Below are 53740 nucleotides of genomic sequence, written 5' to 3'. Positions count from 1 at the left end.
GATCGGCACGACATCCCATCAGCGCTACAGGCTGCCTCACCGACCGGCCGGGGCACGATCTAGCCCTAGGAATCGGACATCATTCCAGGCGAGGAGGGTGCTCACCGGCCGGCGGCTCGGCGACCAGCCTTCCCGACCCCGATCGCTACCGGGCCGGAATGAACTGATCGACTCCCATTAGGCGTCCCTGACCGCGGACAGGCCGTAGAGCACCGGGATGATGGGGTCGGTGGGAGGGAGTCGCCACCAGCCGGTTTCGGTCCGGATCATCTGGGGCCAGCGGGGCCACGGGAGGGTGTGGGTCTCGGTGAGGCCGGTGATGCGCAGGCCCGCCGCCAGCAGGGCGTTGATGACTTCGCCGAGGCCGTGACGCCATTCGTAGGCGGTGGTGTCGGTGCTGAGGTCGGGGCCGTCGGTATAGGTGTGGGCGCTGTCGCGGCGCTGGGCGCCGCGGCCGGCGAGGTAATCGTCGTGCAGCACAAGCTGTCCCGGGTCGACACCCGGCGGCGGGGTGGGGCCGAGGGCGTGCAGCAGCGGATGGAATTCCACCAGGTAGAGCAGGCCGCCCGGCCGCAGCAGGCCGGCGATTTCGCGCGCCCAGCGGGGCAGGTCGGGGAGATAGCAGAGCGCGCCCTTGCCGGTGTAGGCGATGTCGAAGGTGCGCTCGCCCAGGGCTTCCCGCGCGTGGTAGACGTCCGCGCAGACGTAGTCGACCGCGCCCCCGGCCAGTTCGCGGGCGTGGCGCACCGATTCGGCCGAGAAGTCCAGGCCCACCGCGCGGGCCCCGCGCCGCGCGAATTCGATTGTCTCCGTGCCGAGATGGCATTGCAGATGCACCACGTCGAGGTCGCGCACGTCGCCGAGGGCGTCCCATTCGAACGGCGCGAACCAGTAGCTGGAATCCCGGTCGCGGTAGAAGCTGCTGGCGGCGTGAATGCCCGCCCGGGCATCCCAGTTCCGCCGGTTCGCCGACAACGGATCTGTCACGGTCGCCACTATAGGCACGACCCGGACGCCAGGACCGGAGCCTGCGGCGGAGAGGTTCCGGTCGCGGCTCCGGGTCCGTACCGTTAGTTTGAGGGCAGATGCCCGCAATCTGCAGGGGTGGACGAGGAGGTCCGGGTGGAATCGACACGCGCGCAGGCCGCACGGCCGGTCAGAGCGAGGAAGGTACCGCCGATCACGCAGGCCGGGGGTGGCCGCGCATGACGCTCGGGCTGATCAGGTCGGTGGGGGAGCGGGCCTACCTGGAGGCGGAATCGGCGCGGCTGGTGCTGGAGGCCGGGCTGGCCCGGCTGGAATCGCCTGCGGTGCTGCTGTCGGCGGCCACGGCCATGCTGCGCTACGGCACGCTGGCGGCCGGGCTGCGGCTGTCGGCGGCCCGGTACGGCGCGCGGGTCGCGGTCATCGACGAGCTGGGCGAGCTGACCTTCGCCGAACTGGAGGACCGGTCGAATCGGCTGGCCAACGCCTGGCGCGAGCGCGGCCTGAAACCCCATGAGGGCGTGGCGATCCTGGCCCGCAATCACCGCGGCCTGCTGGACGCGATCTTCGCCGCCGCCAAGTGCGGGGCCCGGATCATCCTGCTCAATACCGATTTCGCGGGCCCGCAGATTCGCGACGTCGCCACCCGCGAGGGCACCGACCTGCTCGTCTACGACGACGAGTACGCGCCCATGCTCGACGAGGTGAGCCCGCGGCGCGGCAGCTACCGGGCCTGGACCGAGCAGCCACGCGAGGACAGCCTCGGATTCCTCATCGAGACCGGCTCGCCCGACGCGCCGCCCGCGCCCGGCGCGGAACCGAAGATCATCCTGCTGACCAGCGGGACCACCGGCACCCCCAAGGGCGCGCCGCGCCCCGAGCCGAAATCGCTGCTGTCGCTGGGCGGTCTGCTGTCCAAGGTCCCGTTCCGGGTGAACGAGGTGACCGAGTGCTGCGCCCCCATGTTCCATACGCTCGGATTCGGCTGCGCCATGCTGACTCTCGGCTTCGGCTCCACCCTGGTGATCCGCCGCCGCTTCGACCCGCAGGCCGCCATCGACTCCATGGCGCGACACGGGGCCACCACTGCGATCGTCGTCCCGGTCATGCTGGCCCGCATGATCGACCTGGGCGGCCGCGCGCTCACCGGGCACGATCTGTCCGCGCTGCGCATCATTTTCGTCGCGGGCTCCCAGCTGGGCGCGCACCTGTGCCGGGAGGTGACGGCGGCCTTCGGGCCGGTCGTCTACAACCTGTACGGGTCGACGGAGGTCGCCTACGCCACCATCGCCACGCCCGAGGACCTGGCCGAGGAGCCCGGTTGTGTGGGCCGGCCGGTGCTGGGGGCGCGGGTGGAGATCCTCGACGATCGGGGCCGCCGGGTGCCGGCCGGCGCCAGCGGCCGCATCTTCGTCGGGAACACCATCCAGTTCGAGGGCTACACCGGCGGCGGCCACAAGGAGGTCATCCGCGGCCTCATGTCCTCCGGCGATGTCGGCCACTTCGACAGCGCGGGCAGGCTTTTCATCGACGGCCGCGACGACGACATGATCGTCTCCGGTGGTGAGAACGTCTTCCCGGTGGAGGTCGAGGAACTGCTGTACACCCACCCGTCGGTACGGGAGGCGGCCGTTCTCGGCGTCCCCGACGAGCAATTCGGCGCGCGCCTCGAGGCTTTCGTGGTCGTGCACGACGGTCACCAGCTCAGCGAGCTCGAGATCAAGGACTTCGTGAAGGCCAATCTGGCCCGCTACAAGGTCCCCCGCGAGGTGGTCTTCCTGGCCGAACTGCCCCGCAACCCCACCGGCAAGGTGCTCAAGCGCAAGCTCCGGGAGGCCTGAGCCGACAGCGATTCGGGGGATTCGGAACCGTGTGATTCCCTGCCCGGGGTCGTATGCTGGGCACCTCGCAGTACGCGGTAGAGCATGGGGGAGGGCAGGTGCCGGGGGCAGGCAATCTCGGCCACTATCGACTCGTCGAGCTGATCGGGCGGGGCGGCATGGGCCAGGTGTGGCTGGCCGAGGACACGCACCTCGAACGGGAAGTCGCACTGAAGCTGCTTCCCGTCGAGCTCGCCACCGACCAGGACTACCGGCGGCGGTTCGAACGCGAGGCCCGGCTGGCCGCGCGACTGCGCGGACCGCATGTGGTGCCCATCCACGCTTTCGGCGAACTCGACGGCCGCCTGTACATCGACATGGAGTTGATCGAAGGCGCCGATCTGAGCAAGACCCTGCGCGAGGTGGGATCGCTCCCACCCGAAGGCGCGGTCGACCTCATCACCCAGATCGCCGAAGCCCTCGACATCGCGCACCGGGCGGGCCTGGTGCACCGGGATGTGAAGCCCTCCAACGTCCTCACCCTCCCCAACGGCTTCGCCTACCTCATCGACTTCGGCATCGCCCGCGGCGTCGGCCAGGCCACCATCACCAGTACCGGTGTGGCAGTGGGCACCTGGGCCTACATGGCCCCCGAGCGCTACTCCGGCACCGAGGACCTCCGCTCCGACGTGTACTCGCTGGCCTGCCTGCTCTACGAAACCCTGGTCGGCGCCAAGCCTTTCACCCAGGCAGATCCCGTCCAGCAGATGGCCGCCCACCTCACCACCGACCCGCCCCGCGCCAGCGACCACAACTCGCTGATCCCCGCCGCCCTCGACGCCGTCATCGCGCGCGGCCTGGCCAAGGACCCGGACCGCCGCTTCCAGAGCGCCGGAGCCCTGGCAGCGGCCGCCCGCGCCGCTCTGGACTCCCGGCCCGCCCCGCGCACCGGCCCGGCCCCGCCGACTGCCAAATGGGATAGCCCGGAACCGTTTCCGAGCTATGGCGCGGCGGGCGGGCGGCAATATCCGACGCCGCCAGGGGCTCCCGCATCGTCGCCCGGCAACCGCATCCCGACCGCGCTGACACCTCCGCCGGGTGGGTTGGCCGCGGGCGCGACCCCGTACGGCGGAATCCCAGGCGGTGCGATGCCGCCACCGACCGGGCGGCCGGGGAGCGGAACGGCCGGAGCCGGCTATCCGTCGCAACCCCAAGACCGCGCACCGATTCCGGGCGGTTCCGGTGACCTGGTCCGGGGCGCAACGTCGCCGCCCGGCGGTATGCCGGGATCGATGGTCGGGCCGGTCTCCGAACGTGTGCCTCGACCCCATTCTGGACAGCCGCCGGTCGTCTCCGCCGGAATGTCCTGGGGCGCAACGGCTCATCCGGGAGTCGTCGCACGATTGCCCGGTGACGGCATGCCGGCCTACGGCGCGGGGAATTCGGTACGGCCCGTGCGGATCAGCGCCGGTCGGGTGTTGTGGTGGATCCTGCTGGTGCTGCTCATCGCGTTCTTCGGGCTCTTCACCGCGGCGGGTATCGACGTGCTGGTCACCGAGACCAAGGGCGGTGTGACGGATTTCGTCGCGACCATCGTCGCGCTGGTGGTATTCGTCGCACCGCTGGCGGTGTTCGTGTGGCTGGGGTGGCGTGAGGTCAAGAGGTTTCGTTCGCGCCGCCGCTGAAACCGGATCGCGGGTGTGCCGGGTGCGAACGCGGATCGGCGCGGCCGGGTTGGCCGGTCGCGCCGAATCAGCGAGGTGCGCTCAGCAGTTGCGGAGTTCCGGGCTCTGGTTGAGCAGCTGGGCGCGGGTGGAGATGAAGGTGGTGTAGGTGTCGCCGCCGACCGAGGTGAGTGGGAAGGCCGCCACCCGGTGACAGTTCTGGAAGGCGAGCTTGATGCCGAAGTGGCGTTCCAGGCCGCCGCGGATGGCGTCCGAGGCCATGGCGCGCAACAGCTGGCCGCGGGCGGTCTCGTCCGGCGGGGGAATGGTGTTGTCGGCGTATTCCGCCGTGCCGGAACGCAGGTCGGCGGCTACCCGGCTGACGACCTCGTAGGCGTAGGGCAGCGAATTACGGACGCATTCGACGAACTCTGCGTCGCTGACTTCGCCGCGTTCGGCGCGCTCGAGTAGTGCGGTAGGTACGTCGAGTGACATATCGCTCTCCTCATGGGATGGCGGAAGGTGTCAGCCGATTGTAGATGAAAAACGTTGTCAATAACTCTGAATTCGCAGCGAAAGTACCCGTTCCAGAGCATTTTTCGCATCCGCCGACAGTGTGCGCACCAGCTCGCCCGCCGGTAGCTCGGGCGCCAGCGAATGTGCCTGACCAGCCCAGAGATTCACCTCGTCGGCGTTGCCCGCCGCCCGCGCGGCCGCTCGCAAAGGCCCGGTGGCGTAATGGATCTCGGGGTAGGCGACCGGAGCGTCGGGGTGTTCCACCATGAACCGGTTGCGCAGCCCGCGCGCCCGCCGCCCGGTGAAGGCGCGGGTCAGCATGGTCGGTATCGGCTCGGCGATGGCGTCCCGAACAACCGGCGCGGTCCCGGCCTCGGGGCAGCGCAGGAACGCGGTGCCGAGCTGCGCCGCCGCCGCGCCCGCGCACAACACCCCCGCGACCGCCGCCCCGGTCGCGATGCCGCCCGCCGCCACGATCGGTGTGTCCACCTCGGCGCGCAGCAGTTGCAGCAGCGTCAGCAGCCCCAGCGGGTCGGTGAGGTCGTCGGCCGGATCGTCGACGAAGACGCCGCGGTGCCCGCCCGCCTCCGCGCCCTGTGCGATCAGCACGTCCGCGCCTGCGGCGACCGCTTGCCGGGCCTCGGCCACGGTCGTGACCGTCACCCACACCTCGGACCCGGCCGCGTGCAGGCGCGCGATCTCCCCGGCGGTCGGGCAGCCGAAGGTGCTGGACACCACCGGCACCGGATCGGCGATCAGCAGGTCCAGCTTGGCGGCCCAGTCGTCGCTGTCGTAGCGGGCCTCGCCGACCGGGAACTCGGCCGCCAGCGTCCTTATATATGTATCGAACCGATCGGTCGGACTCGGTTCGGACGGATAGAACAGATTGACCCCGAACGCCCCGGAGGTCAGCGCCCGCGTGGCCGTGATCCGGGCGGCCAATTCACTCGCGGGCAGGTATCCGGCGGCCACGAAGCCCAGCCCGCCGGCCTCGGTCACGGCCGCGGCCAGATCGGGGGTGGACGGTCCGCCCGCCATGGGGGCAAGAACGATCGGCGTATCCAACTCGTCGAGAACCATCTCGCAAGTGTGCGCCTTCGGTTACGGTTTGTGACCAAGGGTTCGAGCACTCGACCTGGCGTTATCGCACAAAAGGTTGCGAATTGGTCACGAGCGAGTACTGTTTCCGTCACAGCGATGCCGAATCGTTACCGGACCCCCGAACGCTAGGACTTGCAGTGCCGCACCATCGAACGACCGCGAACTCTGTCACAGTCATGGATCTGCTCGGTGATTCCGGTGCGGGCACCACTGTCACCATGTCGCGCCGACGCCACCGGGCCGAACCCTCCACCGCCGAGCGCGTGAAGACCGCCGCGGGTGTGGCCGTCGCCGCCGGCGCCCTGATCGGCACCGGAACGCAGCTGGTCCCGGCCCTGGCGCACGCCGCGCCGCTGCTACCCACGCACGACGAGCAGCCCGCCACCATCGGCGAGGACGTCGCCCCGGTCGAGCAGGCCGACCTCGATCTGAAGCAGGCCAGGGACTCCGCCCCCGCGGCGCAGACCCCGCAGGCCCAGCCGATCGCGGCCACCACGCCCGACCCGGCCCCGTTCGGCCTGCAGAACCTGCCGCCGGAGGTCTCCGCGCCGCTGCAGCAGGCCGAGCAGACCCTCAAGAACCTCCAGCAGCAGCTGAACCCGGGCCCGAACGTGGTCAAGCCGGTCGACGGCCAGCTCACCTCCGGCTTCGGCATGCGCTGGGGCGCAATGCATTACGGCATCGACTTCGCCGATCCGATCGGCACGCCGATCCACTCGGTCATGGGCGGCGAGGTCATCTCCGCCGGCCCCGCCTCGGGCTTCGGCCTCTGGGTGCGCGTCAAGCAGGACGACGGCACCACCGCGGTCTACGGCCACGTCAACGACATGTACGTGACCGTCGGCCAGCGGGTGAACACCGGCGATGTCATCGCCTCCGTGGGAAACCGCGGAAACTCCACAGGTCCCCATCTGCACCTCGAGATCTGGGACGCCGCCGACAACAAGATGGATCCGCTGCCATGGCTAGCCAGCAAGGGCGTTCTCATGCAGCAGCAGTGGGGACCGGACCAGTAGACCGTTCACCGCTGCCCTCGACCGGACGCTTTCCGGACCGGCGCCCACCGGTGGGTGCGGTGACGACACTGGACGACCTCTTCGACCCGGCCTCCGTGCCCGGCCGCTCCTACGCGGTGCTCGTGCAGCACCCGCGCTCGACTGTGCTCGAGGTGGCCGAGCGGCTGACCATCCCGCCGCGCGTAGCCGAGGCCGCGCTGGAGGCGCTGTGCCAGCTCGAGGCCGCGGTGCGCCTCACCGACGGCAAGGGCGTGGTGCGTTTCGACGCGCACGCGCCGGAAGCCTTGTCGGAGGCCGAGACTCGCCGGCGCAATCAGGACATGCTGCGCATGCAGTCGGCCGCCGCGCGCCTGGGCGAGACCTTCCGCTCGGTGCGCCGCACCACCGATGCCGACGGCGCGGTGGTGGCGGTCTACGAACGCCGCCAGCTGCTGGCCGATTTCGAGGACCTGCAGCACACCGCGCACGCCTGCGTGAAGGTGGTGGAGCGCGGCCCGTTCCTCTCCGATGTGGAGACCGAGGAGCGGATGTTCGAGCTGAAGTCCTCGCGCATCACCGCGGGCATCGCCTACCGCACCCTGTACCAGGAGACCATCTACCAGGACCCGGAGCGGCTGCGCCACGTCCTGGCCACCAATGCGATTGGGGCGCAAGCGCGTACGCTGCCCGACCCGCCCATGAAGCTGATCGTCGCCGACGATCGGCGCGCGGTGCTGGTGCTGCACACCGACGAGCGCCGCGGCGACCCCATGGGCGTGCGCGTCGGTCCGTCGCCCACATTGGACCTGCTGGTCAAGACCTTCGACTCGCTGTGGCTGCTGGCCACGCCGATCTCGGTGAACCCGGCCGAAGCCCTCGACGAGCGCGACAAGGCCATCCTGACGCTGATGAGCATGGGCGCCACCGACGACACCATCGCCCGCCGGCTCGGCCTCTCGCGCCGAACGGTGGTGCGCCGCACCGCGAGTCTGCTCGAGCGCCTGGGCGCCAGCACGCGGTTCCAGGCCGGCGTGCAGGCGACACGCCGCGGCTGGCTCTGATCCACTGTGGTGCAAGTCACTTCATAGCAACAATCATTGCTGCTCAGCGATAGTCACTGTGCTCGGGCCGCTCGAGGCCGCGCGCGAGCATCGATATGATTGTTTGATCCGCTCACCCGTTGGCGATCCATAGGGAACAAGACGCCATTTTTCGTGGGTCGGGCCGAGTGTCTTCGGCCTGCGGAAAAGATGAACCCGAGAGGTGAATGCACGCGAATGGATACTGCCCGCCGTACAGCTCGCGGAAATCGTCGGCGTCGGTCCGGCAGCCCACTCTTCGGGCAGTTGCTCACCGCCGCGGTCGAGTCCGCCGCCGACGACATCGCCATCCGGTTCAATCCCACTGGAAACCCGGCCGACCAGCGCGAGATCAGCTACCGCGAACTCGATGCCGGGTCCTCGCAGCTCGCCCGGGAACTGATCGGCCGCGGCGTAGGCCCCGGCGACATGGTCGCGATCGGCATCACCCGCTCCATCGAATCGGTGCTGTCGGTCTGGGCCATCGCCAAGACGGGCGCCGCCTACGTGCCGGTCGATCCGGCCTATCCGCCCGATCGCATCGAACACCTGCTCACCGACTCCGGCGCGGTGCTGGGCCTGACGACGCGGGAGTACCGCGCCGCGCTGGGCACCGCCGCCGAGTGGATCGAACTGGACGATCCGGCGCACGCGCAGCGCATCGCCGCGCACCCGGATCACCCCATCTCCTATGCCGACCGGCCGGGCACGCTCACCGAGCAGCATCCGGCCTATGTCATCTACACCTCCGGGTCGACCGGAAAGCCCAAGGGCGTGGTGGTCACCCACACCGGCCTGGCCGGACTGGTGGCCGCCGAGCGGGAGCACTACGCGGTCACCGCGGATTCGCGTGTGCTGCACGTCTGCTCGCCGAGCTTCGACGTCTCGGTGCTGGAACTGCTGCTGACCTTCACCGCCGGTGCGACCCTCGTCATCGCACCGGCCGGGGTTTTCGGCGGCGTGGAACTGGCCGAGCTGCTGGGCCGCGAGGCCGTCACCCATGTGCTGATCACCCCGGGCGCACTGGAATCGGTGGATCCGTCCGGGCTGACCGAGCTGACCACCGTGGTGGTGGCCGGTGACAAGTTCGGCCCGGAACTGGTGTCGCGCTGGGCAACCGCCGACCGCTCCTTCTACAACGGCTACGGCCCCACCGAAGCGACCATTCTCGCCACCTCGAGCGCCCCGCTGCTGCCCGGCGAGCCGATCACCATCGGCTCGGCCATCCCGGGTGTCGGTGCGTACGTACTGGATTCGCGCCTGCGGCCGGTGCCGGACGGCGTGGTCGGCGAGCTGTACCTGTCGGGTCCGGCGCTGGCGCAGGGCTACAAGGGTCGGCCGGGGCTGACCTCGGAACGCTTCGTGGCGAGTCCCTTCGGCGAGGCCGCGGGCACGCCGGGCGCGCGCCTGTACCGCACCGGCGACCTGGTGCGCCGCACCCCCGCCGAATCGGATAACCCGGGCGTCATCGAGTACCTGGGCCGCTCCGACTTCCAGGTCAAGATCCGCGGCCTGCGCATCGAACTCGGCGAGATCGACAATGCGCTGAGCGCGCATCCCGACGTGGATTTCGCTGCGACACTGGGCAAGACGCTGCCCTCCGGCGCGACCGCGCTGGTGTCGTACGTGCTGCCGCGGCCGGGCGCAACCCTGGACACCGCGGCGCTGGCGGCGCACGTCGGCGAATCGCTGCCCGCCTACATGGTGCCCGCCGCCCTGCTGGTGCTGGACGAGATTCCGCTGACCCCGGTCGGCAAGCTGGACCGGAATGCCCTGCCGGAACCGGTTTTCGCGGCCCGCGAGTTCCGGGCCCCCGCCACCCGCGCCGAGGAGATCGTCGCGGAAGTGTTCGCCGCCTTGCTGATTCCGGACAACCCGGACGCGCGGGTGGGTGCGGACGACGACTTCTTCGAACTCGGCGGCAACTCGCTGCTGGCCGCACAGGCCGCCGCGCGCATCGGCACCGCACTCGGTGTGCGGGTTCCGGTCCACGTGCTGTTCGAGGGCTCGACCGTGGCCGAGCTGGCGCGGCGGCTCGACGGCGAATCGGCGCCGGCCGCCGCCGGACCGGCGCTCGGCTCGCTGCCCCGCCCGAACCGGGTGCCGCTGTCGTTCGCGCAGCAGCGCATGTGGTTCCTCAACCGCTTCGACCCGAACAGCGCGGTCGACAATATGCCGCTCGCGGTGCGGCTGTCCGGCGCCCTCGACGTGGACGCCATGCGCGCCGCGGCCGCGGATCTGGTTGCGCGCCATGAGGTCCTGCGCACCATCTACCCGGAGGTCGACGGCGAGGGCTACCAGCTGGTGCTGCCCGCCGGCGATCCGCGGGCGCTGCCCGAACTGCCGGTCGTCGACATCGACGCCGCCGAGATCCCGGCCCGGGTGGCCGAGGTGGTCGGCGCCGGCTTCGACGTCACCGCCGCGCCGCCGCTGCGGCTGCGCCTGCTGCGGCTCGCGCCCGACGAGCACGTGCTGGTGGCCGCGATCTATCACATTGCCGCCGACGGTGTTTCGATCGGCGTGCTGGCCCGCGATCTGGTCTCCGCCTACGCCGAGCGCATGCGCGGCGGTGCTCCGCAGTGGGCCCCGCTGCCGGTGCAGTACGCCGATTACGCGGTGTGGCAACGGGAATCGCTGGGCAGCGAGGACGATCCGGACTCGGCGCTGTCCCGCCAGATCGCCTACTGGCGCGAGGCCCTCGCGGACCTGCCCGACGAGCTGGTACTGCCCTGGGATCGACCGCGGCCCGCCGTCGCCTCCTACCGCGGCGGCACCCACGCCTTCCGCATCGACGACGAGATCTACGCGGCCGCCCGGCATTTCGCCGAGACGCACAACACCACCCTGTTCATGGTGGTGCACTCGGCGCTGGCCGTGCTGCTGGCCCGGCTCTCCGGTACCCGCGACATCGCCATCGGCACGCCGGTGGCCGGACGCGGTGAGGCCGAACTCGACGACCTCATCGGCATGTTCGTCAACACCCTGGTGCTGCGCACCGACATCGACCCGGCCGTCTCCTTCGCGGACCTGGTGGCACGGGTGCGCGAGACCGACGTGCGCGCCTTCGGTCACGCCGACGTGCCGTTCGAGCGCCTGGTGGAACTGCTGGACCCGGCCCGCTCGCAGGCCCGCAATCCGCTGTTCCAGGTCATGCTGACCTTCCAGAACATGGCGCCCACCCGCCTGGAACTGCCCGGGCTCACGGTGGCCGGCGCGGACCTCGAGATCCCGTTCGCCAAGTTCGACCTGCAGCTCACCATGCAGGAGTCGCACGACGAGCACGGCGACGCCACCGGCCTGGCCGCCGAATTCTCCTACGCCCTGGACCTGTTCGACGCCGCCACGGTCGCCGAGCTGGCCGCCCGCTTCCAGCGGGTGCTCGCCGCGGTGACCACGGCCCCGGCCGCCCCGGTCGGCGATCTCGCGCTGTTCTCCGCGGGGGAGCGGCAGCGGGTGCTGGGCGACTGGAACGCCACCGCCTTCGACGTGGCGGCGACGCTGCCGGAAGGCGCTGCGGCGACCCTGGTTTCGCGATTCGAGGCGCAGATGGCGGCCACCCCGGACGCCGTCGCGCTGAGCTTCGCGGACGAGACCCTCACCTATCGCGAGCTGTCCGAACGGGCCAATCGCCTGGCGCGGCTGCTCATCGCCGAGGGCGTGGGACCGGAATCGCTGGTGGCGCTGGCCCTGCGGCGCTCGACGGAACTGGTCGTGGCCATGTACGCGGTGCTGCACGCCGGCGCCGCGTACGTGCCGCTGGACCCGGACCAGCCGCTCGACCGCATCGGCCACATTCTCGACACCGCGCGCCCGCGTCTGCTGCTCACCGCCGAGCGGGACGAATTCGACGCCGGTGCACGTGATGTCGTGACGGTCACGGTGGAGCGGGCGGAGGCCGCGGCGCGGTCGCACAGCGGTGCGCCGATCACCGATGCCGAGCGCGTCCGGCCGCTGCGGCCGGAGCACACCGCCTACGTCATCTTCACCTCCGGCTCGACCGGCCGCCCCAAGGGCGTCGCCGTCGAGCACCGGGCCATCGTCAACCGCCTGGTGTGGATGCAGCACGAGTACGCGCTGACCGCGGAAGACGCGGTGCTGCAGAAGACTCCGGCCACCTTCGACGTGTCGGTGTGGGAGTTCTTCTGGCCCTTGCAGACCGGTGCGCGCCTGGTGGTCGCCAAGCCGGACGGGCATCGCGATCCGGTGTACCTGGCGCAGATCATCGCCGGACAGCGCATCACCACAGCGCATTTCGTGCCCTCCATGCTGTCGGCCTTCGTCGCCACCCTGGACAACGACAGCGAGCTGGCGAGTGCGGGCCGCACGCTGCGTCAGGTGTTCGCCTCCGGTGAGGCACTGCCCGCGCCCACCGCGCGGCAGCTGCGGGAGCTGACCGGCGCCCGCCTGCACAACCTCTACGGTCCGACCGAGGCCGCGGTCGACGTCACCTATCACGAGGTGACCGAGGCCGACACGGTGTCGGTGCCGATCGGCCGCCCCGTCTTCAACACCCGTGTCTACGTGCTGGATTCGCGCCTGAATCCGGTGCCCGTCGGCGTCGCGGGCGAGCTGTATCTCGCCGGTGTGCAGCTGGCGCGCGGCTATGTCGAACGGCCCGACCTGACCGCCGATCGCTTCGTGGCCGATCCCTTCGGCGCGGGTGAACGGCTGTACCGCACAGGCGATCTCGTGAAGTGGGATGCTGCGGGTGAGCTGGAGTACCTGGGCCGCACCGACTTCCAGGTGAAGCTGCGTGGTCTGCGCATCGAACTCGGTGAGATCGAGGCGGCGCTGCTGGCGCAGCCGGGCGTCGCGCAGTCGGTCGTGGTGGTGCGCGCGGACGCGCACACCGGTGACCAGCTGGTCGGCTATGTGGTGAGCACCGAGGCCACTGCCGAGCAGCTGAAAGCCGGTCTGGCCCGGGCGCTTCCGGCCTACATGGTGCCCAGTGCCATCGTGGTGCTCGACGCGTTCCCGCTCAATGCCTCCGGCAAGCTGGACCGCAAGGCGCTCCCGGCCCCGGTGTTCGAGGCCAAGACCTTCCGCGCGCCCTCGACCCCGATCGAGGAGAGCGTGGCCGATGTCTTCGCCGAACTGCTCGGCGCGGACCGGGTGGGCGCGGACGACGACTTCTTCGAGCTGGGCGGCAACTCGCTCATCGCCACCCGTGCGGTGGCCCGCATCAACGCCGCCCTCGACGCCAATGTGGCCGTGCGCGAACTCTTCGAGACCGCAACGGTTTCCGGCCTGGCGGCGCGTATCGTGCCGGGCGCCGCGACGGGCGTGCGTCCGGCGCTGGTGGCGGGGGAGCGTCCGGTGCGCGTCCCGCTTTCCCTTGCGCAGCGGCGCATGTGGGTGCTCAATCAGCTGGATCCGGAGTCCCCGGCGTACAACATTCCGATGGTCATCCGCCTCACCGGCGCACTGGATGTGCCCGCCCTGCGGCACGCCGTCGAGGATGTGCTGACCCGCCACGAGGTGCTGCGTACGCGCTACCCCGAATCGGCTCCGGGCGCACCGGCCTACCAGGAGATCCTCTCGGTCGCCGATGTGCTGCCGCGCGGCCTCGAGGTGGAGCGGTCCGGCGATATCGGCGGCCGGGTCGCCGAGCTGGTCGGCACCGGATTCGATGTGGCCCAGCGGGTTCCGGTGCGGGTGCGCCTGATCTCCGGCGACGACCCGGACGACTACCTGCTGGTCCTGGTGGCCCACCACATCGCCGCCGACGGCGCCTCCATGGCCCCGCTGGCGCGTGACCTGATGACCGCCTACCTCGCGCACGCCGCCGGCGAGGCCCCGGCGTGGGCGCCGCTGCCGGTGCAGTACGCCGACTACGCGGTGTGGCAGCGGGCGGCCATCGGCGTCGAGGACGACGCGGACTCGCCCGCCGCCGCGCAGGTCGCGTTCTGGCGTGAGCAGCTGGCCGGACTGGCGGACCGCCCGATCCTCCCGCTGGACCGGCCGCGCCCGGCGGCGGCCGCCATGCGCGGCGCGCTGCTCGACTTCACCCTGCCCGCCGAGGTGCACGCGGGGTTGAATCGCCTGGCGCGCAACCACAATGCGTCGTTGTTCATGGTGGTGCACGCGGCGGTGGCGGCCTGGCTGTCGCGGCTGTCGGGCAGCGCCGACATCGTCCTGGGCACGGCGGTCGCCGGGCGCGGCGAGCGCGCGCTCGACGATCTGGTCGGCATGTTCGTCAATACCCTCACCCTGCGCACCCGGGTCGACGCGGCCGCGCCGTTCGACGAGCTGGTCGAGCGGGCCCGCGAGACCGACCTGTCGGCCTTCGCCCACGCGGACGTGCCGTTCGAACGGGTCGCCGAACTCGTCGCGCCCGGCCGGACCGCGGCGAATCCGCTACTGCAGGTGGTGCTTTCGCTGCAGAACACCGAAACCCCGGTGCTGGAGCTGCCGGGCCTGACGGTGGCGGCGGTCGACACCGACCTGGCGACGGCCAAGTTCGATCTGCAGATCAGCGTGGAACCGCGCCCCGGCGCGGCGGGCGCTGCGGGTGAGCTGGCCGTGATCCTCAACTACGACACCGAGCTGTTCGAGGCATCCTCCATGGAGTCCTTCGGCCGGGCCCTCGAGCGGGTGCTCACCTCGGTCGCCACGGATCCACAGCTGCCGGTCGGCGACATCGTGCTGCTGGACGCCGCGGAATCCGCTGCGGTGCAGGCACTGTCGCAGCCCGCGCCGGAACCCGCCGGGCTCGGCGTGCGCGGTGCCGCCCTGGCCCAGGTGCTCACCACCGCCGCCGAGGACGACCCGGACGGCCCGGCGCTGGTGTGGGGCGACGAGGCGCTCACCTATCAGGAACTCGACGCCCGCTCCTCCCGGCTGGCCCGGGTGCTCATCGCCCGGGGCAGCGGCCCCGGTACCGGTGTGGTGCTGCGCCTGGACCGTGGCGTCGATCAGGTGGTCGCGGTGTGGGCGGTGCTGAAGGCGGGCACCATGGTGGTGCCCTTCGCCGCCGCGGAAGTCCCGGGCCGGGATGTGAAGGTCGGCATCACCGTCGGCACGGCGCCCGACAGTGTGCGCGGCATCGAATGGCTGTCGCTCGACGACTCCGAGACGGCCGCCGAGATCGCCGCCGAATCGGCGCGACCGGTCACCTACGCCAACCGGATTCGCGCACTGAGCGGCACCGATATCGCCTACGCGGCGGCGGACCGGACCCTCACCTACGACGGCCTGGCCGCCGCGGTCGACCGGGCCCGCGCCCTCGACCTGACCTTCGAGTCGCGCACCTTCCACCACGGTGCGGCCGATTCGGCGCTGACCCTGATCGAAGTGGTCGCGGCGGGCGCGGTCGGAGCCGCTGTGGTCCTGGTGGATTCGGCCGGACCGGATCTCTCGGAGGCGCTGGGCGACGAGTGGGTCACCCACGTCTTCGCCGACCACGATCGCCTCGGCGAGCTGAATCCCGTTCCGCTCGAGGATCTTCGGGCCGTGGTGCTCGATGCGCCGACGACGGCCGCCGCGCGCTGGACGGACGCCGCCGTGCTCGTCCTGCCCGAGTAGCCGAGCGCTAGGGGCCCTGCTCGCGCCGCCGGATCCACCTCCCGGCGGCGCGAGTAGTAGCGAACAGCAATTGCTATGGCGCAGGTCACATGGTGCAACGCCGGGGCCGGGCCGCCGATAGTCCCTCCAGTTCGAGCCGCCGTAGCTGCTGTGCGCGGCTATGCTGTGCCGGTTCGCCCGGGCGAGTCGGTTTCGTCGGCCCGGGCTGTCGAAGAAATTCGACGCGTGTGATTGCTGGACGTGTGAGGTGGACAACACGGATGGATACAACCCGTAGATCAGTCCGTGGGAGCAGACGCCGCCGGTCCGGCAGCCCCTTCTTCGGTCAACTGCTCACCGCGGCAGTCGAATCCGCCGGCGATGCCGTCGCTATCAGCTTCAATCCCACCGGAAACCCTTCCGACCAGCGCGAACTCACCTACCGGGAGCTCGACGAGCAGTCCTCGCGAGTGGCGCGCGAACTCATCGCCCTGGGCATCGGCCCAGGTGACGTGGTGGCCATGGGCATCGCGCGCTCGGTGGAATCGGTGCTGGCCATGTGGGCCATCGTGAAGACCGGCGCCACCTATCTGCCGGTGGACCCGACCTATCCGGGTGACCGGATCGAGCACATGCTCACCGACTCCGGTGCGAAATTCGGTGTCACCCTGGCGACCCACCGGGCCGGGCTGGGGACCGCCGCCTACTGGATCGAACTCGACGATCCCACCCGGGCCGAGCGCATCGCGGCCCGGCCCGCGCACCCGATCTCCTACGCCGACCGGACCCGGCCGCTGACCGAGCAGCATCTGGCCTACGTCATCTACACCTCGGGCTCGACCGGCAAGCCCAAGGGCGTGGCCATCACCCACTCCGGGCTGGCCGGGCTGGCCGCCCGCCGGGAAAGCCGTGCGGTGACCGAGGATTCCCGCATCACCCAGCTCACCACCCCGAGCTTCGACTTCTCCATCGTCGAGATGCTGTACGCCTTCACCGCGGGCGCCACCCTGGTCGTGGTGCCGCCGGACGTATTCGGCGGCCACGAGCTGTCCGAGCTGCTCCGCCGCGAACGGATCACCCACATCTGCATCACGCCGGCGGTGCTGGAATCGCTCGATCCGGCTGTCCCGCAGGACCTGCGCGCCATCATGTGCGGCGGCGAGCGGGTGCCGCCCGCCCTGGTGGACCGCTGGATCACCCGCGACCGCGACTTCCATATCGAATACGGCCCGACCGAGGTCACCGCGCTGTCCACCGGCACCGCGGCGCTGCCGCCCGGCGGCGGCACGCACATCGGCACCCTGCTGCCCGGCATCGGCGCGTACGTGCTGGACGCGGGCCTGCGGCCGGTGCCGCCCGGCGTGGTCGGCGAACTCTATCTGGCCGGACCGGCACTGGCCGCGGGCTATCTGAATCGGCCCGTGCTGACCGCGGAACGCTTCGTCGCCGGACCCTACGGCGAACCCGGGCAGCGGCTGTACCGGACCGGCGACCTGGTCAAACGCCTGGAGAACGGGAACTTCGAACACCACGGCCGCACCGACTTCCAGGTCAAGATCCGCGGTCTGCGCATCGAACTCGGCGAGATCGACAGCGCGCTCACCGCGCACCCCGGCGTGGACTTCGCGGTCACCCTGGGCACCACCCTGCCCACCGGCGCCGCCGCCCTGGTCACCTATGTGCTGCCCAGCCCCGGAACCGCTCTGGACACCGCGGAATTGGCGGCCTTCGCGGGAGAATCCCTGCCCGCGTACATGGTTCCCGCCGCCATCATGGTGCTCGACGAGATCCCACTGACCCCGGTCGGCAAGGTCGACCGCGAGCGGCTGCCGGAACCGGTCTTCACCACCCGGGCCTTCCGCGCCCCCGCCACCGCCGCCGAAGCCGCTGTCGCGGAGGTCTTCTCCGGCCTGCTCACCCCGCCCGGCGCCGAGCCGCTGCGCGTCGGCTCCGACGACGACTTCTTCGAGCTGGGCGGCAACTCGCTGCTGGCCACCCAGGCCGTGGCCCGCATCGGTACCGCGCTGGGCCTGCGGGTTCCGGTGCGCGTGCTGTTCGAGGCGTCCACCGTCGCCGACCTGGCCGCGCTGCTGGCCGGGGAGGCGACCGGGAACACCGCCCCCGCACTGGTATCCGGGCCGCGGCCCGATCGCGTGCCGCTGTCCTACGCGCAGCAGCGCATGTGGTTCCTCAATCGGTTCGCACCCGACAGCGCGGTCGACAATGTGCCGCTCGCGGTGCGGCTCTCGGGCGAACTCGACCTCGAGGCCATGCGCGCCGCAGTCCGGGACCTGGTCGAGCGGCACGAGGTGCTGCGCACTGTCTACCCGGAGGTGGACGGCGAGGGCTATCAGCAGGTGCTGCCGCTCACCGATCCCCGTGCGATACCCGACCTGCCGGTCGAGGACATCGATGCCGCGGAACTGACCACCCGGGTGATGGCACTCGGCGGGACGGGCTTCGACGTCACCGCCACCCCGCCCATCCGGTTGCGGGTGCTGCGCCTCGGACCCGGTGAGCAGGTGCTGGTAGGCGTGGTGCACCACATCGCCGCCGACGGCTTCTCCATGGGCCCGCTCACCCGGGACCTGGTGACCGCGTACGTATCCCGCAGTTCCGGGGCCGCGCCGCACTGGCCTCTGCTGCCGGTGCAGTACGCCGACTACACCCTGTGGCAGCGCACGGCACTCGGCGCCGAGAACGACGAGAACTCCACGCTGGCACGGCAGATCGCCTTCTGGCGCGAGACACTGGCCGAACTACCCGACGAACTGGTGCTGCCGTCGGATCGCCCGCGCCCGCCGGTCGCCTCGTATCGCGGCGGCACCTACCGCTTCGAACTCGCCGACGACGTGTACGCCGCCGTGCGCCGGCTGGCCCGCGGCCACAACGGCACCACCTTCATGGTCGTGCACACGGCACTCGCGATCCTGCTGGCTCGGCTGTCCGGCACCCGGGACATCGCCGTGGGCACGCCGGTGGCCGGGCGCGGCGAGGCCGAATTGGACGACCTCATCGGCATGTTCGTCAATACCCTCGTGCTGCGGACCGACGTCGATCCCGCCGCCGGGTTCGCCGACCTCCTGGACCTGGTGCGCGACACCGACGTGCGCGCCTTCGGCCACGCCGACGTGCCCTTCGAACGACTGGTGGACCTGCTCGACCCGGCCCGCTCGCAGGCGCGCAATCCGCTGTTCCAGGTGATGCTCTCGTTCCAGAACCTGGCGCCCGCCGAATTCCGGCTACCCGGGCTCACCGTCTCCGGCACCGACCTCGAGGTGCCCTTCGCCAAGTTCGACCTGCAGCTGACCGTGCAGGAGACGGTGGACGAGCGCGGCGACGGCATCGGGATGGCGGCCGAATTCTCCTATGCGCTGGATCTTTTCGACGAGCGGACCATCGCGTCGTTCGCCCGCCGCTTCGCCCGCGTGCTGGAACTGGTCGCGGCCGACCCGGGTGCACCGGTCGGGGATCTCGACCTGCTCGCGCCCGAGGAACGCCAACGCGTCCTGACCGACTGGAACGCCACCGGCTTCGACGTCACCGCCGCGGCCGGCCTGCCGAACGATGTCGCGCCGACCCTGATCTCGATGTTCGAGGCGCAGGTCGCCGACACTCCGGACATCGTGGCACTGGTCTGCGCGGACGAGCGCCTCACCTATCGGGAACTGGCCGACCGCGCCCGCCGGCTGGCCCGCGAACTCATCGACGGCTACGGGGTCGGGCCGGAAACCTCGGTGGCCCTGGCCATCCGGCGCTCCACCGAGCTGGTGGTGGCCATGTACGCGGTCCTCATGACCGGCGCCGCCTACCTGCCGCTGGACCCCGAACAGCCGCTCGACCGCAACGAGCACATTCTCGGCACCGCCGGGCCGCGCCTGGTGCTGACCACCCGGCGGGACGGCTTCGACAGCGGGAGCGGCACTCCCGCCCGCTTCGTCGAGGAGGCCGAGGAGCGGGCGCGGACCCGGTGGCCGAGCACACCGATCTCGGACGCCGAACGGACCCGTCCGCTGCGGCCGGGGCACCCGGCCTATGTCCTGTTCACCTCGGGCTCGACCGGTCGGCCCAAGGGCGTGGCCGTCAGTCACGCCGCCATTGTCAATCGGCTGGTCTGGATGCAGGCGCAGTACCGCCTGACCTACGCGGATGTGGTGCTGCAGAAGACTCCCGCCACCTTCGACGTCTCGGTGTGGGAGTTCTTCTGGCCCTTGCAGACCGGCGCGCGGCTGGTGCTCGCCACCCCGGACGGGCACCGCGATCCGGTGTACCTGGCCCAGGTGATCGCCGAACATGGTGTCACCACGGTGCATTTCGTACCGTCCATGCTCGCGGTATTCCTCGCGGCACTGGGTGAGACCGGCGCGAACCCGCCCGGAGCGGAGCGGAGGGCAATCGAACTCCGCCAGGTGTTCGCCTCCGGCGAGGCACTACCCGCGCCAACGGCGCAGCGACTACGGGAGCTGACCACCGCCCGCCTGCACAACCTCTACGGTCCGACCGAGGCCGCGGTCGACGTCACCTATCACGAGGTGACCGATGCCGACACCGTGTCGGTGCCGATCGGCCGGCCGGTCTTCAATACCGCTCTCTACGTGCTGGATTCGCGGCTGCGACCGGTCGCCCCCGGCGTCCCGGGCGAGCTGTATCTGGCCGGTGACCAGCTGGCCATCGGCTATGTGGCCCGCCCGGACCTGACCGCCGACCGGTTCGTCGCCGACCCCTTCGGTCACGGGACGCGCATGTACCGCACCGGCGATCTCGTGAAGTGGCGTGCCGACGGCGAACTGGAATACCTGGGCCGCACCGACTTCCAGGTGAAACTGCGCGGCCTGCGCATCGAACTGGGCGAGATCGAGGCGGCCCTGCTGGCCCAGCCCGGGGTGGCCCAGTCGGTCGTGGTGGTGCGCGCCGACGCGCAGGGCGGTGAGCAGCTGGTCGGCTACGTGGCCCGCGACCCCGCCGCGGAGGTCGATCCCACGCTGGTGAAAGCCGCTCTGGCGCAGCTGCTTCCGGCCTATATGGTGCCCTCCTCGATCGCGGTCATGGACGCCTTCCCGCTCAACGCCTCCGGCAAGCTGGACCGCCGGGCACTGCCCGCCCCGGTGTTCGAGCCCAGGCGTTTCCGCGCGCCGTCGACCCCGATCGAAGAGATCGTGGCGGGCGTCTTCATGGATCTGCTCGGCGCGGACCGGGTCGGCGCGGACGACGACTTCTTCGAGCTGGGCGGCAACTCGCTGATCGCCACCCGGGCGGTCTCGCGGATCAACGAAGCGCTGGAAGCCACCGTCTCGGTGCGCGAACTCTTCGAGACCGCAACGGTTTCCGGTCTGGCCGCCCGGATCGTGCCGGGCACCGCGACCGGTGCGCGTCCGCCATTGGTGGCGGGGGAGCGGCCGGCGCGGGTGCCGTTGTCGCTGGCGCAGCAGCGCATGTGGGTGCTCAATCAGCTGGACCCGGAATCCCCGGCCTACAACATCCCGATGGTCATCCGCCTCACCGGCACCCTCGACGTGCCCGCGCTGGCACGGGCCGCGGAGGACGTCCTGACCCGGCACGAGGTGCTGCGCACCCGCTACCCGGAATCGGGCCCCGGCGGCGCTCCCTATCAGGAGGTGCTTTCGGTCGCGGAGGCGCTGGCGGGTGGTCTCGAGACGGAGCGCGCTCGCGACATCGGCGCGCGGGTGCAGGAGCTCATCTACGCCGGATTCGATGTCGCGCACCAGGTTCCGGTGCGCATGCGACTGCTCACCGGGGACGCGCCCGACGACTACCTGCTGATCCTGGTCGCCCATCACATCGCCGCCGACGGCGCCTCCTTCGCACCGCTGGCCCGCGATCTCATGATCGCCTACACCGCGCGCGCCGCGGGCGAGACGCCCGGCTGGGCGCCGCTGCCCGTGCAGTATGCGGACTTCGCACTGTGGCAGCACGCGGTGATCGGCTCGGACACCGACGAGAACTCCGTCGCCGCGGCGCAGGTGGACTACTGGCGCGGACAGCTCGCCGGTCTGCCCGCGCGGCCGCTGCTGCCGCTGGACCGGCCCCGCCCGCCGGCGCCGTCCATGGCGGGCGCGCTGGTCGACTACGTGGTGCCCGCCGAGATCCACGCCGAGCTGAATCGCATTGCGCGCCGCCATAATGCGTCACTGTTCATGGTGATGCACGCGGCCGTCGCGGTCCTGCTGGCGCGGCAGTCGGGTAGCCCGGACATTCTCGTCGGCACCCCGATCGCGGGGCGCGGCGAGCAGGTGCTCGACGGCCTGGTCGGCATGTTCGTCAATACCCTCACCCTGCGCAGCACCGTGGATCCCGCCGCCTCCTTCGACGATCTGGTGGCCGCCGCCCGCGAAACCGATCTGTCGGCCTTCGCGCACGCGGACGTGCCGTTCGAGCGTGTGGTGGAGGCGGTCGCGCCCGGCCGTGGCCAGGCCGATCCGCTGCTGCAGGTAGTGCTGGCGCTGCAGCACAACGAGGTGGCCGAGCTCGAGCTCCCGGGCCTGTCGGTCTCCGGCGTGGACGCGGCGCTCGAGGCCGCCAAGTTCGACCTGCAGATCGGCGTCGAGGCCGGACCGCTCGCCGCGGACGGCACCCCCGGCGACCTCGCCGTCGTCTTCTCCTATGCCACCGAGCTTTTCGACGAGTCCACCATCGAGGCCCTGGGCGCGCGCCTGGTGCGCATCCTGGCCGCGGTGGCCGCCGATCCGCACATGCCGGTGGGCGACATCGACCTGCTGAGCCCGGCCGAGCGCGCCCGTGCCCGGGCGCTGCCCGCGCCCGCCCCGGCGGTGACCACCACCGCGCACGGCACGGCGCTGCCGCAGTCGCTGTCCGCCGCGGTCGAGGACGACCCCGACGGCCCGGCCCTGGTCCGGGGTGAGGAGACGGTGTCCTACCGGGACCTCGACGCTCGCTCCTCGCGACTGGCCCGGTTCCTGATCGGGCGCGGCTGCGGGCCCGGCACCGGCGTCGCCGTGCGGCTGGACCGGGGAGCCGACCTGGCCGTGGCCACCTGGGCCGTGCTCAAGACCGGTGCGGCGGTGGTGCCGCTGGCCGGTCTGGACCGGCTGCCGCCCAGCGGACTGGATGTGAAGGTGGGCCTGACCGCCGGGAAACCGGTCGCCGTGCCGGGCATCGACTGGCTCGCCCTGGACGATCCCGGGGTGGCCGCCGAGGTCGCCACCGAATCGGCGCGGCCGGTCACCTACGCGCACCGCATTCGCGCACTGCGCGGCGATGACACCGCCTTCGCGGCGCCGGGCCGGGCGTCGCTGAGCTACGACGAGGTCGCGGCCATGGTGGATCGGGTGCGGGCCGAGTCCGAGCTCACCTTCGAATCACGCACCTACTGGTCCGGTTTGGCGGATCACCCCCTCGCGCTCATCGAACCGATCGCCGCCGGCGGCGTCGGGGCGTCAATGGTCCTGGCGGAGGCCGGAGCCGATCTCACCGAGACTCTCGCCGACGAATGGGTCACCCACCTGTTCGCCGACCGGGCCCGGCTCGACGGGCCGGACCCCGCGGAACTGGACGATCTCACCGCTCTCGTGGTGGACGGGCTGCCCGTCCCCGCGCGGTGGTCGGGTCTGACCGTCGTCGCCGTCCCGGGGGTCGCCACCGCCCGATGAGCACCTGGTGAGCGGCCCGGAGTGGCCCTCCCGCCCGCAGGACTGAATACTCCTTTGGGGAAGCGCGCGTGACCGGTCCCTCGGCGGGGGGCCGACAGCCCTGCCACCAGCAGGGTCGAGTAACGCGGCCTGCGTGAGCCCGATGAACAATGTCGGTGCACGCGGCGGTATGGGCAATGACGGACAGGATGAGGACAGGCTGCATGATTCGGGTGGTCGGGGACCGGAAGATCGAGCTCGTGGCGGTGGCGGCATGACCCGCACGGCTCGCGTACGTCCCACCCGGACCCGTCGTGGACCCCACATTCCGACACTGCCGCAGCTGCTGGCGACCGCGGTCGAGGCCAATCCGGGCGGCCTCGCCGTCACGGTCGCCGACGCCGACCGCGGCCTGGCCGCGCTGAGCTACGCCGAACTCGACGAGCGTTCGAACCGGCTGGCACGCCTGCTCATCACCCGCGGCATCGGCCCGGAGGATCTGGTCGCGGTCGGTATCCGCCGCTCGCTGGAGTCGGTGGTGGCGGTGTGGGCGGTCGCCAAGACCGGCGCGGGCTTCGTCCCCGTGGACCCCAACTATCCGGCCGACCGCGTGCGGCACATGATCTCGGACTCGCGGGCGGTGCTGGGCCTGACCGTGGCCGACACCCGCTCGAGCCTGCCGACCACGCTGCCCTGGCTGGAACTGGACACCGAGGAGATCGCGGCCGCCGCCCAGGGCTATCCGGCCGAACCGGTCACCAATGCCGACCGGGCGCGCCCGCTGCGGGCCGAACATCCGGCCTACGCCATCTACACCTCGGGGTCGACGGGCCTGCCCAAGGGCGTCGTGGTCACCCACACCGGTCTGGCCGCGCTGACCGCGGAGATGCGCGAACGCTTCGGCATCGGGCCGGAGTCGCGGGTGCTGCAGGTCGCCACCCCGTCCTTCGACGCCTCGATCATGGAACTGCTGATGGCCATCGGCGCGGCCGCGACCATGGTGGTCGCGGTGCCCGAGGTGTACGGCGGTGACGAACTGGGCCGCCTGATCGCCCGGGAGCGGGTCACCCACGGCCTGATCACGCCGTCGGTGCTGGCCTCGCTGGACCCGGATCAGCTCACCACCATGGAGGCCATCGTCGGTGGCGGCGAGGCCATTTCGGCCGAGCTGGTGCGCCGCTGGTCCGGCGACCCGTCCGGTCGCCGCCGCTTCCACAATGCCTACGGCCCGACCGAGGCGACCATCGCGACCAATATCTCCGATCCGCTGTCCCCGGACCGGCCGGTGACCATCGGCGCCCCCATTCGCGGCGCCGGCGCGTACGTGCTGGACGAATGGCTCCGGCCGGTGCCGGTCGGCACCCCGGGCGAGCTGTACATCGCCGGTGCGCTGCTGGCGCGCGGATATCACGCGCGGCCGGAACTGACCGCGGCCCGCTTCGTCGCGAACCCGTTCGACGGGGGCGCGGGCGCCCGGCTCTACCGCACCGGTGACCTGGTGCGCGCCAATGCCGCCGGTGAGCTGGAGTATGTGGGCCGCAACGACTTCCAGGTGAAGATCCGCGGCCTGCGCATCGAGCTGGGTGAGATCGACGCGGTGCTCGCCGGGCACGAGTCGGTCGACTTCGCGGTCACCGTCGGTCACGAGGTGAACGGCCGCGCCACCGCGCTGGTCTCGTATGTGCATGCGGCCCCGGGCTTCTCGATGGACACCGCGGTGCTCTCGGAGCTGGCCGAGCGGACGCTGCCCGCGCACATGGTGCCGGCCGCCATCATCGTCCTCGACACCATCCCGTTGACGCCCGCGGGCAAGCTGGACCGCCGCGCGCTGCCGGAGCCGGAGCTCGAGGTCACCGAGTACCGGGCCCCGGAGACGGCGGCGCAGCAGGCGGTGGCCGAGGTCATCGCCGAGGTGCTACGCCTGGACCGGGTCGGCCTCGACGACGACTTCTTCAGCCTCGGCGTGGATTCCATCACCGCCATCCAGATCGTGTCCCGGGCCCGGGCCCGGGGTCTGGGCTTCAAGCCCAAGGAGATGTTCGCCGCCCGCACCGTGGCCGCGCTGGCCGAACTCGCGGTGCCGGTCGACACCGCCGCCGCCACCGAGGAACTCGCCACCGGACCGCTGGTCGAGCTGAGCGCCGACGACGAGGCGCGGCTGCGCGAGCGCTACCCGAACCTGTCGGAGGTGTGGCCGCTCACCCCGCTGCAGACCGGCATGCTGTTCCACGCGCGGCTGGCCGAATCCTCCGTCGACGCCTACATGGTCCAGTTCGCCCTCGACCTGGCCGGTGAGATCGACGTGGCGCGCGTGCACGCCGCCGCCCGCGCCATGCTGGACCGGCACGTGAACCTGCGGGTGGTCTTCGCCGAGGACAGCGCGGGCAATCCGCTGCAGGTCGTTCTCGACGAGGTCGAACTGCCCTGGCAGTACCTGGATCTCAGTGACCGGGTGCCCGCCGAGGCGCTGGCCGAGACCGACCGGCTGATGGCCTTCGACGTGGCCCGCCACTTCGACATGAGCACCGGGCCGCTGCTGCGCGTGGCGCTGTACCGCACGGCCGCCGACCGCTACCGGGTGTGCGTCACCAGCCACCACATCCTCATCGACGGCTGGTCCATGCCGCTGCTCATCCAGGACATGCTGCTGCTGTACGCGGCCGGCGGCGACGCGGCGCAGATCCCGGCGGTGCGGTCCTACCGTGACTACCTGGCCTGGCTGGCCGCGCGCGATCACGCCGCGGCGCGGGAGGCGTGGCGCGAGACCCTCGACGGGTTCACCGAGCCGACGCCGCTCGCGGCCGTCGATCCCTCGCGCGAGATCACCTCGGGCATCGGCGAAGTCGCCTTCCAGCTGTCCGAGAACGACACCGCCGCGCTCACCAGGGTGGCGCACGAGGCGGGCGTCACCCTCAATACCGTCGTGCAGGCCGCGTGGGGTCTGCTCATCGGCCGCAGCACCGACCGCGACGATGTCGTCTTCGGCGCCACCGTGTCCGGCCGTCCGCCGCAGCTGGCGGGCATCGAGACCATGATCGGCCTGTTCCTCAACGCCATTCCGGTACGGGTGCGGCTGACCCCGGGCAGCACGCTCACCGAGGTGCTGCGAGCGCTGCAGGACGAGCAGGCCGCGCTGCTCGACCACCACTATGTCGGGCTGGGCGAGATCCAGGAGATCGCCGGAGTCGACGGGCTTTTCGACTCCATCGTGGTGTTCGCCTCCTTCCCGGTGGACGAGGAGTCCCTCGACGACGCCGCCGCGCCCATCGACGGCGCGGGCATTCTCGGCGCGTCCGCGGTGAACGGCACCCACTACCCGCTCACCGTCATGGTGCAGCCGCGCGGCAAGGGCCTCGGCTTCGGCGTGAAGTACCTGCGCGACCTCTTCGAGGAGGACGCGGCCCAGGCCATCGCGCACCGGCTCTCGGCGCTGCTGTCCCGGATCGCCGCCGACCCGCGGGCGCGGGTGGCCGCGGTGGACGCGCTGCTGGACGGCGAGCGCCGCGAGCTGGCGGCCGTCAATGCCACCGAAGTGCCCGAGCTGCTGGACGATTCGACGCTGCTCACCCTGTTCGACGCCCAGGTGGCGCGGACCCCGGACGCCCCCGCCGTGATCTTCGGCCGCACCACCCTGACCTACGCCGAGCTGGACGCCCGCTCCCGCCGTCTCGCGCAGGAGCTCACCCTGCGCGGTGTCGGCGCGGAATCCCGGGTGGCCGTGGCCATGCGGCGCGGCATCGATCTGGTGGTCGCCGTCTACGCGGTGCTGCGCGCCGGCGGCGCCTACGTGCCGGTGGATCCCGATCACCCGGCCGAGCGCAACGAGTACGTCCTCGCGGGTTCCGCGCCGGTGTGCGTGCTCACCCGCGCGGCCGACGACTTCGAAACCGCCTCCGGCGTACCGCTCTTCTTCGTGGACGCGCTCGCGGGCGCGGACCCGTTCGTTGAGGTCGCGCCCGCGGGCGTGGGCCCGGACAATGCCGCCTACGTCATCTACACCTCCGGCTCCACCGGCCGCCCCAAGGGCGTGGTCATCACGCACCGGCAGATGGCCAATCAGTTCCGCTGGGCCCAGCGCACCTACCCGCACCGCGCGGGCGACGTGGTGCTGCACAAGACGCCCATCACCTTCGACATCTCCACCTGGGAGCTGTTCTGGCCGTTGCAGACCGGCGCGGCCGTGGTGGTGGCCGAACCGGACGGGCACCGCGACCCGGCCTACATCGCGCGCACGATCGACGAATACGCCGTCACCTCCGTGCATTTCGTGCCGTCCATGCTCGACGCCTACCTCGACGGCGCGGCCCGGCGGCACCCCTCGCTGCGCTGGGTGTTCGCCGCCGGTGAGGCCCTCACGGCGGAGAGCGCCACGAAATTCGCTGCCGCGCTGCCGGATACCGAGCTGGTGAACTGGTACGGCCCGGCCGAGGCGACCGTGGTCACCGCGCATCCGGCCGAGCGCACCCACGGCGTCGCCGTGCCGATCGGCAGCCCCGTCGCCAATACCCGGGTGCTGGTGCTGGATCGGCAGCTGCGGCCGGTGCCCTTCGGTGCGGCCGGTGAACTCTATGTCGCCGGCGTGCAATTGGCGCGCGGCTACCTCGGCGCGCCCGCGCTCACCGCCGAACGCTTCGTCGCCCACGAGGACGGGCAGCGGCTCTACCGCACCGGTGACGTGGTCCGCTGGATCCACGACGGCGCCTCGCATGCGCTGGAGTACCTGGGCCGCAGCGACTTCCAGGTCAAGCTGCGCGGCCAGCGCATCGAGCTCGGTGAGATCGAGACCGTGCTGCTCGGCCACCCGGCCGTGCACCGGGCCGCCGTGTCGCTGGTGCGCGGCGCGAGCGGCGACCGCCTCGTCGCGTACGTGGTGCTCGAGGACGGCGCGCAGGTCACCGACGCCGAACTGCTCTCGCACACCCGCGAATCCGTGCCGTCCTACATGGTGCCCTCCGCCGTGGTGCGGCTGGACGCCATGCCGCTCAACGCCTCCGGCAAGCTGGACCGCAAGGCACTGCCGGTGCCGCAGTTCCAGGCCCGCGAATACCGCGAGCCCGCCACCGCCGCCGAGCGCACGGTGGCCGAGGTGTTCGCGACCGTGCTGCACCTGGACCGGGTGGGCGCGGACGACGACTTCTTCGAGCTGGGCGGCAACTCGCTGAACGCCACCCGGGTGGTGGCGCGGCTGGGCGCCGCGGTCGGCACCCGGGTGCCGGTACGTGCCCTGTTCGAGGCGCCCACCGTCGCGGAACTCGCGAATTCGCTGGGTGCACTGGACGATTCGGCCGTCGCGCCGCTGCGGCCGATGCCGCGGCCGGAGCTGGTGCCGCTGTCCTACGCGCAGCAGCGCATGTGGTTCCTCAACCGCCTCGACACCGATGCCGCCACCTACAACCTGCCGATCGCGCTGCGCGTCACCGGCCCGCTCGACGTGCCCGCGCTGCGCGCCGCCGTGGCCGACCTGGTCGCCCGGCACGAGGTGCTGCGCACCTACTATCCCGAGCACGAGGGCGTCGGCCACCAGGTGATCCTGGACGTCCAGGAGCCCGACGCCATGCCGTCGCTGCCGGTCGTCCCGGTCACCGAAGCCGAGGTGGCGCAGGTGGTCTCGGAGGCCGCCTTCGCGCCCTTCGACGTGACCACCGCCCCGCCGCTGCGGCTGCGGCTGCTGCGCCTGGACGCCGAGGACCACGTGCTGGTCTGCGTGGTCCACCACATCGCCGGCGACGGCTTCTCCGGCGGCCCGCTCACCCGCGACCTGATGACCGCCTACTTCGGCCGGATGCAGGGGCAGGAACCGTCCTGGACCCCGCTGCCGGTGCAGTACGCCGACTACGCGCTGTGGCAGCGCGAAAGCCTCGGCGACGAACACGATTCCGGCTCGCTGCTGGCCCGCCAGTTCGACTACTGGCGCTCCGCCCTGACCGGACTGCCCGATCAGCTGGAGCTGCCCACCGACCGGCCCCGGCCGGTGGTGGCCTCCGGGCGCGGCGCGGTGCACGCCTTCGATATCGATCCGCACGTGCACGGCGCCCTGAACCGGGTTGCGCAGCAGCACAATACGACGCTGTTCATGGTGCTGCACGCCGCCTTCGCCGTGCTGCTGGCGCGGGTGTCCGGCACCCGCGACATCGCCATCGGCGCGCCCATCGCGGGCCGCGGCGAGGCCGAGCTGGACAACCTGATCGGCATGTTCGTCAACACCCTGGTGCTGCGCACCGAGGTCGACCCCAACGCCAGCTTCGCCGAACTGCTCGCCGCCGTGCGGCAGACCGACCTGGCCGCCTTCGAGCACGCCGACGCGCCGTTCGAACGCATTGTGGAGCTACTGGATCCGCCGCGCTCGCAGGCCCGGCACCCGCTGTTCCAGGTGTCGCTGACCGTGCAGAACATGACCCCGGCCGTGTTCGAACTGCCCGGCGTCACCGTCTCCGACGTCGACCTGACCGTGCCGGTCGCCAAGTTCGACCTGGACCTGACGCTGGTCGAGCGCACCACCGCCGACGGTGTGGCACAGGGCATTTCGGCCGCGTTCACCTACGCCACCGACCTGTTCGATCCGGAATCCCTGGATCGGCTGGCCGAGCGGCTGCGCCGCACCCTGGTCGCGGTGGCCACCCACCCGGAGCGGGCCGTCGGTGATTTCGACCTGCTGGCCGTGGACGAACGGCAGCGGGTGCTGTCGGACTGGAACGCCACCGCCGTCGACGTCGCGGCCGGGCTGCCCCGCGCGGCCACCGCGACCCTGGTGTCGCTGTTCGAGACCCAGGCGCTGCGCACCCCCGACGCCATCGCCCTGGTGTATGAGGGCGAGCAGCTCACCTACGCCGAGTTCTCGGCCCGCGTCCACCGCCTGGCCCGGCGCCTCATCGCCGAGGGCGTCGGACCGGAATCGCTGGTGGCCCTGCACATCCGGCGCTCGCTGGACTTCGTGACGGCCGTCTACGCCGTGCTGGCCGCGGGTGGCGCGTACGTGCCGCTGGACCCGGACCAGCCCGCCGAGCGCATCGCGCACGTGCTCGACACCGCCGAACCGGTGTGCGTGCTCACCACCTCCCGCGACGCCTTCGACGCGGGCGCGCACCCGGTGCTCGAGGTCGACACCGCCATCCTCGCGGGATACGCCGACCACCCGGTCATCGACGTGGAACGCCGTGCGCCGCTGCGCGCGGAGAACACCGCGTACGTCATCTTCACCTCCGGCTCCACCGGCCGCCCCAAGGGCGTGGCCGTGCCGCACGCCGCCGCCGTGAACCAGATCAGCTGGATCACCGCCGAATACGCGCTCGACGGCGACGACATCGTGCTGTTCAAGACCCCGGCCACCTTCGACGTGTCGGTGTGGGAACTGTTCGGCCCCTTGGCCACCGGCGGCCGCATGGTCGTCGCCACGCCCGACGGGCACCGCGACCCGCTGTACCTGGCCGATGTCATCGCCGCCGAACGGGTCACCCTCACCTCGTTCGTGCCGTCCATGCTGCGCGCCTTCTCGGCGGCCGCCGATCCCGCGCTGCTGACGTCGCTGCGGGCGCTGCTGGTGGCCGGTGAGGCGTTCACCTCCGACGCGGTCGCCGCCTTCCGCGCGATCAGCCCGGCGGAGCTGCACAACCTGTACGGCCCCACCGAATTCACCGTGCACGCCACCTACGCGCCGGTCGCCGGCGACGTCTCCGGCGCCGTGCCGATCGGCGGCCCGGTCTGGAACGCCCGCGCCTACGTGCTGGACTCGCGCCTGCACCCGGTCGCCCCCGGCCTGGTGGGTGAGCTCTACCTGGCCGGCGCGCAGCTGGCCCGTGGTTATGTCGGCCGCGCCGACCTGACCGCGGATCGCTTCGTGGCCAGCCCCTTCCGCCGCGGCGAGCGCCTGTACCGCACCGGCGACCTGGTCCGGTGGAACACCGACGGCAACCTGGTCTACCTGGGCCGCACCGACTTCCAGGTGAAGCTGCGCGGCCTGCGCATCGAGCTCGGCGAGATCGAGGCCGCCCTCACCTCGCACGCCTCGGTGGACCAGGCCGTCGTGGTCCTGCACTCGGCCGAGAACACCGGCGACATGCTCGCCGCCTACCTCGTGCCCGCCGCCGGCGACATCGACCGGGTCGCGCTGAAGGCGCACCTGGCCGGGCGGCTGCCGTCCTACATGGTGCCCGCCGCCCTGGTGGTGCTGGACGCCATGCCGGTCAACGCCAACGGCAAGCTGGACCGGAAGGCGCTGCCCGCACCGGAATTCGAGGCGCGCGAGTTCCGCGCCCCGGTCTCCCCGGTCGAGCAGACCGTCGCCACCGTCTTCGCCGAGACCCTCGGCCTCGGCCACCCGGTCGGCCGCGACGACGACTTCTTCGCCCTCGGCGGCAACTCCCTGGTCGCCACCCAGGTGGTGGCCCGCCTCGGTGCGGCCCTCGATACTCGCGTCCCGGTCCGCATCCTCTTCGACGCGCCGTCGGTGGCGGCGCTGGCCGCCGCCCTCGAATCGGCCACCGGCACCGGCCGCCGCGCCCTGGTGGCCGGTCCGCGCCCGGAGCGCATTCCGCTGTCACCGGCGCAGCAGCGCATGTGGTTCCTCAACCGCTTCGACACCGAGTCCGCCGCCTACAACATCCCCGCCGCGGTCCGGCTCACCGGCGCCCTGGATGTGGCTGCGCTGCGCGCGGCCGTCGCGGATGTGGTTGCGCGCCACGAGATCCTGCGCACCATTTACCCCGAGACCGACAACGGCCCCGTGCAGGTGGTGCTTCCGGTCGCGCAGGCGACGCCCGTCCTCGAGGTCCGCTCCGTCGCCTCCGGCGAGGTTCCGGACGCGGTGCTCGGCGTGGCCTCGCACCTGTTCGACGTCACCACCGAGGTGCCGCTGCGCATCGCGCTGTTCGAGATCACCGACGCCCCGGGCGAATACGTGCTGGCCCTGGTGATCCACCACATCTCCGGCGACGGCTCGTCGGTGACCCCGCTGACCCGGGACCTCATGGTGGCCTACGCCGCCCGGTCCATGGATCTGGAACCGGCCTGGCAGCCGCTGCCGGTGCAGTACGCCGACTACGCCATCTGGCAGCGCGAACTGCTGGGCGACGAGCACGATCCGCAGTCGGTGGCCGCCGCCCAGATCGGCTACTGGCAGCAGGCCCTGGCCGGACTGCCCGACCAGCTCGACCTGCCCTCGGACCGGCCGCGCCCGGCCGTGCAGTCCTTCCACGGCGGCAAGGTCGAGCTCGATATCGACGCCGCCGCCCACCGCGCGCTGGTGGAGCTGGCGCGCGCCGAGGGCGCGACGCTGTTCATGGTCGTGCACACCGCGCTGGCCGTGCTGCTGGCCCGGCTCTCGGGCACCGGCGACATCGCCATCGGCACCCCGATCGCGGGCCGCGGCGAGGAGGCGCTCGACGACCTGATCGGCATGTTCGTCAACACCCTGGTCTTCCGCACCCGGGTGGACGCGGGCGCGAGCTTCACCGAACTGCTGGCGCGGCAGCGCGAAACCGACCTCGCCGCCTTCGCGCACGCCGACGTCCCGTTCGAGCGCCTGGTGGAGGTGCTCAACCCGGTGCGCTCCACCGCCCGGCACCCGCTGTTCCAGGTGGGCCTGTCCTTCCAGAACCACAGCCAGGCCGGTCTGGAACTGCCGGAGCTGACCGTCGCGGGCCTCGACATCGACACCGAGCTGTCGCAGTTCGACCTGCACCTGATCGCCGCGGACCGCTACAGCGAAACCGGTGAGCCCGCAGGCATTCTCGGCCACTTCACCTACGCGACCGCCCTGTTCGACCAGGCCACCGTCGAAGGGTTCGCCGAGCGTTTCGTGCGGCTGCTGACCAGCGTGGTGGCCGAACCGGCCACCCCCGTGGGCGAGGTGGAGCTGCTCGCCACCGCGGAGCGGGCCCGAATCCTGCAGGGCTGGAACGACACCCGGCACGAGGTCGACACCCGCGCCACGCTGGCGTCCCTGCTCGACCGGACAGTGAGCGCCCACGCCGGGCGGACCGCCCTGGTCGCCGACGGCGAGGGCGAGCTGACCTACGCCGAACTCGCGCAGCGGGTCAACCGCCTGGCGCGCCACCTGATCTCGCTGGGCGTCGGCCCCGAGTCCCGGGTGGCGCTGGCCCTGCGGCGCTCGACCGACCTGGTGGTGGCCATGTACGCGGTCACCGCGGCGGGCGGCGCGTACGTGCCCGTCGATCCGGATCAGCCCGCCGAGCGCACCGGCCACATCCTGGAATCGGCCGCGCCGGTGTGCGTCCTCACCACGAGCGCGACCGGCTTCGTGACCGGTCTCGCACCGATGGTCCGCATGGACGAGCTGGCGACGGATTCGGTGCCGGCCGGGCCGATCACCGACGCCGAGCGGGTCGCGCCACTGCGGCCGGCGAACACCGCCTACGTCATCTTCACCTCGGGATCGACCGGCCGGCCCAAGGGCGTGGCCGTGCCGCACGCGGCGATCGTCAACCAGTTGCAGTGGAAGACAGCGGAATTCGATCTCGGTGTCGACGACGCGGTACTGCTGAAGACGGCGTCCACCTTCGACCTGTCGGTGTGGGAATTCTGGTCCGCCGCCGTCTCGGGCGGCCGCCTGGTCATCGCCGAGTCCGACGGCCACCGCGACCCCGTGTACCTGAATGCGCTCATGGCCCGCACGGCCGTGACCGTGCTGCACACGGTGCCGTCCATGCTGGATGCGCTGCTGGCCGAATCGAATTCGGCCGTCGGACTGGGCGCGCTGCGGCGCGTGCTGGCCATCGGCGAGGCGCTGCCCGCGACGCTCGCGCAGCGGTTCCGCACCGCCTTCCCGGCGGTGGGCCTGTACAACCTGTACGGCCCGACCGAGGCCGCGGTGTCGATCACCAACCACGAGGTCACCGCCGCCGACCGCGTCTCGGTGCCGATCGGCGCACCGGAATGGAACAGCCGCGTCTACGTGCTCGACGCCAGGCTGCGGCCGGTGCCCGCCGGGGTGCCGGGCGAGTTGTATCTCGCCGGTGCGCAGCTGGCCCGCGGCTACTTCGGGCGTCCGGACCTGACCGCGGATCGCTTCGTGGCCAACCCGTTCGCCGTCGGCGAGCGTATGTACCGCACCGGTGACCTCGTCGCCTGGTCCGGCAACGGCGAGCTGGAGTACCGGGGCCGCACCGACTTCCAGGTGAAGATCCGTGGTTTCCGTATCGAGCTCGGCGAGATCGAGGCGGCGCTGCTGGCACTGCCGGAGATCGCGCAAACCGCGGTGCTCGCCAAGCAGGACGCCAAGACCGGCGACCGGCTGGTCGCCTACCTGGTCCCGTCCGGCTCGGATATCGAGGTGCCGCAGGTGAAGTCGGCCCTGTCGGCGGCGCTGCCGTCGTACATGGTCCCGGCCGCCTTCGTGGTCCTCGACGCCCTGCCGTTGAACGTGAACGGCAAGCTGGACCGCGCCGCGCTGCCCGACCCCGAATTCGAGGCGGCCGTCTTCCGTGCCCCGGCCACCGCCCTGGAACAGACCGTGGCGGAGGTCTTCGCCGACGTGCTCGGCCTGGAGCGGGTCGGCGCGGACGACGACTTCTTCACCCTCGGCGGCAACTCGCTGCTGGCCACCCAGGTGGCGAGCCGCCTGCGCACGCTGACCGGCGCCGAGGTCCGGGTGGCGTGGTTCTTCACCGCGCCGACCGTGGCCGGACTCGCCGCGCAGATCCTGGCCGCGCTCGAGGGCGAACACGACTTCGACTCGAATTCCGAAGCCGGACTTCAGGTCGTGCTGCCGATTCGCGCCACGGGCACCCGGACGCCGATCTTCTGTGCCCCGCCCATGTCCGGAATGTCGTGGTGCTACGCCGGGCTGGCGCGGTTCCTCCCCGAGGACCAGCCGCTGCTCGGCCTGCAGTCGCCCGCCCTCACCGAGGCCGACTACGACCCGGCCGACCTGGCCGACGTGGCCCGCCGCTACGCCGCCGAAATGCGCGCCATCCAGCCGGAGGGTCCCTACCGGGTGCTCGGCTACTCGCTCGGCGGCATCCTGGCCTACGCCATCGCCACCGAGCTGCAGGCCGCCGGACAGCAGGTCGACCTGGTCGCCATCCTGGACTCCTACCCGGAGTCGAAGTCCGACTTCCGGACCTCGATCCTGGACGAGTTCGCCACCATCGGCGTCGGCCCCGAAGCCTTCCCCGACGGCGACCTGCTGAACCTGAGCGAGGAGGCGCTCACCGCGCTGCACGGCGCGGTGCCGCCGGACCTCGGCGTCCTCACCCTGGACCGCCTGCGCCGCATCTACCGCGGCGCGGTGCGCAGCCTGGAGCTCGAATCGCAGTACCGGCCGCGGCATTTCGACGGCCGTGTCGAGCTGTTCCGGGCCGAGTTCCTGAGCGCCGGTGTCCCGCAGGCGAAGTCGTCCGCCGACTGGCGGCCCTACGTCAGCGGGACCGTGGGCGAGCACCCGGTGCCCGGCACCCACCAGCTGATGACCACCGCGGAAGCCCTCGCCGTGATCGGCCCGGTGCTGGCCGGCCTCATCGATCGCGCCGACACCGAACCGGCCGTAGTGTCCGAACCTGTCGTGCGGTCCGAACCGGCTGTGTGGTCCGAACCGGCTGTGCTGTCCGGCGATACCGCCGCTGCCGCCGAGCCGGTGGGCACCCTGCCCGAGCTCATGGCCGCCGCCGTCGAGGCGAATCCGGACGGCGCGGCGGTGATCATCCGCGGTCGTGCCTTCACCTACGCTCAGCTCGACGCCGAATCCTCGCGTCTGGCACGGGTTCTCATCGATCAGGGCGCGCGCCCGGGCACCCGGGTGGCCGTGGCGCTGCCCCGCTCGGTGGCGCTCATCCTCGCGGTGTGGGCGGTCGCCAAAACCGGTGCGACCGTGCTGCCGGTGGATCCGGCCACCGGTGACACGGGTGCGATCGACCACCGGACCACGCACGGCCTGACTCTCAGCGCCGCGACGTCCGCGCTGCCTCCGCTGGCCGCCGGCGGGGAGTGGCTCGTGGTCGACGATCCGCGCGTCGGTGCGGACGTCGAATCCCGTTCGCCCGCACCGGTCGCCGACTCGGACCGCCGCGCACCGGTCGCGCCCGGCGACGCGGCCTGGGTCGATCGCGCGGCCGACGGCTCCGGCGAGGTGGTGCTCGCCCAGGCGGACCTGCACGCGATCGCCACCCGGACGCTGTCCTTCGGCCTGCACGGCGAGGCACGGGCGATCTATCTCGCGGCGGCCGGGTCGAGCCTGTCGCCGCTGGAACCGCTGCTGCCGCTCGGCGCCGCCGCCGCCCTGGTGGTCGCACAGCACCGCGCCTACGAGCCGGGCGAACTCACCGAGCTGCTCACCCGCGAGGCGGTGACCCACCTGGTCCTCGCCGAACCGGTGCGGGACGCCCTGTCCCCGGCGGTCCCCGCGGATGTACGGATCATCGCCGCCGAGGACCTGCGCGCCCGGCCCGTGGCCGGCACCCGCGACGACGCCGTGTCCGCTCCAGGCGAGCCGGCGTCCGCCGCAGACGAATCCATGTCCGCCGCAGGGCATTCCGAGGAGCTCGAGGTCGACTGGGCCACCACCGCGGTGCTGCCGGTGATCCGGCCCGAGGATCTCGAGCGGTCGGTGAAGCTGCGCGATCCGGAACAGGCCGCCGAACCCGAATCGGCCCGGGAGTCCGAGCCGGATCCCGATATCGCGTTCCGGCCGGTTGCCGAGCCCGAGCCGGTGAGCCCGGCCGCCGCCGTCACACCGCAGAACGACGTGACGGCCGCACCCGAGGAGACCGCACCGGCCGCGCTGCCGCGCGTGGCCGTCAAGAACCCGGTCATGGGGCCGAGACTCAGTGCGGTGGGCGAGGTTTCGCCGCTGCCCGCGGGCGCCATGGGCCTGCTCGAGGTGGAGCCGTCCGGGGTCTGGGTCCGGGCCATCACCCTCGATATCGCCGCGGGCATCTCCGGCACCCGGGTACGCCGCTCGGTCGCCGGACTGCTGGACCGGCATCCGGGCCTGTGGGCGCGACTGCGCCGCAATGGCGACGCGGTGGCGCTCGACATTCCGGCCGCCCAGCCGCGCGGCGCCGCGGTGGTCTGGCAGATCGACCCCAACCTGGAGGCTGTCGGTGACCCCATCGAGGCCGTGATCCACGCCGCTGCCGCCGAATTGGACCCCGAGAAGGGGTACAACATGCGCTTCGTGCTGGTGGAGAACGTGGCGACCGACCCGGCGGAGGACCCGCAGGACCGGCCCGCCGCCGTGCTCGTCGTGGTCGCCAACGGCCTGGTCGTGGACGATGCCTCCTGGCGCACCGTCATCGAGGACCTCACCGCCTCCTGGTCCGGCGGTCACGCCACCCCGCACAGCGCGGACGCCCACCCGCTCGGCATCGCCCGCGCGCTGGCCGAACGCGCCCTGGACGCCGACACCATCGACGAATTGGACTGGTGGCGCGGCCGGCTCGCCGACGTCGCGGAGGGCGTGTCGCCGGAGCTGGTGCTCGGCGACGCCGATTCCGGCGCCCGCGGCCGGGTCTCGGTGTCCATCACCGGCGAGGGCGCGGCGGCCGTCGACGGCGTGGCGCGCCGCTACGGCGCCAGCATCGACGACGTGCTGCTGGCCGCCCTGGCCGCCACCCTGCTCGACCCGGGTGCCGAAACCCTGCGCGACACACTGGGTTCGGTGGTGCGGCTGATCGCCGACGGCCGCACCCCCGGCGATCCGGCCGGATTGCGGACGGTCGGCGCGTTCAGCACCACCTACCCGTTCCCGCTGCGCCTGGACGGCGTCGACCTCGCCGAGGTGCGGGCCGGCGGCCCGACCGCGGGCGCGGTGATCGAGCAGATCCGCGACCGGGCCCGCGAAGTACCCTCGCGGGGAGTCGGTTTCGGGCTGCTGCGGCACCTGAACCCGGAGACGGAGGCGGAGATCGCCGTACTTCCGGTGGGCCGCATCGGCTTCCGCTACCGTGACCTGCGCCCGGCCCGGGTCTACCCGGAACCGGTCGCCGACGACCTGTACCTGGACGTCACCGTCGACACCAGCCAGGACGGCCTGATCGCCCGCTTCGATTTCGTGGGCACGGTGCTCGGCCTGGACCAGGTCAAGCAACTGGTGGAGGGCTGGGTGCAGGCGCTGGGTGGACTCGCCGAGCACGGGCGCTGACGCCCGCGGTGTGACCGACCCGTAGTATCAGCTGAATTCGACACGAGATGAAGGTGCGAAACATTGATTCGTCGACATGTCCGGAACGGGCGGCGCGGGCTGCGAGCCGCGGCCTTCCTTGCTGCCACAGCGGTTCTCACCGGTCTGATGACCGGCGTCGGTGGCGGCACCGCCTCCGCTGACCCGATCATCGACGGCAAGAAGCTGCTGGCCGATCCGGTCTCGGCGGATGGTTCGAAGATCACCAAGGCCGAGATGAAGGACGACCGGAACATCCGGCTCTATGTCTACTCCGCGGCCATGGGCGCCACCTACCCGGTCGACGTGCAGCGGCCCGCGGACACCTCGGTGCCGCGCCCGACCCTGTACCTGCTCAATGGCGCGGGCGGCGGTCAGGACGACGCCTCCTGGGTCAAGAAGACCAATATCGTCAACGGCTTCCTGGGCGACAAGAACGTCAATGTCGTGCAGCCCATCGGTGGCAAGTGGTCCTACTACCAGGACTGGGACAACGACGATCCGGTCCTCGGCCGCAACAAGTGGACCACCTTCTTCAGCGAGGAACTGCCCCCGCTGATCGACGCTGCCCTCGGAACCAACGGCGTCAACGCCATCGCCGGCATCTCCACCTCCGGCACCACCGTGCTCACCCTGGCCGAGGCCAAGCCGGACCTGTACAAGTCCGTCGCCGCCTACTCGGGCTGCGCCCAGATGGCCGACCCGCAGGGCCAGGAGTTCATGCGCCTGACCGTCGAGACCTGGGGCGGCGGCAAGCTCGAGAACATGTACGGCCCGGCGGATTCGCCCGAGTGGGCCCAGCACGATCCGGTCATCAACGCCGACAAGCTGCGCGGCATCAACCTCTACATCTCCTCCGGTAGCGGTCTGCCCGGCGTGTACGACACCCTCAACGGCGCGTACGCGCTGCCCGGCGCCTACGGCCTGGCCAACCAGATCATCATCGGTGGCGTGATCGAGGCCGGCACCAACTTCTGCAGCCACAACCTGGCGAACAAGCTGAACTCGCTGGGCATCCCGGCCACCTACAACTTCCGGGCCACCGGCACCCACTCGTGGGGCTACTGGAACGACGAGTTCATCAACTCGTGGCCGGTCCTGGCCCAGGGCCTCGGTATCTGACCGAAAGTCCACGCGGACAACGCAAGACAGCCCGGCACCGACACGGTGCCGGGCTGTTGCGCGTTATGGCTGTGGTCACAGCTTGGTAGGAAGGGCTAAACAAAAAGTTCGGGTACCCGTAAACTCGGTGTGTGAGTACCACCTTGGCCGATCAGCGCAGCCCGTTCCAGCGAGCGCGGTCGGCCGCGGTGCTGCTCGGTCCGGCCTTCGTCGCCGCCATCGCGTACGTCGATCCGGGCAATGTCGCCTCCAACATCAGCGCCGGTGCGCAGTACGGCTACCTGCTGGTGTGGGTGGTGGTCATGGCCAATGTGATGGCCGGGCTGGTCCAGTTCCTGTCCGCGAAACTCGGCCTGGTGACCGGCAAGTCGCTGCCGGAGGTGGTGCGGGAGAAGTCCGGCCGTCCGGTGCGGCTCGCGTACTGGGCGCAGGCCGAGACCGTGGCGGTGGCCACCGACCTCGCCGAGGTGGTGGGCGGGGCGATCGCGCTGAACCTGCTGTTCGGACTGCCGCTCATGATCGGCGGCATCATCACCGGCATCGTGTCGATGATCCTGCTGCTGATCCAGAATCTCCACGGGCAGCAGCCCTTCGAGCGCGTCATCACCGGCCTGCTCGGCATCATCGCGATCGGATTCCTTGCCTCCCTGGTGTTCTCGCCGCCGTCGCCCTCGGAAACCGTGGGTGGCCTGGTGCCCCGCTTCGACGGCTCCGGCAGCGTGCTGCTGGCCGCGGCCATGATCGGTGCGACCGTCATGCCGCACGTGGTCTACCTGCACTCCGGCATGGCCCGCGACCGGCACGGGCATCCGGAGGTGGGCGCCTCGCGAAACCGGTTGCTGCGCATCACCCGGTACGACGTCGGCCTGGCCATGCTGCTGGCGGGCACGGTGAACCTGGCCATGCTGCTGATGGCGGCGAGCACGCTGCGCGGCCGCGACGGGGTGGACACCATCGAGGGCGCGCACGCCGCGGTCCAGCAGGTGCTCGGCCCGGTGGCCGGCCTGTTGCTCGCGGTCGGCCTGCTCGCCTCGGGCCTGGCGTCCACGTCGGTGGGGGCCTATGCGGGGGCCATGATCATGCAGGGCCTGCTGGACCGGCACATTCCCCTGGCCGTGCGCCGCGTGATCACGCTGATTCCCGCCCTGGTGGTGCTCGCGCTGGGCGTCGATCCCACTCGCGCCCTGATCATTTCGCAGGTGGTGCTGTCGTTCGGCATTCCGTTCGCGCTCATCCCGCTGGTGCGCCTCACCAGCGATGCCGGGCTCATGGGCGCGAACGTCAACCACCGCGTCACCACCGGCCTGGCCTGGCTGGTGGCCGCGGTCATCACCACCCTGAACGTGGTGCTGATCTACCTGACCGTCGCCGGAAAGGGCTGACGCGCCGCGCTATTCGGCGAAGACCGCCCGGCGCTTCTGCAGCATGGCGGCCGCGCCCTCGGCGAAGTCGGCCGAGCCGAGCAGTTCGCACTGGCCGGCCTTCTCGGCGGCCAGGGCGGCGTCGAGCGAGGTCAGCGCCACCGCATTGAGGGCGCGCTTGGTGAGCTCCAGGGCGCGGCGCGGACCGTGCGCGAGCTTGGCGACGGCCGCCTCCACCTTGGCGTCGAGCTCCTCGTCGCCGCACACGCCCGCGATCAAGCCGTGTTCCACGGCCTTTCGCGCCGGGAGCCGCTCGCCGAGCAGTGCCATCTCCGCGGCCAGCGGGCGACCGGCCGCGGCCGCCACCAGGGCCGCCGCGCCGCCGTCGGGCATCAGGCCGATATTGATGAAGGCCAGCAACAGGTAGGCGTCCTCGGACGCGTAGGCCAGATCGGCGGCCAGCGCGAAGGCCACGCCCACCCCGGCCGCCGCGCCCTTGACCCGGGCGACGACCGGAACGGGGGAGTCGACGATCGCTTTGATCATCCGGTTGGCCACGTCCATGGTCATCTCGGGCGTGATGCCGCGTTCCTTCTCGCCCGGGGCGGCGGCCAGATCCGCGCCGGTGCAGAAGTCGCCGCCCGCGCCGGTCAGTACGATGACCCGCACGGCCGGATCCTGCGCGGCCGCGAGCACGGTATCGCCCAGCCCGGCCATGGTGTCGTAGCTGAGCGCGTTCTTACGCTTGGGATTGGTGATGGTGATACGCAGTACCCGCCCGTCCTGAACCGCTGTGTACCCCGGCGTGGTCGCGATGTCGGTCATCGGGCGCTCCCCAGATATATATGCGGCGGCGATGCCGCAGACTGTGTTCGGCTTTGCGAATTGTGGTTAACTTATGGGGGTTCGTCCGGCACTGTCAACAGCCGGTGTTCGTCGAGAAGGAGAAACTGTATGGTCGCCGATCGCAGCGAGGCAACCCTCGCTTCCGCGCGACCGGACAGTAACTCCGGGCCATCCGACAGCGAACCCGGTCCCCGCCGCCGCCCCAAGAACCGCAAGGCCCAAATCGTGCGGGTAGCGGCCCGGGCGTTCGCCGAACGTGGCTACCACCCGGTCGGCGTGGACGAGATCGCGGCCGAGGTCGGCATCTCCGGTCCAGCGCTGTACCGCCACTTCACCAATAAATACGCGCTGCTGGTGGCCGCCGCGGAAATGGGCGCACAGCAATTGCTGGACGCCGCCAAGGCCGCCGACCATCCCGAGCTGGAACCGGAACCGCGACTCACCGCGCTGATCCGCGGCATCGCCGAGTACACCATCGACGTGCGCCGCGAGGGCGGGCTGTACCGGTGGGAGCGCCGCTACCTGGAACGCGCGGACCGCGACCGCATCCGCGTCATCTACGACGAACTGCGCGCCACCCTGGCCGCCGCGATCGCCCAGCTGTACCCCGACGCGGACACCGCCGACATCGAGCTGCGCGCGGCCGCGGTACTGAGCGCCATCGGCTCCATCACCGCGCACCGCACCGCGCTGTCCACCACCCGCCTGGTCAACCTGATCACCGAGATCTGCTGGGACCTGCTGCGCTGCGAACTGCCGCCCGCGCCCGCCCCGGCCACCGGCGACCCGCTGGTGCGCGGCCTGCCCGTCATCTCCAAACGCGAGCAGCTGCTCACCGAGGCCATCCGCATCTTCGGACGGCAGGGCTACCACGAGGCCAGCATCGAGGAGATCGGCGCCGCCGCCGGCATCAACGCCTCCAGCGTCTACCGCTACTTCGCCAGCAAGGCCGACCTGCTGGCCGCCGCCTTCCACCGCACCGGCGAACGGGTCGCCATCGGCAACAACGAGGCGCTGGCCGAGGCCACCAGCCGCGCCGACGCGGCCGTGCGGATCGCCGACCGGTTCTCCCGCATGACCTTCGCCATGCCCGAGATCCTGCCGGTCTACTTCTCCGAATTCTCGAATCTGCCCGCCTCCGAACAGCATCGGCTGCGCTCGGTGCAGCGGCAGAACGTGCTCGAATGGGCCAACCTGCTCGAGGGCGACCAGGTCGAAGCGCGCTTCCGGGTGCACGCGGCCATCGCCCAGGTCATCGATGTGGGCCGGCGCATCCGCTTCGACGGGCGACCCGAGAACCTGGCCCGGGTGAGCGCGCTCATGCGCGCCGTGCTGCTGGGCGTGCCCGCCGCCGAATAGCCTCCGGCGGCAGCCACTTCCACCGTCAGACCCGGTGCCGCATCCGGAACAGCGCGCGGGCCACCCGCAGACGGCGCGGATGCTTCTCGAAGGTGCCCGAGGTGATCTGGTCCGGCGGATGCTTCTCGGTGATCGTCTGCGGCCGCGCGAATTCCCGCAGCGTGCGCGGATCGCGAATGCGGCCCGGCCCGTTGACCCCGTAGACCGGGGCCGCGTTGACCGTGATGAGCTCGCTGCGCAGCCGGGCCGCGAACTCCGGGACGCTGCGGGTGTCACGCGTGAAAACCGAGACGGCGCGCGGCCTTTCGGCGGCGTTCACCCGATCGGCGGCCTCGTCCATGGTGGCCACCCGATTCACCACCAGCACCGGCCCGACCGCGTCCCCGGTGACCGCGGTGCTCACCTCGGGCACCTCGGTGAGCACGATCGGCTCGATATACGGTTCGCGGATCGACTCCAGGCTCCCGACCACCAGCCGCGCGCCCCGGGTGACGGCGTCGCGCACCTGGCGGCGCACCACGTCGATCTGGGCGTCCAGGATCATCGGGCCGTAGGAGGCGCGGCGATCCGCGCCCGGGCGCAGCCGCCGGGCCTGATCGGCCACCAGCTCCAGGAACGGTTCGTACACCGAGTCGGCCACGTACACGCACTGCACGCCCGCGGGCTGCTGACCGGAATTGGCCATGGCGCCGTACACCGCGGCCGCCGCGGCGGTGTCGAGCTTGGCGTCGACCTGGACCACCATCGACCCGCGTCCCCCCTGCTCGACGAGCAGGGGGGTGGACGCCTGCGCGGCCAGCGTGGCCACCTCCCGGGCCCCCGCGCCGGATCCGGCGTAGGCCAGCTTGTCCACGCGGGCGCGGCACAGGGCGGCGGCGGTGCCGCTGTCACCGGTGACCACCTGCAGCACAGGCTGATTCGGGGCGAGATGGTTCCAGGTGTCGGCCAGCCAGGCGCCCACACCGGGGGTCAGCTCACTGGGTTTGAACACCACCGCATTGCCCGACGCCATCGCACCGGCGATCGAATTCATCGGTGTCAGAACGGGATTCTGCCAGGGGCCGAGCACACCGACCACGCCCAGCGGCAGGTAGCCGACGGTGCCGGCCGCCTCGCGGCGCAGTGCGGCGCCCAGCCGGGTGCTGCGGCCCAGCGTCTTCTCCGCATGCCGCGCAACCCAATCCAGATGTTCCACCGCCAGCGTCACCTCGATGGCCGCGTCGATGCGCGGCTTGCCGGTCTCGCTGCTGATCAGCTCGACCAGATCGCGGGTGCCGCGGGCCAGGCTGCGTTTCCAGTCCAGCAGCCAGCGTTTGCGCGCGTCGAATCCCAGTGCCGCCCACCATTGTTCGGCACTGCGTGCCGAACGGACGGTCCGGGTGAGCTCGCCCGCGCCCATGCTGGCGTATTCGCCGACGACCTCCCCGGTCCGTGGGTCGAAGGACGTCAGCACCTTGGATCGGCGCGCACCGGCGCGCCCTGTTGCCGGCTGCGCCGACTCGGCCATGGTCAACCTCTCGTGGCCTGTGAATGTCTCTCCCCGCCAACGCCAGACTATGGTTCGAGTCGCAGATGCGACAAGGTAGCGAAATTGCCGCATACCGGCCGGTCTGCGCCTGGATCAGCAGCTATGCCGGAACCCTCCGGTTTGTGACCAAGCACACAGTTTGGAGAATGCTGCTTCGACAAAGAAACGGCCTTGTTTGGGATGCGCCGGTAACATCACGCCCGGCGGTGTGGATCATCCCGGCGGGCGGTAACGACCTATCCCCGCGGGATGTGGGGACCCGCCGCACGGGGCGACATCGTTCAGCCCGACCAGTCGATAGTGGAGAGTTGATGCCCAGCTTGGACAGACCGCAACCCGGAGCACCCGATGATCCGGCCGTTTTCGTCGAAGACGTCCGTAAGTCCTTCGGCGAGGTGCACGCGCTGCAGGGGATCAGCTTCACCGCCGCCCGCGGACAGGTCCTCGGCATTCTCGGCCCCAACGGGGCGGGCAAGACCACCACGGTCAAGATCCTGTCCACCCTGCTGCGCCCCGACTCCGGCATCGCCCGCATCGCCGGGCACGACGTGCGCTCGGACCCCGCCGCGGTGCGCCGATCGATCATGATGACCGGCCAGTACGCGGCCCTCGACGAGAACCTCTCCGGTCGCGAGAACCTCGAGCTCTTCGGCCGCCTGATGGGCCTGCCGCGCAAGGCCGCCCGGCAGCGCGCCGACAACCTGCTCGAGGAATTCGACCTCACCGGCGCGGGCCGCCGCGCGGTGCGCCACTACTCCGGCGGCATGCGCCGCCGCGTCGACATCGCCTGCGGCCTGGTGGTCCGGCCCGAGGTGGTGTTCCTCGACGAACCCACCACCGGCCTGGACCCGCGTAGCCGCCAGGGCGTCTGGGATCTCGTCACCGCCCTCAAGAACCAGGGCATCACCGTCCTGCTGACCACGCAGTACCTCGAAGAGGCCGACGTGCTCAGCGACAACATCATCGTGATCGACAAGGGCACGGTCATCGCCGAGGGCACCGCCGACGCCCTCAAGGAGAAGACCGGCGGCAGTTACTGCGAGGTCGTGCCGCTGGACCCGACCCAGCTGACCACCGTCGCCGACGCGCTCGGCGATCTGGTGCCCGACGCGGTCCGCGCGGATATGGCCGGCGGCGACCGGCTTTCGATCCCCGCCCCGAACGGTGCGGCCACCCTGTCGGAGGCCCTGCGCCGGCTCGACGCCGTCGGCGTCAAGCTCGCCGACATCGGACTGCGGCGGCCCTCCCTCGACGACGTCTTCCTCTCGCTCACCGGGCACTCCGGCAGCCACGAGGCCGCCGCCGACACGGCCGACACCGCGGGCGTGGCATGAGTGCCCCCGCGGCCGACGCCGCCGACCTGTTCGCCGGCGTACCACCCGCCCGGCCCAGCAGCTTCGCCCAGTGGCGCGCGCTCACCGGCCGCGTCGTCTGGGTGATGGCCACCAAGGGCGAACTCGCCGTCGCGGTGATCGTGCCGCTGGTGTTCACCCTCGGCTTCTACCTGCCGCTGAAGTACGTCATGCAGGTCCGCGGCATCCACTACGCGCAGTTCGTCATGCCGATCATCGTGCTGCAGACCATGTCCTTCACCATGATGTCGAACGCGCAGCTGGCCGCGTTCGAGGCCATGACCGGGCTCAACACCCGCATGCAGACCATGCCCATCGGCAAGCTGGTGCCGCTGCTGTCCCGGCTGTCCGCGGGCCTGGTGCGCTCGGTGGTCTCGCTCATCGCGGCACTGGGCTGGGGCCACCTGATCGGCTTCCGATTCGTCGCCGGCTGGGGACAGGCCGTGCTGTTCTGCGTGTTCTCCCTCGCCGTCGGCACCATCCTGGCCATCGGCGCCGACGGGCTCGGGTCACTGACCAAGAGCCCCGAATCGCTGAGCCAGGCCCTGACCCTGCCGACCCTCATCTTCGGCATGCTGTCCTGCGGCTTCGTGCCCGAGTCCGGCTTCCCCGCCTGGGTGCGGCCGTTCGTGCGCAATCAGCCCATCTCGCAGTTCTCCTTCGCGCTACGCGACATGGCCGAGCACGGGGTGACCTGGCAGGTGTTGTGGGTGCCACTGGTGTGGCTGGGCGGCCTCGCGGTCGTCTTCACGCCGATGGCGATCTGGGCGAGTGTGAGGCGATCATGAGCAGTGCGGTGACGGCCCGAGTGGACGAACAGGATTCGGTGGTCGAAAAGGATTCGGCGGTCGAAGTGGAATCGTGGGCGGGACATCAGCCGCTGCCCGTGGTGAAACCGCGGTCGGAGCGCGCGCTCTCGATCTGGCTGGAACAGAGCCTGATTCAGTGCAAGCGCCTGCTCATCGGCTGGATGCGCGATCCCGCGACCACTATCCAGACCCTCGTCTACCCGGCGGCCACGCTGATCATGTTCCGGATCGTGCTGGGCGACTCCATCACCCAGGCCACCGGCATGCCCAGCATCTACGGCACCGTGCCGATGGTCATGCTGGTCGCGGCCATGTCCGGTTCGGTGGTGAGCGCGCTCGGCTTCAAGACCGAGAAGGCCACCGGACTGCTCGGGCGGTTCTACACCATGCCCATCCATCGCGCGGCCGGACTCACCGGGCGGCTGCTGGCCGAGGCGCTGCGGGTGCTCATCACCTCGCTGTTCGTGCTCGCCGTGGGCGTGTGCATCGGCTTCCGGTTCTGGTACGGGCCCGCGGCTTCGATTGCCATGCTGGGCATTCCGATCCTGTTCGCCATCGGGTTCGCGGTGCTGGTGACGGCGCTCGCCACGCTCACCGAGGGCGTGCTGCTGGTCTCGCTGATCGGCATCGTCAACACCCTGCTGATGTTCTTCAACTCCGGCTTCGTGCCGGTGTTCGCCTACCCGGTCTGGCTGCAGAAGACGGTCGAGAACCAGCCCATGAGCACCGCCATCGACGCCATGCGCGGACTGTCCTACGACGGGCCGATCGCGACACCGCTGTGGAAGACCGTGGCGTGGTCGGTCGGCATGATCGTGGTGTGCGCCTACCCCGCGATCCGCGGGTACCGGCGGGCGGCGGAGACCGGAGCCTAGACACGCCCGACCCGTTTCCCCGGGGCCGCACCGGAGTTGGAGTGGCGTGCGTCACGTTAAGGTGGGCGCCATGACTTACCTGGTTACCGGGGCAACTGGGTTCATCGGTCGATTTCTGCTTCCCGAACTCCTGAAACGCGGCGCGGACGTCCACGTCCTGGTGCGCCCGGGCGAAGACTCCGTGCTGCGTTTCAACCGCTGCCTGCGCGACTGGGGCGCCGCCGACCGGGTGCGCCCGGTGCGCGGCGACCTCGGCGCGCCCGGGCTCGGCATCGACACGGGCTGGATTGCGGCGCACCGCGGTTCGATCGACCACGTCTTCCACCTGGCCGCCGGCTTCGACACCCGCGGCGCGGGCGGCGGCACCCGGCGGGTCGCCGAACTCGCGGCGGCGCTGGAAGCCGGACGGCTGCACCATGTTTCGACGGTGCGCGTCGCGGGTGCCTGGGAGGGCCTGTTCACCGAGGACATGACCGACGTCGGGCAGCTGCTCCCCACCCGCTCCCAGCGGGCCATGCTGCGGGCCGAACAGGACGTGCGCGAGCAGACCGCGGTGCCGTGGCGGATCTACCGGCCCGCCATCGTGATCGGCCATTCCCGCACCGGCGAGATCGACCGCGTCGACGGCCCCTACTACTTCTTCCGGCTGCTGCGCATTGCCGCGCAGCTGCCCCGCATCCTGCCCGTGATCGCGCCCGAACTCGGCGAAACCAATCTGGTGCCGGTCGATTTCGTGGCCCGCGCCCTCGACCACATCGCGCACCGGCCCGGCGACACACCCGCCACCTACCACCTGGCGGATCCGCGCGAGCAGAGCGTCGCCGACGTCTTCAACCTCTTCGCCGACGAGGCCGGGGCGCCGCATCTCATCCAGGTCATGCCCAAGCAGACCCTCGACCTCACCCTGCGCGTACCTGGCATGGGCTGGGTGTTGCGCCAGGTCGGCATCCCCATGGACGTCATCGAGGACACCGAACTGTCCTGCCGCTTCGACTCCCGCCGCACCGCGGCCGCGCTCGCCGGCACCGATATCAAGGTGCCGCCACTGGCGGCCTACGCCGCGATCGTCTGGAAGTACTGGATCGAGAACTGGGTCTGAGCCCTACCTCGGTCCGGCGTGCTATTGCGCGGTGTCCCCGGGTAGCAGATCCCCCCGGGGTAGCAGCAGGTCGTCCAGGGGGCGCGGACGGCCGTAATCCCAACCCACCCAGCGGTTCCGGTTCCGCCAGCCGACCAGGTCGTAGCGCCAGCGGAACGGCCGGGTGGTGCCGACCGTCATGAACAGCGCCGTACCCAGCGCCGAGTAGTCGGCGTGTGCCGACAGCAGCGCGCGCTGCTGCCGGGGCGGGCGGGTGAAGAACGCGTCGAACATGGCGATGGACTGCGCGGTCGTCAGCCGGCCCAGGCCGTACACGCCCCGCATGCGCATCCAGTAGACCAGGCGCGCCTGCCACGGCCACAGCGCCTCGACCGGATCGTCGCCGCGGCGCACCGCGTCCAGGGCGGTGTCCACCAGCGCCAGCGAATCCGCCACGCAGTAACCGGTGATCGGATGCATCATGCCGCCGCGCGAGCCGAACGGAATCACCCGGCCGCGACCGGCTTTCGGCGGCAGCTCGTCGAGCGGATAGTGGGCGGCCTCGGTCGGCTCGTCGCCGCGCAGCCGAATCCCGTGCGCCGCCAGCCGATTCAGGGTGCGCCGCCGCAGCTCGTGCTGCGGCATGCCGCCGCGCAGGCCCAGGCTGGTCTCCTCGAAGATCACCGTGCCGTCCCCGAGCGGCACCGAGTACAGGAACGACGGCGGCTCGTCCGGGCCCGCGCCGTTCTCGTCGCGCCAGTCCAGCAGCAGGCCCTCGCCGGCGGTCACCATCGGGGCCGCGGTGTCCTCGTCCACGAAGATGCCGTGCGCGCTGGCGGTGCGCCGGGCGCCCGGCGCGGCCTGGCCGCGGGTGTCGAACACGGTGGCGGCGCGCACCTCGGTACCGTCGGCCAGCTCCACCCGGTGCGCCTCCACCGTGCGCGCGCGGCCCGCGATGACCGTCGCGTCGTCCAGCGGCAGCGCGTCGAACAGGCCCTGCTTGGACAGCACGCAGTAGGGCCGGGGAATCCGGTGCTCGGTGGTGGTCCACACCGCGGGCGCCTCGATGCGGCTGGCAATCGCGCCGTGCCCCAGCCACTCCGGCAGTTCGTCCACCCAGCACGAGAAGGTCGGCGCCCACAGCCGTGCCGGCCGCGGATCCACCGCGACCACCCGCATACCCGCCGCCATGGCGCGATGCGCCAGCGCCCGCCCTGTGGGACCGAGCCCCACCACGCACACGTCGGCCGCCCCGCCGACCTCACGGCCACTCATACCCGCATTCAAACAGTCGCGTCCCGGCCCCGCCAGGCCGACTCCGACTTCGCACCCCCGCGCTGTGCGGCCGAATCCCCGCCGCGCGCGCCACCCTTCGGCGGTTATTGGCGCTTGCTATCGTGCGTGCCGTGGCCGACCGGCGGATGCGATGCGATGGGGGAGAAGCGGAATGAACACCGGCAAGCGGTACTGGTGGGTGCCGCCGACCGCGTCGTCGGTGCTGTTCGGGTTCGGCCTGCCCGTCTACTTCGCGCTCTTCGTGCTCAGCGGGTTCGCCACCGACTCGTGCAACGGCCGTGACTCCTGCCCGAATACCTTCGGCCACCTCCACGACGCGCAGCAGCTGCTGCTGTTCGGGCTGCTCGCGGTGACCGCGCAATGGGTCGTCGCCTACTGGGCGCCGTGGGCGGTGCGGATCGTGCTGGCGGTGGTGCCGATCGGGCTGGGTTTCGCGGCCCTGGTCATGCTGATGAGTACCCCGGTCGGTGAATGAAAGAACTGGGGAGGGGCGGCAAGTCCATTGCGGCACAACGGACTTGCGGGCCATCGAAGGTTCGGTGTGGCGGAGCGGCTCACTTGGCCGGCGTCGACGACGGCGCCGCGGGCGGGGTACCGCCGGGTGCGGCCGGCGGGGTGGCGCCGGGCGAATTCGGCGGCGTCCCATTCATATTGGCGCGCTCGCGGGCGTGAGCGATGCGGGTCGCGGCAATGGCGCCGTTGGATTCCTGACCCTGCACCATGATCTGATCGCCGACCGCGAACTGCGCGGCGGTCTCGGTCTTCGCCTTGGTGCCGAATTCCGTGGTGGAGGAGATGTTCACGGTCTCGGTGCTGCCGTCCTGCTTGGTGATCACCCAGGATCCGGAGCCCTCGCTGGCGATCTTGCCGCCGACGCCCCGGCCGCCCTGACCACCCTGGCCGTCACCGTGGTGTCCGCCGGGTTCCTGCTGCTGATTGCCGCCGCCCGCGGAGTTCTGATCGCTGGACCCGCAGGCGGCCAGGCCCAGCGTGGCCGCCAGGGCCAGCGCCGCGCCGGCCACGGAGAGGGTGACACGACCGGGCCGGCGTCGTCCCGGAAGGGGGTGGGAACTGTCCGCGGCGGGAATTGAATCTGTCATGGCCGCAACGCTATTGATGGTGGCTGTGAGGTTCCTCGGCGTCGGCTGGTGAGTCACTTCCAGTCGGGTGTGACTACTTCGGCGTCACCCAGGTGGTGATGTCGGCGTGCACGACCTCCAGGCCCGACCGGTCGAAGATCGACACCGGCACCACCAGATCCCGCCCCTCGGTGATCTGCGAGAAATCCGGAACCTCCGGCAACTTCGCGACCGCCCGCAGTCCCGAGTTCGCCTTCGCCAGATACTGCACGTTCATCGCCTTGGGGATCCACCGATGGGTCTCCGGCACCGTCGCCTCCGACAGCATGCCCATCGCCACCTCGGCCAGGTTGCACGCCGCGATCGCGTGGAACGTCCCCAGATGATTGTGAATCCCGAACCATTTGGGTGCGGTCACCTCGCACAGCCCAGGTTCCAGCCGCACCACGCTCGGCAGCACGGTCCCGAAATACGGCACCCGCGCCACCATCCCGAGCGAGAACAACGTGTGCCCGATCCGATTGTCGGGAAGCTTCTTCCACCCGCGATATGTAGCGGTCTCTTTGGCCATACCGGTATCTTACTCAAAAGTAAGTTATGAGGAAGCGTTCCTCCGGTCCAGCTCTCGGACTCCCGCGAATAGGTCAGCGAATCGGTAGGCGGCTTGCCTCGCCGCGCGAAACCAACTGGTTGCTTGTTATCTGGATTGGCCGCGCCGGAGGTGCGGCTGGGAGCCGACGCCACACGGGTCGGCTATCGGGGAAATCAGGAGTTCTCGAAATCATGCGTATTCGCACCGCGGTGGCCACCGTTGGCATCGCACTCGCGGGGGCGGCCCTCGCCGCCACCGCATCGGCCGGTTCGGCTGCGGCCTTCACGCCGTACATCAATCCGGGCGGCGGCATCTACGTCGGTGTGGACCTCGACCACGACGAGACCGTGGCCCTGTCCAACACCTGGATCCCGGCGGCGATCGACCAGATCAACCGGGCCAACAACCGGATCGCCCTCGACCCGTACTACTCGGAGATTCCGATGGTCGACGGCAAGCTGTACGGCAGCCTGACCCAGGTCGTCGGTGAGGCCGCCGACACTCCCGGAGGACAGGTCGGCCTGGCCCTGGTCGACCCCGCCGTGCATCACGGTGGCAACTTCCTGTTGATTCAGGACCTCGGCGGCTGGGACTACTACCTCCAGTACCTTCGCGACCGCTGAGGTGTGAAATGGCCGGTGCGGGAGCAGGGTTCCGCATCGGCCATCGCGCTCTCCGGGCCGGGCGGCTCGACCCGGTGTGACCAGGGCCATCGAGTCCGGGGTGGGGGAGGGGGCGATTTGAAGTGGGCTGGGGACTCGAGGCATACTGTTCGGGTTGCCCACACCGGGTTGCGTCTTTTCCGTTGGATCGGCGCTGGTCGTGGGTGAGCAAGACCCAATTTTGCACCCCGCTGGATTGCGGCGTGGGTGCGTCCGGAACAATGTTCCGAGGCTTACAGGATTTTGGTCCGGGCCGAGGAATGGGCGGCGGAGCGACACGCCCGACCGCGTGGACCGGATGAACCATGACAGATGAACAGCGGCGATGGATCGGGCCCAGGTGGCCGGTCGTGTGGTGGCTGATGCGTCTTCGTGTGTTCGGGCTGTGCAAATGAGGGTGGTGTGAGAGCGAAAGCTCTTGGACCACAACGTAAGCGGAGAAAAGGACACTCAGCGTGGCGGGACAGAAGATCCGCATCAGGCTCAAGGCCTACGACCATGAGGCGATCGACGCGTCTGCGCGCAAGATCGTCGAGACGGTGACCCGTACCGGTGCCCGCGTCGTCGGCCCGGTGCCGTTGCCCACCGAGAAGAACGTGTACTGCGTCATCCGTTCGCCGCACAAGTACAAGGACTCGCGCGAGCACTTCGAGATGCGTACGCACAAGCGGCTGATCGACATCCTCGACCCGACGCCGAAGACGGTTGACGCCCTGATGCGCATCGACCTGCCGGCCAGCGTCGACGTCAACATTCAGTGACGGGGACTTCGAATATGACTGACAACAAGAGCCGTCCGGCCGCGGGCATCCTGGGCACCAAGCTCGGCATGACCCAGGTCTTCGACGAGAAGAACCGCGTCGTTCCCGTGACCGTCGTGAAGGCGGGCCCGAACGTCGTTACCCAGATCCGCACGGTCGAGCGTGACGGCTACTCCGCCGTCCAGGTCGCCTACGGCGCCATCGACCCGCGCAAGGTGAACAAGCCGGTCTCCGGGCAGTTCGCCAAGGCCAACGTCACCCCGCGCCGCCACATCGCCGAGCTCCGCCTCGCCGATGTCTCGAACCTCGAGGTCGGCCAGGAGCTCAACGCTGACGTCTTCGAAGAAGGCGGCTACGTCGACGTGACCGGCACCTCCAAGGGCAAGGGCTTCGCGGGCACCATGAAGCGCCACGGCTTCCGTGGCCAGGGTGCCTCGCACGGTGCGCAGGCTGTGCACCGTCGTCCGGGTTCCATCGGTGGTTGCTCCACCCCGGGCCGTGTCTTCAAGGGCATGCGCATGTCGGGCCGCATGGGTAACGACCGCGTCACCACGCAGAACCTCTCGGTCCACAAGGTGGACGCCGAGAACGGCCTGCTGCTGATCAAGGGCGCGATCCCGGGCCGCACCGGCGGCATCG

25 protein-coding genes and 1 pseudogene (1 of these 26 cut by a window edge) are annotated in these 53740 nt (G+C 70.9%); 18 read left to right on the top strand and 8 right to left on the bottom strand.

Annotated features, from left to right (window positions below; all coding sequences use genetic code 11):
• Window positions 1-177 precede the first annotated feature (177 nt).
• On the bottom strand, window positions 178-987 hold the full coding sequence (locus tag ACFXIV_RS32215) for a class I SAM-dependent methyltransferase (RefSeq protein WP_379394389.1): 810 nt from the start codon (window positions 985-987) through the stop codon (window positions 178-180).
• Window positions 988-1205: 218 nt separating this feature from the next.
• Here ACFXIV_RS32215 and ACFXIV_RS32210 point away from each other — a divergent pair, with 218 nt between their 5' ends.
• Window positions 1206-2825, top strand: coding sequence for an acyl-CoA synthetase (locus tag ACFXIV_RS32210; protein ID WP_379394391.1), 1620 nt, complete (start codon window positions 1206-1208; stop codon window positions 2823-2825).
• Window positions 2826-2923: 98 nt separating this feature from the next.
• Window positions 2924-4489, top strand: a complete 1566-nt coding sequence (locus ACFXIV_RS32205; protein WP_379394393.1) for a protein kinase — start codon at window positions 2924-2926, stop codon at window positions 4487-4489.
• Between the two features lie 81 nt (window positions 4490-4570).
• On the opposite strand, the gene ACFXIV_RS32200 is transcribed toward ACFXIV_RS32205, so the two are convergent.
• Both ACFXIV_RS32200 and ACFXIV_RS32195 read right to left on the bottom strand, forming a co-directional pair.
• Window positions 4571-4963 carry an SCO5389 family protein gene (locus ACFXIV_RS32200; RefSeq protein WP_354830660.1) on the bottom strand — a complete coding sequence of 131 codons (393 nt, stop codon included), beginning with the start codon at window positions 4961-4963 and terminating at the stop codon, window positions 4571-4573.
• Between the two features lie 57 nt (window positions 4964-5020).
• A complete protein-coding gene (locus tag ACFXIV_RS32195; RefSeq protein WP_379394395.1) occupies window positions 5021-6064 on the bottom strand; it encodes a nitronate monooxygenase in 1044 nt (347 codons plus the stop codon).
• A gap of 197 nt (window positions 6065-6261) precedes the next feature.
• On the opposite strand from ACFXIV_RS32195, the gene ACFXIV_RS32190 reads away from it, so the two are divergent.
• From ACFXIV_RS32190 to ACFXIV_RS32160, 7 genes and pseudogenes are all read left to right on the top strand, one after another.
• On the top strand, window positions 6262-7101 hold the full coding sequence (locus tag ACFXIV_RS32190) for a M23 family metallopeptidase (RefSeq protein WP_379394397.1): 840 nt from the start codon (window positions 6262-6264) through the stop codon (window positions 7099-7101).
• 59 nt (window positions 7102-7160) lie between these two features.
• A complete protein-coding gene (locus tag ACFXIV_RS32185) occupies window positions 7161-8141 on the top strand; it encodes a LuxR C-terminal-related transcriptional regulator (RefSeq protein WP_379394399.1) in 981 nt (326 codons plus the stop codon).
• 216 nt (window positions 8142-8357) lie between these two features.
• A complete protein-coding gene (locus ACFXIV_RS32180; protein ID WP_379394401.1) occupies window positions 8358-15683 on the top strand; it encodes an amino acid adenylation domain-containing protein in 7326 nt (2441 codons plus the stop codon).
• 260 nt (window positions 15684-15943) lie between these two features.
• Entirely contained in the window at window positions 15944-23290 is a 7347-nt protein-coding gene (locus ACFXIV_RS32175) for an amino acid adenylation domain-containing protein (protein ID WP_379394403.1), read from the top strand.
• 253 nt (window positions 23291-23543) lie between these two features.
• Window positions 23544-38363, top strand: a pseudogene (locus tag ACFXIV_RS32170) (amino acid adenylation domain-containing protein); the annotation flags it as partial.
• A gap of 147 nt (window positions 38364-38510) precedes the next feature.
• Window positions 38511-39503, top strand: a complete 993-nt coding sequence (locus tag ACFXIV_RS32165; RefSeq protein ID WP_379382087.1) for an alpha/beta hydrolase — start codon at window positions 38511-38513, stop codon at window positions 39501-39503.
• A 131-nt stretch (window positions 39504-39634) separates the two neighbouring features.
• Window positions 39635-40885, top strand: a complete 1251-nt coding sequence (locus ACFXIV_RS32160; protein ID WP_379394405.1) for an Nramp family divalent metal transporter — start codon at window positions 39635-39637, stop codon at window positions 40883-40885.
• A 9-nt stretch (window positions 40886-40894) separates the two neighbouring features.
• Here the strand turns inward: ACFXIV_RS32160 and ACFXIV_RS32155 are convergent, their stop codons facing one another.
• The gene (locus ACFXIV_RS32155) at window positions 40895-41689 is read right to left on the bottom strand and encodes an enoyl-CoA hydratase-related protein (protein ID WP_379394407.1); all 795 of its coding nucleotides are present in this window, start codon (window positions 41687-41689) and stop codon (window positions 40895-40897) included.
• Window positions 41690-41818: 129 nt separating this feature from the next.
• Between ACFXIV_RS32155 and ACFXIV_RS32150 the strand changes: the two genes are divergently transcribed.
• Complete coding sequence (locus ACFXIV_RS32150) at window positions 41819-43069, top strand: TetR/AcrR family transcriptional regulator (protein ID WP_379394409.1); 1251 nt, start codon at window positions 41819-41821, stop codon at window positions 43067-43069.
• A 25-nt stretch (window positions 43070-43094) separates the two neighbouring features.
• On the opposite strand, the gene ACFXIV_RS32145 is transcribed toward ACFXIV_RS32150, so the two are convergent.
• Complete coding sequence (locus ACFXIV_RS32145) at window positions 43095-44576, bottom strand: aldehyde dehydrogenase family protein (protein WP_379394411.1); 1482 nt, start codon at window positions 44574-44576, stop codon at window positions 43095-43097.
• 332 nt (window positions 44577-44908) lie between these two features.
• Here ACFXIV_RS32145 and ACFXIV_RS32140 point away from each other — a divergent pair, with 332 nt between their 5' ends.
• The 4 genes from ACFXIV_RS32140 to ACFXIV_RS32125 all read left to right on the top strand — a co-directional run bounded on the left by ACFXIV_RS32140 (window position 44909) and on the right by ACFXIV_RS32125 (window position 48732).
• Window positions 44909-45931, top strand: coding sequence for an ATP-binding cassette domain-containing protein (locus tag ACFXIV_RS32140; protein ID WP_379394413.1), 1023 nt, complete (start codon window positions 44909-44911; stop codon window positions 45929-45931).
• Window positions 45928-46737, top strand: a complete 810-nt coding sequence (locus tag ACFXIV_RS32135; protein WP_354830636.1) for an ABC transporter permease — start codon at window positions 45928-45930, stop codon at window positions 46735-46737. The genes ACFXIV_RS32140 and ACFXIV_RS32135 overlap by 4 nt, the downstream gene beginning before the upstream one ends.
• On the top strand, window positions 46734-47633 hold the full coding sequence (locus tag ACFXIV_RS32130; protein ID WP_379381494.1) for an ABC transporter permease: 900 nt from the start codon (window positions 46734-46736) through the stop codon (window positions 47631-47633). The genes ACFXIV_RS32135 and ACFXIV_RS32130 overlap by 4 nt, the downstream gene beginning before the upstream one ends.
• Before the next feature lie 70 nt (window positions 47634-47703).
• Window positions 47704-48732, top strand: coding sequence for an SDR family oxidoreductase (locus ACFXIV_RS32125; RefSeq protein ID WP_379394415.1), 1029 nt, complete (start codon window positions 47704-47706; stop codon window positions 48730-48732).
• Between the two features lie 21 nt (window positions 48733-48753).
• Here the strand turns inward: ACFXIV_RS32125 and ACFXIV_RS32120 are convergent, their stop codons facing one another.
• On the bottom strand, window positions 48754-49986 hold the full coding sequence (locus ACFXIV_RS32120; RefSeq protein WP_379394417.1) for a lycopene cyclase family protein: 1233 nt from the start codon (window positions 49984-49986) through the stop codon (window positions 48754-48756).
• A gap of 172 nt (window positions 49987-50158) precedes the next feature.
• Here ACFXIV_RS32120 and ACFXIV_RS32115 point away from each other — a divergent pair, with 172 nt between their 5' ends.
• A complete protein-coding gene (locus ACFXIV_RS32115; protein ID WP_379394419.1) occupies window positions 50159-50482 on the top strand; it encodes a hypothetical protein in 324 nt (107 codons plus the stop codon).
• A gap of 79 nt (window positions 50483-50561) precedes the next feature.
• Here the strand turns inward: ACFXIV_RS32115 and ACFXIV_RS32110 are convergent, their stop codons facing one another.
• On the bottom strand, window positions 50562-51107 hold the full coding sequence (locus ACFXIV_RS32110; RefSeq protein WP_379394421.1) for a hypothetical protein: 546 nt from the start codon (window positions 51105-51107) through the stop codon (window positions 50562-50564).
• 73 nt (window positions 51108-51180) lie between these two features.
• Complete coding sequence (locus ACFXIV_RS32105) at window positions 51181-51657, bottom strand: hotdog fold domain-containing protein (protein ID WP_379394423.1); 477 nt, start codon at window positions 51655-51657, stop codon at window positions 51181-51183.
• Window positions 51658-51869: 212 nt separating this feature from the next.
• Between ACFXIV_RS32105 and ACFXIV_RS32100 the strand changes: the two genes are divergently transcribed.
• The 3 genes from ACFXIV_RS32100 to rplC form a co-directional block, all read left to right on the top strand.
• The gene (locus tag ACFXIV_RS32100) at window positions 51870-52301 is read left to right on the top strand and encodes a hypothetical protein (protein WP_379394425.1); all 432 of its coding nucleotides are present in this window, start codon (window positions 51870-51872) and stop codon (window positions 52299-52301) included.
• A 494-nt stretch (window positions 52302-52795) separates the two neighbouring features.
• A complete protein-coding gene (gene rpsJ / locus ACFXIV_RS32095) occupies window positions 52796-53101 on the top strand; it encodes a 30S ribosomal protein S10 (protein ID WP_003938093.1) in 306 nt (101 codons plus the stop codon).
• 14 nt (window positions 53102-53115) lie between these two features.
• Window positions 53116-53740 carry the 5' portion of a 50S ribosomal protein L3 gene (gene rplC, locus ACFXIV_RS32090; RefSeq protein ID WP_379394427.1) on the top strand. Its footprint extends 41 nt past the window's final position, so 625 of the gene's 666 nt are visible here — the first part of the coding sequence; its start codon is at window positions 53116-53118; its stop codon lies off the right edge, out of view.

Origin of the sequence: Nocardia sp. NPDC059236, from assembly GCF_042754085.1 — a bacterium.
In the GTDB taxonomy this organism is placed as follows: Bacteria; Actinomycetota; Actinomycetes; order Mycobacteriales; family Mycobacteriaceae; genus Nocardia.
The sequence above is the reverse complement of the archived record's forward strand: the minus strand, read 5'-3'. Positions and strand labels throughout refer to the sequence as shown.

Excerpts from the sequence above, each read along its gene's own strand:
- ACFXIV_RS32210 (WP_379394391.1), top strand. The coding sequence starts at position 1,206 with ATGACGCTCGGGCTGATCAGGTCGGTGGGGGAGCGGGCCTACCTGGAG.
- ACFXIV_RS32200 (WP_354830660.1), bottom strand. The coding sequence starts at position 4,963 with ATGTCACTCGACGTACCTACCGCACTACTCGAGCGCGCCGAACGCGGC.
- ACFXIV_RS32195 (WP_379394395.1), bottom strand. The coding sequence starts at position 6,064 with ATGGTTCTCGACGAGTTGGATACGCCGATCGTTCTTGCCCCCATGGCG.
- ACFXIV_RS32190 (WP_379394397.1), top strand. The coding sequence starts at position 6,262 with ATGGATCTGCTCGGTGATTCCGGTGCGGGCACCACTGTCACCATGTCG.
- ACFXIV_RS32180 (WP_379394401.1), top strand. The coding sequence starts at position 8,358 with ATGGATACTGCCCGCCGTACAGCTCGCGGAAATCGTCGGCGTCGGTCC.
- ACFXIV_RS32175 (WP_379394403.1), top strand. The coding sequence starts at position 15,944 with ATGGATACAACCCGTAGATCAGTCCGTGGGAGCAGACGCCGCCGGTCC.
- ACFXIV_RS32165 (WP_379382087.1), top strand. The coding sequence starts at position 38,511 with ATGACCGGCGTCGGTGGCGGCACCGCCTCCGCTGACCCGATCATCGAC.
- ACFXIV_RS32155 (WP_379394407.1), bottom strand. The coding sequence starts at position 41,689 with ATGACCGACATCGCGACCACGCCGGGGTACACAGCGGTTCAGGACGGG.
- ACFXIV_RS32150 (WP_379394409.1), top strand. The coding sequence starts at position 41,819 with ATGGTCGCCGATCGCAGCGAGGCAACCCTCGCTTCCGCGCGACCGGAC.
- ACFXIV_RS32145 (WP_379394411.1), bottom strand. The coding sequence starts at position 44,576 with ATGGCCGAGTCGGCGCAGCCGGCAACAGGGCGCGCCGGTGCGCGCCGA.
- ACFXIV_RS32140 (WP_379394413.1), top strand. The coding sequence starts at position 44,909 with ATGCCCAGCTTGGACAGACCGCAACCCGGAGCACCCGATGATCCGGCC.
- ACFXIV_RS32135 (WP_354830636.1), top strand. The coding sequence starts at position 45,928 with ATGAGTGCCCCCGCGGCCGACGCCGCCGACCTGTTCGCCGGCGTACCA.
- ACFXIV_RS32130 (WP_379381494.1), top strand. The coding sequence starts at position 46,734 with ATGAGCAGTGCGGTGACGGCCCGAGTGGACGAACAGGATTCGGTGGTC.
- ACFXIV_RS32125 (WP_379394415.1), top strand. The coding sequence starts at position 47,704 with ATGACTTACCTGGTTACCGGGGCAACTGGGTTCATCGGTCGATTTCTG.
- ACFXIV_RS32120 (WP_379394417.1), bottom strand. The coding sequence starts at position 49,986 with ATGAGTGGCCGTGAGGTCGGCGGGGCGGCCGACGTGTGCGTGGTGGGG.
- ACFXIV_RS32115 (WP_379394419.1), top strand. The coding sequence starts at position 50,159 with ATGAACACCGGCAAGCGGTACTGGTGGGTGCCGCCGACCGCGTCGTCG.
- ACFXIV_RS32110 (WP_379394421.1), bottom strand. The coding sequence starts at position 51,107 with ATGACAGATTCAATTCCCGCCGCGGACAGTTCCCACCCCCTTCCGGGA.
- ACFXIV_RS32105 (WP_379394423.1), bottom strand. The coding sequence starts at position 51,657 with ATGGCCAAAGAGACCGCTACATATCGCGGGTGGAAGAAGCTTCCCGAC.
- ACFXIV_RS32100 (WP_379394425.1), top strand. The coding sequence starts at position 51,870 with ATGCGTATTCGCACCGCGGTGGCCACCGTTGGCATCGCACTCGCGGGG.